At 39.3% G+C, this 57,671-nt stretch carries 50 protein-coding genes and 5 pseudogenes; 16 read left to right on the forward strand and 39 right to left on the reverse strand.

The window, feature by feature from the left end:
• Positions 1-96 precede the first annotated feature (96 nt).
• Positions 97-282 (forward strand): EamA family transporter, encoded by a 186-nt coding sequence (locus TOL9009_RS37750; protein ID WP_038295885.1) that lies wholly within the window; start codon positions 97-99, stop codon positions 280-282.
• A gap of 89 nt (positions 283-371) precedes the next feature.
• On the opposite strand, the gene TOL9009_RS0102835 is transcribed toward TOL9009_RS37750, so the two are convergent.
• The 4 genes from TOL9009_RS0102835 to TOL9009_RS0102850 form a co-directional block, all read right to left on the reverse strand.
• Positions 372-698: a hypothetical protein gene (locus TOL9009_RS0102835; protein WP_029631019.1), complete on the reverse strand. Its 327-nt coding sequence runs from the start codon at positions 696-698 to the stop codon at positions 372-374.
• A 23-nt stretch (positions 699-721) separates the two neighbouring features.
• Positions 722-1,207 carry a DUF2808 domain-containing protein gene (locus TOL9009_RS0102840; protein WP_029631020.1) on the reverse strand — a complete coding sequence of 162 codons (486 nt, stop codon included), beginning with the start codon at positions 1,205-1,207 and terminating at the stop codon, positions 722-724.
• A 306-nt stretch (positions 1,208-1,513) separates the two neighbouring features.
• The gene (locus TOL9009_RS0102845; RefSeq protein WP_029631022.1) at positions 1,514-2,023 is read right to left on the reverse strand and encodes a DUF2808 domain-containing protein; all 510 of its coding nucleotides are present in this window, start codon (positions 2,021-2,023) and stop codon (positions 1,514-1,516) included.
• Between the two features lie 286 nt (positions 2,024-2,309).
• Positions 2,310-2,789: a hypothetical protein gene (locus tag TOL9009_RS0102850; protein WP_029631024.1), complete on the reverse strand. Its 480-nt coding sequence runs from the start codon at positions 2,787-2,789 to the stop codon at positions 2,310-2,312.
• Between the two features lie 551 nt (positions 2,790-3,340).
• Between TOL9009_RS0102850 and TOL9009_RS44275 the strand changes: the two are divergent.
• From TOL9009_RS44275 to ltrA, 3 genes and pseudogenes are all read left to right on the forward strand, one after another.
• Positions 3,341-4,235 (forward strand): annotated as a pseudogene (locus tag TOL9009_RS44275) (transposase); the annotation flags it as partial.
• A gap of 171 nt (positions 4,236-4,406) precedes the next feature.
• A complete protein-coding gene (locus tag TOL9009_RS0102865) occupies positions 4,407-4,901 on the forward strand; it encodes a hypothetical protein (protein ID WP_038295888.1) in 495 nt (164 codons plus the stop codon).
• 730 nt (positions 4,902-5,631) lie between these two features.
• Complete coding sequence (ltrA, locus tag TOL9009_RS0102870; protein ID WP_029631029.1) at positions 5,632-7,323, forward strand: group II intron reverse transcriptase/maturase; 1,692 nt, start codon at positions 5,632-5,634, stop codon at positions 7,321-7,323.
• A 166-nt stretch (positions 7,324-7,489) separates the two neighbouring features.
• Here the strand turns inward: ltrA and TOL9009_RS37760 are convergent.
• Positions 7,490-9,338: pseudogene (locus tag TOL9009_RS37760) on the reverse strand (Tn3 family transposase); the annotation flags it as partial.
• Between the two features lie 7 nt (positions 9,339-9,345).
• Positions 9,346-10,448: pseudogene (locus tag TOL9009_RS50285) on the reverse strand (ISAs1 family transposase).
• A 398-nt stretch (positions 10,449-10,846) separates the two neighbouring features.
• On the opposite strand from TOL9009_RS50285, the gene TOL9009_RS48755 reads away from it, so the two are divergent.
• The 4 genes from TOL9009_RS48755 (at position 10,847) to TOL9009_RS0102905 (ending at position 14,862) form a co-directional block, all read left to right on the forward strand.
• Complete coding sequence (locus tag TOL9009_RS48755; RefSeq protein ID WP_029631035.1) at positions 10,847-11,626, forward strand: heteromeric transposase endonuclease subunit TnsA; 780 nt, start codon at positions 10,847-10,849, stop codon at positions 11,624-11,626.
• A complete protein-coding gene (locus tag TOL9009_RS48760; RefSeq protein WP_072022081.1) occupies positions 11,599-12,561 on the forward strand; it encodes a DDE-type integrase/transposase/recombinase in 963 nt (320 codons plus the stop codon). The genes TOL9009_RS48755 and TOL9009_RS48760 overlap by 28 nt, the downstream gene beginning before the upstream one ends.
• A gap of 79 nt (positions 12,562-12,640) precedes the next feature.
• Positions 12,641-13,285 (forward strand): hypothetical protein, encoded by a 645-nt coding sequence (locus TOL9009_RS37770; protein ID WP_398343967.1) that lies wholly within the window; start codon positions 12,641-12,643, stop codon positions 13,283-13,285.
• Between the two features lie 5 nt (positions 13,286-13,290).
• Complete coding sequence (locus tag TOL9009_RS0102905) at positions 13,291-14,862, forward strand: TniQ family protein (protein ID WP_038295891.1); 1,572 nt, start codon at positions 13,291-13,293, stop codon at positions 14,860-14,862.
• A 278-nt stretch (positions 14,863-15,140) separates the two neighbouring features.
• Here TOL9009_RS0102905 and TOL9009_RS0102910 read toward each other — a convergent pair whose 3' ends face one another.
• From TOL9009_RS0102910 to TOL9009_RS0102965, 12 genes are all read right to left on the reverse strand, one after another.
• Positions 15,141-15,827, reverse strand: a complete 687-nt coding sequence (locus TOL9009_RS0102910) for a phosphatase PAP2 family protein (RefSeq protein ID WP_029631045.1) — start codon at positions 15,825-15,827, stop codon at positions 15,141-15,143.
• 108 nt (positions 15,828-15,935) lie between these two features.
• The gene (locus TOL9009_RS0102915) at positions 15,936-17,603 is read right to left on the reverse strand and encodes a bifunctional lysylphosphatidylglycerol flippase/synthetase MprF (RefSeq protein WP_029631046.1); all 1,668 of its coding nucleotides are present in this window, start codon (positions 17,601-17,603) and stop codon (positions 15,936-15,938) included.
• Positions 17,604-17,684: 81 nt separating this feature from the next.
• Positions 17,685-18,626, reverse strand: a complete 942-nt coding sequence (locus tag TOL9009_RS0102920) for a lysylphosphatidylglycerol synthase domain-containing protein (RefSeq protein WP_029631047.1) — start codon at positions 18,624-18,626, stop codon at positions 17,685-17,687.
• Between the two features lie 32 nt (positions 18,627-18,658).
• The gene (locus TOL9009_RS0102925; RefSeq protein ID WP_029631048.1) at positions 18,659-19,576 is read right to left on the reverse strand and encodes an alpha/beta hydrolase; all 918 of its coding nucleotides are present in this window, start codon (positions 19,574-19,576) and stop codon (positions 18,659-18,661) included.
• 89 nt (positions 19,577-19,665) lie between these two features.
• Positions 19,666-20,049, reverse strand: a complete 384-nt coding sequence (locus TOL9009_RS0102930; RefSeq protein WP_029631049.1) for a DUF1634 domain-containing protein — start codon at positions 20,047-20,049, stop codon at positions 19,666-19,668.
• A gap of 1 nt (position 20,050) precedes the next feature.
• Positions 20,051-20,887 (reverse strand): sulfite exporter TauE/SafE family protein, encoded by an 837-nt coding sequence (locus TOL9009_RS0102935; RefSeq protein WP_029631054.1) that lies wholly within the window; start codon positions 20,885-20,887, stop codon positions 20,051-20,053.
• A gap of 121 nt (positions 20,888-21,008) precedes the next feature.
• Positions 21,009-21,386, reverse strand: coding sequence for a sulfite exporter TauE/SafE family protein (locus tag TOL9009_RS0102940; protein WP_029631056.1), 378 nt, complete (start codon positions 21,384-21,386; stop codon positions 21,009-21,011).
• 95 nt (positions 21,387-21,481) lie between these two features.
• Positions 21,482-22,480, reverse strand: coding sequence for an RNA polymerase sigma factor, RpoD/SigA family (locus TOL9009_RS0102945; protein WP_029631058.1), 999 nt, complete (start codon positions 22,478-22,480; stop codon positions 21,482-21,484).
• A gap of 441 nt (positions 22,481-22,921) precedes the next feature.
• Positions 22,922-23,224 (reverse strand): hypothetical protein, encoded by a 303-nt coding sequence (locus TOL9009_RS46805; protein WP_186227462.1) that lies wholly within the window; start codon positions 23,222-23,224, stop codon positions 22,922-22,924.
• Positions 23,225-23,227: 3 nt separating this feature from the next.
• On the reverse strand, positions 23,228-23,989 hold the full coding sequence (locus TOL9009_RS0102955) for a COG4705 family protein (protein WP_029631061.1): 762 nt from the start codon (positions 23,987-23,989) through the stop codon (positions 23,228-23,230).
• A gap of 367 nt (positions 23,990-24,356) precedes the next feature.
• A complete protein-coding gene (locus tag TOL9009_RS0102960; RefSeq protein WP_017307582.1) occupies positions 24,357-24,638 on the reverse strand; it encodes a hypothetical protein in 282 nt (93 codons plus the stop codon).
• A 38-nt stretch (positions 24,639-24,676) separates the two neighbouring features.
• Complete coding sequence (locus TOL9009_RS0102965; RefSeq protein WP_029631064.1) at positions 24,677-25,102, reverse strand: DUF4363 family protein; 426 nt, start codon at positions 25,100-25,102, stop codon at positions 24,677-24,679.
• Positions 25,103-25,191: 89 nt separating this feature from the next.
• Here TOL9009_RS0102965 and TOL9009_RS42905 point away from each other — a divergent pair.
• Positions 25,192-26,033 (forward strand): IS5 family transposase gene (locus TOL9009_RS42905; protein ID WP_242055369.1). Its coding sequence is split into 2 segments (ribosomal slippage): positions 25,192-25,576 and positions 25,576-26,033, totalling 843 coding nucleotides; the frame shifts between segments, so codons are not numbered across the junction.
• Between the two features lie 589 nt (positions 26,034-26,622).
• Here the strand turns inward: TOL9009_RS42905 and TOL9009_RS46810 are convergent.
• Together TOL9009_RS46810 and TOL9009_RS0102985 are read right to left on the reverse strand one after the other, a co-directional pair.
• Complete coding sequence (locus tag TOL9009_RS46810) at positions 26,623-26,799, reverse strand: hypothetical protein (RefSeq protein ID WP_186227463.1); 177 nt, start codon at positions 26,797-26,799, stop codon at positions 26,623-26,625.
• Between the two features lie 348 nt (positions 26,800-27,147).
• On the reverse strand, positions 27,148-27,942 hold the full coding sequence (locus TOL9009_RS0102985) for a sporulation protein YpjB (protein WP_029631069.1): 795 nt from the start codon (positions 27,940-27,942) through the stop codon (positions 27,148-27,150).
• 282 nt (positions 27,943-28,224) lie between these two features.
• Between TOL9009_RS0102985 and TOL9009_RS0102990 the strand changes: the two genes are divergently transcribed.
• Positions 28,225-28,773, forward strand: coding sequence for a PepSY domain-containing protein (locus TOL9009_RS0102990; protein WP_029631071.1), 549 nt, complete (start codon positions 28,225-28,227; stop codon positions 28,771-28,773).
• Between the two features lie 63 nt (positions 28,774-28,836).
• On the opposite strand, the gene TOL9009_RS37780 is transcribed toward TOL9009_RS0102990, so the two are convergent.
• Both TOL9009_RS37780 and TOL9009_RS37785 read right to left on the reverse strand, forming a co-directional pair.
• Positions 28,837-29,181 carry a hypothetical protein gene (locus TOL9009_RS37780; protein ID WP_242055366.1) on the reverse strand — a complete coding sequence of 115 codons (345 nt, stop codon included), beginning with the start codon at positions 29,179-29,181 and terminating at the stop codon, positions 28,837-28,839.
• 100 nt (positions 29,182-29,281) lie between these two features.
• Positions 29,282-30,425, reverse strand: a pseudogene (locus TOL9009_RS37785) (IS4 family transposase).
• Between the two features lie 755 nt (positions 30,426-31,180).
• Between TOL9009_RS37785 and TOL9009_RS0103005 the strand changes: the two are divergent.
• The 3 genes from TOL9009_RS0103005 (at position 31,181) to TOL9009_RS0103015 (ending at position 34,215) form a co-directional block, all read left to right on the forward strand.
• Positions 31,181-33,265: a BamA/TamA family outer membrane protein gene (locus TOL9009_RS0103005; protein WP_029631073.1), complete on the forward strand. Its 2,085-nt coding sequence runs from the start codon at positions 31,181-31,183 to the stop codon at positions 33,263-33,265.
• Positions 33,266-33,560: 295 nt separating this feature from the next.
• Positions 33,561-33,704: a hypothetical protein gene (locus TOL9009_RS45040; RefSeq protein ID WP_199341383.1), complete on the forward strand. Its 144-nt coding sequence runs from the start codon at positions 33,561-33,563 to the stop codon at positions 33,702-33,704.
• 67 nt (positions 33,705-33,771) lie between these two features.
• Positions 33,772-34,215: a DUF2127 domain-containing protein gene (locus TOL9009_RS0103015; RefSeq protein WP_029631075.1), complete on the forward strand. Its 444-nt coding sequence runs from the start codon at positions 33,772-33,774 to the stop codon at positions 34,213-34,215.
• A 21-nt stretch (positions 34,216-34,236) separates the two neighbouring features.
• Here the strand turns inward: TOL9009_RS0103015 and TOL9009_RS0103020 are convergent, their stop codons facing one another.
• The 6 genes from TOL9009_RS0103020 to TOL9009_RS0103045 form a co-directional block, all read right to left on the reverse strand.
• Entirely contained in the window at positions 34,237-34,638 is a 402-nt protein-coding gene (locus TOL9009_RS0103020) for a YkvA family protein (protein ID WP_084763091.1), read from the reverse strand.
• A gap of 96 nt (positions 34,639-34,734) precedes the next feature.
• Positions 34,735-35,976, reverse strand: coding sequence for a sensor histidine kinase (locus tag TOL9009_RS0103025; RefSeq protein ID WP_029631078.1), 1,242 nt, complete (start codon positions 35,974-35,976; stop codon positions 34,735-34,737).
• Between the two features lie 15 nt (positions 35,977-35,991).
• On the reverse strand, positions 35,992-36,666 hold the full coding sequence (locus TOL9009_RS0103030; RefSeq protein ID WP_029631080.1) for a response regulator transcription factor: 675 nt from the start codon (positions 36,664-36,666) through the stop codon (positions 35,992-35,994).
• Between the two features lie 59 nt (positions 36,667-36,725).
• Complete coding sequence (locus TOL9009_RS0103035; RefSeq protein ID WP_029631081.1) at positions 36,726-37,469, reverse strand: COG4705 family protein; 744 nt, start codon at positions 37,467-37,469, stop codon at positions 36,726-36,728.
• Between the two features lie 109 nt (positions 37,470-37,578).
• Positions 37,579-38,778: an MFS transporter gene (locus TOL9009_RS0103040; protein ID WP_029631083.1), complete on the reverse strand. Its 1,200-nt coding sequence runs from the start codon at positions 38,776-38,778 to the stop codon at positions 37,579-37,581.
• 154 nt (positions 38,779-38,932) lie between these two features.
• Positions 38,933-39,277, reverse strand: coding sequence for an ArsR/SmtB family transcription factor (locus TOL9009_RS0103045; protein ID WP_029631085.1), 345 nt, complete (start codon positions 39,275-39,277; stop codon positions 38,933-38,935).
• Positions 39,278-39,367: 90 nt separating this feature from the next.
• Between TOL9009_RS0103045 and TOL9009_RS0103050 the strand changes: the two genes are divergently transcribed.
• The 3 genes from TOL9009_RS0103050 (at position 39,368) to TOL9009_RS37795 (ending at position 40,828) form a co-directional block, all read left to right on the forward strand.
• A complete protein-coding gene (locus TOL9009_RS0103050) occupies positions 39,368-39,817 on the forward strand; it encodes a beta-lactamase hydrolase domain-containing protein (protein WP_029631087.1) in 450 nt (149 codons plus the stop codon).
• 29 nt (positions 39,818-39,846) lie between these two features.
• Positions 39,847-40,440 (forward strand): MBL fold metallo-hydrolase, encoded by a 594-nt coding sequence (locus TOL9009_RS37790; protein WP_242055363.1) that lies wholly within the window; start codon positions 39,847-39,849, stop codon positions 40,438-40,440.
• Between the two features lie 133 nt (positions 40,441-40,573).
• A complete protein-coding gene (locus TOL9009_RS37795; protein ID WP_206757750.1) occupies positions 40,574-40,828 on the forward strand; it encodes a hypothetical protein in 255 nt (84 codons plus the stop codon).
• Between the two features lie 263 nt (positions 40,829-41,091).
• Here the strand turns inward: TOL9009_RS37795 and TOL9009_RS0103065 are convergent, their stop codons facing one another.
• From TOL9009_RS0103065 to TOL9009_RS37800, 11 genes and pseudogenes are all read right to left on the reverse strand, one after another.
• On the reverse strand, positions 41,092-41,571 hold the full coding sequence (locus TOL9009_RS0103065; RefSeq protein ID WP_029631089.1) for a hypothetical protein: 480 nt from the start codon (positions 41,569-41,571) through the stop codon (positions 41,092-41,094).
• Positions 41,572-41,710: 139 nt separating this feature from the next.
• Positions 41,711-41,785: pseudogene (locus TOL9009_RS42910) on the reverse strand (hypothetical protein); the annotation flags it as partial.
• Positions 41,786-42,210: 425 nt separating this feature from the next.
• Positions 42,211-43,596 carry a two-component system sensor histidine kinase RppB gene (rppB, locus tag TOL9009_RS0103070; protein WP_029631091.1) on the reverse strand — a complete coding sequence of 462 codons (1,386 nt, stop codon included), beginning with the start codon at positions 43,594-43,596 and terminating at the stop codon, positions 42,211-42,213.
• Entirely contained in the window at positions 43,586-44,287 is a 702-nt protein-coding gene (gene rppA, locus TOL9009_RS0103075; RefSeq protein WP_029631093.1) for a two-component system response regulator RppA, read from the reverse strand. Before rppA ends, rppB begins: the two co-directional genes overlap by 11 nt.
• 22 nt (positions 44,288-44,309) lie before the next feature.
• Positions 44,310-44,795 (reverse strand): DUF2808 domain-containing protein, encoded by a 486-nt coding sequence (locus TOL9009_RS0103080; protein WP_029631094.1) that lies wholly within the window; start codon positions 44,793-44,795, stop codon positions 44,310-44,312.
• Between the two features lie 294 nt (positions 44,796-45,089).
• A complete protein-coding gene (locus TOL9009_RS0103085) occupies positions 45,090-46,004 on the reverse strand; it encodes a cation diffusion facilitator family transporter (RefSeq protein ID WP_029631096.1) in 915 nt (304 codons plus the stop codon).
• Between the two features lie 73 nt (positions 46,005-46,077).
• The gene (locus TOL9009_RS0103090; protein ID WP_029631098.1) at positions 46,078-46,599 is read right to left on the reverse strand and encodes a hypothetical protein; all 522 of its coding nucleotides are present in this window, start codon (positions 46,597-46,599) and stop codon (positions 46,078-46,080) included.
• Between the two features lie 35 nt (positions 46,600-46,634).
• Complete coding sequence (locus tag TOL9009_RS0103095) at positions 46,635-49,754, reverse strand: efflux RND transporter permease subunit (RefSeq protein WP_029631100.1); 3,120 nt, start codon at positions 49,752-49,754, stop codon at positions 46,635-46,637.
• A gap of 243 nt (positions 49,755-49,997) precedes the next feature.
• Positions 49,998-53,165: an efflux RND transporter permease subunit gene (locus TOL9009_RS0103100; protein ID WP_029631102.1), complete on the reverse strand. Its 3,168-nt coding sequence runs from the start codon at positions 53,163-53,165 to the stop codon at positions 49,998-50,000.
• 368 nt (positions 53,166-53,533) lie between these two features.
• Entirely contained in the window at positions 53,534-55,195 is a 1,662-nt protein-coding gene (locus TOL9009_RS0103105; protein ID WP_029631104.1) for an efflux RND transporter periplasmic adaptor subunit, read from the reverse strand.
• Positions 55,196-55,374: 179 nt separating this feature from the next.
• A complete protein-coding gene (locus TOL9009_RS37800; RefSeq protein ID WP_051502769.1) occupies positions 55,375-56,946 on the reverse strand; it encodes a SulP family inorganic anion transporter in 1,572 nt (523 codons plus the stop codon).
• Positions 56,947-57,671: the final 725 nt, after the last annotated feature.

Genomic DNA, 57,671 nt, shown 5'->3' on the forward strand with positions numbered 1-57,671 from the left:
GTCTGATTTAAATTACCGCGTGGTGGGGCGAAGCCCCGCCCGCATTTTGTGCCAGTTGCGTAAGTCCTGAAAGCTTCTTCCCATTATTTTGCAGCATTGAATACCTTGGGTGCAAGACAAACGCTACTATTGAAGACATTGGGTCCGCCGATCGCTGCAATTGCATCTACTATCTTTTTGCATGAACAACTGACACCCGTCGCTTGGGTTGGCATTTTACTAACTATTTTGGGTGTGTTGGTAGCGATCGCTGGGGTGGGGTTGTTGTTTATCTACCGTTAATCGATCAAAGGCTAACCCAAGCTTGATATCTCTTAAAAGTATGTCCCCCAGCAAGAACTTGCTGGGGGATAGTTTTACAAACTATTGCACTATTTGGATGGAGTAGTGGTTTGCGAAAGTTCCTTATCGCACCGTTGCAAAGCTTCAAGTCTTGCTACGGTAGCTCCACCAGTAGGTCTTGCTGGAGGAACGAATGCACATACTCCTGTAATGCTGGATTGTATTGTACCTTGTGGAAGTCCTTTATAGCACTGCTCCAAAGCTTGGAGTCTTACTGCGGTAGCTCCACCAGTAGGTCTTGCTGGGGGAATAGAATTACAAATACTCGTATTAGACCTATTCTCCTGTGCAAAAGCAGTTGAACCTAAAGACGCGATAGCCAGAATAAATGCACCACTAATAAAAAGAGTTTTCATCGCAAATTCCCTATTCTCCTTATTTAGTCAGGATAAATCTGAACTTGTGGTAGACCGAGTGGAATTTCTTCCTTAAAATCAACCTTTTGAGCAGAAACTTGATATAGCCAGGTTGGAGCATCCCCTGAAGCATAGAAGGGAGTATTAATCCCGTTCATAGACACTGATATTGTTCTACCGGGAGCTACTGGTTCTGAGAAAGCGATCGCAGCTTTTCTATTATTAATAGAAACTGTTGCTGGTATTTTTTTACCAGATTTTTCTTTGACTTCAATTCCATTATCAATACTTATTCCTTCTGGTAAATTAATCGACAATCCTGAAAGAGCTTTTCCTTGAACATGTACATCAAATTTGTGAGTAGCATCTGATGTATTAGAATAGTTAGGAATTGCAGCACTATTGCCCAGATGGGAGATTTTTGCATCGTTTGGATTCTTTGCCCAAGCAGCGGAAAATGAAGATGCTATCGCAAGTGTGAGTGTAGCGGCGTAAAGTAACTTTTTCATAACTTGTTTCCTCGTTGAGGTAATAACTTAATAGCCTCTATACTTATTAGTTTGAGGCTTACTTATGAAATAAAGATGAAATATTATCTAGTAAAATATAAGTATTCATTATTGTTTAAAATATGTCTCATGTTATTTTGGAAAATCCAAAAATAAAAAAATCCTTATCTTCCAACATTTGAATTAAGGTGAAGATAAGGAAGTTGCAATTTGTGAAGTGTGAGTTAGATGTTAGATTTGGCTATATTACCCCAGTCATGAGGTAGATGGGATAGTAGTTGATTAAGAGATTAAACTAGATTGAAGCTAATAGATGCGAAACTGAGCAACACCGATGGGAATCTCTCCATTAATACCAATTTCTTTGACAGATAAGCGGTAGACAGCCCCATTACCAAGAGTTGGTCTTTTTACATTATTTAGCTCAATATAGAACTTAGTATCAGGGGTCACTGGTTCAGAAAAATCTATTTGTATAGTTTTATCATTCACAGAAATATTTGAGTTAACTTTATGTTCATTTTCATCGATAACCTTAATATTTTTAATGTCACTACTCAATGTTACATTCTCTGGAACTTTAATAATTAATTGGGAAACAGCCTTACTATTTTTTGGTATATGTAACCGGATAGTGTGTCTAACAATCCGCCATTTTGTAGGAGGAAATTGGGAGTTACCATCAACATGGGGAACCGTACCGTTATCATCCCTTGCACTTGCATAGCTAGCGGGAATTGAAAGTGCGATCGGCAAAGCCCCTCCTAGGGCGATCGCTAAAGTAGATACAACGGCAGAAACTAGTGCTTTCTTCATATTTACCTCTAATTTAATCAATAAAGTTAGCAATATTTTTTGCTCATTTTTATTGATGAACCTGTTCTTAATCGATACATCAAAGTTTGATAAACTCACAACAAACTATCCCTAAATTCACACATTCATAGGAGTAAGTTAATAGCTTACCAACAGTTGACTTATTCGTTTTTGTATAGACGTTTTACAAAACAGTCTTCTACCTCTATTTATTAGTTTGACAGGTGACTATGAAATCAAGATGAAATTTGTGCTAATTCCAAAAAATCTAAAAATGAAGTGAAAACTAAAATTTACGAAACTGAGCTTGACCTATGGGAATCTCTGCATCGCTTCCAATGACTTTAGCTGACAAACTGTAAATAGTTACAGATCCATTTATTGGTTGCCGTACTTTATTAAGTGAAACCAGAAGCTTACTAGTGCTATAAGTAACCGTTTCTGGAAAAGTTATGCGAATTTTTCTCTCATAAACAGAAATATTGATGTTAACTTTTTGACCCTTATCATCGAAAACATCAATATCATTACTCACAGCTACAGTAGAGGGAGTGTCAATTATTAGCCGTGAAAGAGGCTTGCCATACTTAGGGACATATATTTGAAAAACTTGTTTAACAAGCTGCCAGTGGGTTGAAAATAACTGGATATTATTCTCAATATTTTTAGGTTTAATTTTATCTGTCTTAGCGCTTGCATAGCCAGCATAGGTAATAGCTACGGCACTTATAGTCAATACACTAATATCAATTAACTTTCGCATCATCTTGACTACTATAATCAAAAAGAGTTCTAATTAGACTACCGATTCATCCTTAGTGAATGAAGCTTTCCCTAACTAGCTTGGCAGGTCACTATGAAATCAAGATGAAATTTTGGCTGGTTCAGAAAATTTATTTATTTATGTTGCGTCTTAGTGTAAGGGCTGATAGACTGCACTTGCGCTCATGATAAATTAAATTTAGATGAGAGTATATTTTAAAGCAGTTTTATACCACAACTAAGTGTTAGAGCGAAGATAGATGCTCTTTGTGTGGCTTTTCGTAAAGACTTTTATTAATCATAAAAATATTGTTTTGCAAAACAGGATACTTTTAAACTTGCAAAGCAATTTTACATTTGTAAAAAATCATCATTTAAAAATGCTTAAGGGACAAATGACCCCTTTCCTTCTCGCCCTAATAGGGGTAGATATAGCGAAGACACTGTTGGCGAAACATTGCTTAACAATTTTGGCAACATAATGTTGCACGAAAATTATGGTTGCTTCCACAGAGATAGGATAATTAAATCCTGTTGAAATAATAATTTGCTACCATGTCGATGCATCCCCAAAATATCCCCGACATACCTCAACAAACAGTAGATGTGGCACGCGGATCTTTTCCACTCGGGAATATTTACATGGAAATCCGGGATACATTGGGAAGCATTTTTGACTCAGAAGCATTTTTAGACCTCTTCCCCACTAACGGGCAGCCAGCATATGCGCCTTGGCGGTTAGCGCTTGTTTGTATCATGCAATTTATGGAGAATTTATCTGACAGACAAGCGGCAGATGCAGTACGTGGACATATTGATTGGAAGTATCTATTGAGCCTCCCTTTAACCGACCCAGGCTTTGACTATTCCATCCTTTCCGAGTTCCGTACTCGATTACTTGCTGGCGGTGCAGAGCAAAAGTTACTAGATATATTGCGTTCCCCGGTTGAGGGAAGCCGAATTCCTTAAAACTTATCGCCGACAGCGTACAGATTCAACCCACGTTTTAGGTGCAATCCGCGTTCTCAATCGATTGGAAACGTTAGGGGAAGGGATGCGTTTAGCCCTAAATAGTTTGGCAGTTGCAGTACCTGACTGGTTAGCAACAAATATTCAGCCTGATTGGTTTGACCGTTATGGTCGTCGTGTAGAAAACTATCGTTTACCAAAGCTTGACTCTGAACGGGAAGCGTTGGCTAGTACTATTGGTGCGGATGGATTATCGTTGTTAAACGCAATCTACGAACCAACTGTACCACAGCAGTTACGACAAATACCAGCAGTCGAAACTCTCCGCCAAATATGGGTACAGCAATTTTATGCCCCAGAACCAGATGTCCAAGTAAAATGGCGTACTGTTAAAGATATGCCACCATCTACAATCGCTATTCATTCCCCTCATGATGTCGAAGCCCACTACAGTTCCAAGCGTAGCGTCGATTGGGTTGGATGCTTGGCTGGCAGGGATACCTCTTGCTCAGACTCGCTCGTCTCGTTTCAAACAATTGCAACCACAAGGTGCTTGAAAAATAAATCAAAACAATTATACCATGTAATACACGGTTGACAAATCCTCAAAAGTTTTTTGCTCTTACCGTGTAATACATGGTAAGCATATTCTATGAAAAAAATTAAAAGAGATATTCAGGGTAAATTTGCGATTAAAAGCTCAGAATATCGTGAAGTGCGTTCTTTACGATTGACAGATGATACCTGGAAGGTATTAGGTATCGCCTCCGAATGCTTGGGATTAACCAGGGCTGACTATTTAGAGGAAATAGTTAGAAGTAACCTTATCCCGTGTATTACACGGGATAAATCAAATATTTCAACCTCTAACGCACAGAATTTTACCAAACCATTACCGAGTATTACACGGTATGAGGAGGAGATAGAGAGGCTCCGAGCCGAAGTGCAGACTATTCAATCGTATAATTCGGCACTTAAGGAACGGTCTGCTATAAACTTTGTACATGACATCGTAGATTTTGAGGCGATACGCGATCGCATTTTATTTGAATTGAAGTTGGGACGACAAGCTTCAGGTTACAAAGCAGCACAGAAAGCACTCAATCGATTTATTCAAGAAATAAAACTTATGGTTGACAGTTTCTGATTGGTGTCAAAACTGCTGCAAGAAATCACTCAGGATTTTTCCAAATTGATTGGTTTTATCGCTTTTTAATGTGAAGAAATATTTCGCCAACAGTGTCAGCGAAGCTGTCACCAGGGGCGTGCGACGTGAAAGTCGTGTATCAGGCGCATCCGCGCTATGTGACTGAGAGGCTTTCCTCTCCGGAGATTTCCTTCTCTCCGTTCCTACGTAAAAGGGTCATTGACCCCGCCTACGTTGAAAGTAAGTAATGAAATCAGCGGAATGCAAGGCACGAAAGCTTACCTACTAATAGCCTAAATCGGTAGGGCAAGCAAAGGGAAAATCGTCAAGGGTTAACACCCGTGAATCATCTTAAACTTCGTGATGACAAAGGAGTGAAATCAGGCTGAAACACTCTAACCAAAAGGTAAGTGAGTCGGTTGCTGGGGTGTCAAGCGTCAGCAACGAGGGAACAAAGCACTCACGCCTTGTATAGATGGAACCCAAAACGGTTGCAGGTCAAATACACGGAACACGGTAAGCCCAATGGGTTCTCCGATGTTCTTTTTAAGACACCAGAGTAAGCCAACCGTAAGGAAGGCTGAATTACCCAAGGGGTAAAGGAAGCTGGAGAAAGCGAATGCTCCTGGTAATGCGGGAGATAGGGATTTAAACATTATTCCACGGAGAAATCTGGCAGACTTCCAGCAGGTGTTCAACGACGAACCGCTAGTAAAAGGACTGAACCGACGTGAAAGATAGAGTCAGAAATGACATCGGAGCGACGGAACCGTTGCAGAAGTGGTCTGCCATTAATTGGCAGCAAATCAAGCGACGGGTGAAGAACTTGAGACAACGGATTTATCGGGCTACTCAGAAGCGTCAGTGGAACCAGGTTAGAAGCCTGATGAAACTGATGTTACGCAGTTACTCCAATTTGCTCTTAGCCGTGCGACGAGTCACCCAAGAAAATCTGGGCAAGCAGACTGCTGGCATCGATGGTCAGCTAGCTCTTACCCCACAAGCGAGGGTGGCTTTGGTCAAACAAATGCAAGAATATACTGTATGGCAAACACACCCAGTTAAACGGGTTTACATTCCCAAATCGGGAGGAAAACTTAGACCGCTAGGAATACCTTGCCTTGTAGACCGAATTGCACAGGCAATTGTCAAAAATGCCCTAGAACCAAGCTGGGAAGCACGGTTTGAGGCAAATTCCTATGGTTTTCGCCCAGGAAGAAGCTGCCATGATGCCATTGAGCAAACATGGCTGAGGCTCCGCTCGGGACGAGACACCTGGGTTTTAGATGCCGACATTAAAGGTGCTTTTGACAACATCAGCCACGACTACATTCTCAAAGCCATCGGACTTATTCCGGGTCGAGAGTTAATTAAACAGTGGTTGAAAGCAGGGTATGTAGAAGCAGAGATGTTTCACCCAACGTCAAGCGGAGTACCGCAGGGGGGGATTATCAGCCCCTTACTCTCAAATATAGCCCTAGACGGTCTAGAGCAATTATTAACAGGGTATCGAAAGACTAAGCGGTACAAAAGTTGTACTCACAACCCTCCGCAGTATGGTTACATTCGCTACGCGGATGATTTTCTAATTACGGCTGAGACGAAGGAAGACATCGAAGCGATTGTTACCACCCTCGAAGAGTTTTTACGGGAAAGAGGACTGGAACTGAATCCAGATAAAACCAAAATAGTTCCGGTGGAACAAGGTTTTAGTTTTTTGGGGTTCCACATCCGACAGTTCCAAGGTAGCTGCTACGTTATGCCACAAAAAGAAAAGGTCAAAGACCTTCTCAAAGGCATTCGAGAATGGCTTAATGCCAATAAGCAAGCCACACCGGAGATGGTTATCTACCACCTTAATCCGATTCTCAGAGGTTGGAGCAATTACTACAAACACAGTGTGAGCAAGCGGGTGTTTAGCTACGTAGACCACCAAATCTGGAAAGCTCTTTGGAAGTGGTCTCTCAGGAGACACCCAAACAAAGGAAAGCGATGGGTTGCCAACCGATACTTCAAAACTATCAACGGCAGAAAATGGAATTTTGCAGCCACCGTTAAAGACCGTCGGGGAAAATGGACAACCATTACCCTGTTGTACTTGCCTACGGTTGCTATTCAACGGCACGTTAAGGTAAAAGGAACTGCATCTCCAGATGACCCAGAGCTAAAAGACTACTGGCAACAACGTCAAACCCGATACGGAAAAACCTATTGGGATAAAGGCTCAAAGCTTTACAAAGTTGCTGTGAACCAATTTTGGCGTTGCCCGGTGTGTCACGAACATTTGTTTAATGGAGAAGAATTGCACACACACCATCTTATTCGAGTTGCGGACGGAGGTACAGACATGGCAGAAAATCTTATACATCTGCACTTAGCCTGTCACCGCCATCTGCACAACTCCAATAAACTTTCTGAGTAGTTGGATGCTTGAGCGGCTTGATGGGAAACTGTCACGAGCCGTTCTGAGGGGAGGGGGACACGGCGACGTGTGCCTCTTTACCCGCCAAGATAGCCTGAAAGTCTTGCTGTGATTGACTCTCAGGCTACGAAGTAAAAAACTTCTACACTGATGCTTTTAGATACATTTACCCCGACTCAATCAGCAACCTTTCATTCAGATCCAAGCGAAAAATACCGTAGGGATTTACATGACCCCAAATTAGAGGTGAAAGCGCTCGCAACTCGTCCACACCCATCAACTTCATCCATTGCGGCTGCGACAAAACCTGCTGAATCATTAAAGTATTTATATATACTAATGATATCTGTAGTAAATGCAGAGATAACACAGCTAATTCTTGGTCTGACAAGCGATTGGTGGCAATCTCTCCACCTTTGCCGTAAAAAATAAAGCCATTAGCGCCGTTCCAATTCTCCACCACGTTTAGCCCAGCATTTATCTCTTGTCGCAGTTCAACTGAATGTAAGTATTTACACAAAAAGATAGTTTTTACAGCCTTACCCAATTCCGCCAAGGCTTGATAAGTAGGGTGTAATAAATTACCTCTAGTAAAGCGTTTCAAAATAGCTTCAGTCTCCGCCATACCCAAACGCAGAGCAGTAGCATACTTTACCATTTGGTCGTATTGTTGGCGAATCAAATCCCAATTTATTGCACGAGTTAAAATCGGTTGTAAGTTTGGATAAGCATCATTATTTCCAATGGACGGGCGGTATAATTTCTGAACATTGATACGTTTGAGACGCGGCATTAACTGAAAACCAAGTAAATGACAGAAGGCAAAAGCAACTTCATTTTGCCCGTGACTATCCACATAATTCTTCTCTACCTTCATCTCGGTGCAATGGCGTAATAATCCTTCTATCATTGCCGCCACCTCAGAGGAAGAACAAGTTTTTAACTGCGAATAAATACAAACAGAATTCTTTTCAACATGCCAATAAATCATTACACCCCGTCCACCGTAACGGATGTGCCACTCAGTCATTAAATTTTGGTCCCAAGCACCAAACTTTTTTGAGTCGGAAGCACAAGCGGTTGAACCTTCTCCCCAAATAACGGGATTTCTAGCATTGAAAATAGAAGAGTGCAACACAGCCAATAGCGTTACGTAACTGGTCTTTATGGACAAAATGACGCTTTACATAGAGTAAATCCTGATAATTATCACCTTTAACTTCGTCGGATAAGCGTTTAACTCCTGCATTTGTTCCTAAACCATATAAACAAAGCAATAAGCGTTTCTGTAAAGTACAAGAACCTAATACTTCTCGCGTTGAGACACTTTTAAAATGTTGACTAAAATTGATTCTCAAATCAGTCTCTTTCAAAATATCTAAGAGACTAGTCATACGCCAACGATTAGTAATTTCCGCTTTTAATCGCGTCAAATTGGCAGGTTCATCTTGTGCAATTAAAGGAGAAACGGTAATTCGATTTTTACCCGTTTTTTTAACCTTGACAAAGTTATTTTTAGGTAGACCTTTATCTAATAAATTTAATGATTCATGCATTTGTTGCTGTAAATCAGCAATAAATACTTCCACATCAGACGGTTGCTTCAAAGCTTGGAAATATTCTAACCTTTGTGCATCAAAATCCACAGGTAAATCTTCTTCGGGATTTCTGTAACGATTGGCTCCTACAACCCATATTTCCTTGCATCTGAGCTTTTCTCTCAAAGCTTGAAGTACACTTAATTCATAATTGATGCGGTTTACTTTAATTTCACCCTCGGAATTATTTTCTAATATAATTTCTTGCCAACCACTCCGCAGTACACCTTCGATGGGTATATCTTCTCCAGCATCGTAGTAGCTTTGTTTGCTATCGGCATACTTTTTAAGTAATTCTAAAGCTTGAATAACTGGACGATGAACCTCATTATTGGAACGAAATTCTAATTGTTTTAAAATCAACGGTAAAATTCGACGATAATGCCCACTATAAGAAGACCGCATAACTGTATATACTCCAGGGCTATTTCATTCTAAAAACTTGCTTGAGTGTGTCTAACCCAAATGAACATAATCGTTGAGCTTGTGCCATATTTTCAAACATTTGGTTTCGATATAAATTAAGAGTAAAATTACGAGCAATAGCAAAAATTTGAGGTAAAGGTTTAGTACGGATTCGAGAAGCATCTTCTCCTTGGGTTACATCTCGAATATAATGGACTTTATTTTCAACACCCCAATATCCCCGAATGCGATCGCCAAATTCTTGTGCCGTTATACTTAAGGAAGATATGTAATAGCGTGTCTCACTTTTGACTTTAATATGATTATGCCTGATAGTCTGACGTTCCGATTGGACTCGAATTAAAGTTTTCAGACCAGGCCAAAACCTTATATCATTTATTGTTTGACAGACACTAACGCTACGTTTCTCTATTCGACCATGACCTTTATTTATCTGGGAGACAGTAAATTCAGCTAGAAAATTTGTTTTAACTTCTTGAAACAGACCTGGTTGATTGCCTTTAAGAGCAGCAATATAATCATTGCCAGTTTCGATAATCAATTCACAAGTTTTTTTTGGGTATTAATGGCATCAAAAGCGAAAACTACACCTTTGAGTGCCAGTTTCTCAATCAAAATCGGTAGAGCTTTAATTTCATTAGTTTTGGCATCAACTTCACAAGGTTCTAAAATTAAGCCCCGCTCGACGATATAGGTGCTGACTAACATAATTGCTGGGTGAGAGTCGGAATTTGGATTATCTTCTTCGAGTTGATATGAACCTTTAAGGACTTTGCCATCCAACCCAATGGTTTCTCCATAGATTGGTTGTACATTAAAGAACTTGGCAAGACACACTCCATACTGTTCATAATCTATGTGCAACAAGGCACGACGCAAGGTGCTATAAGAAGGTAGTCTATTTTTTTCTGGCTTTAACAGCTCTATTAATTGCTGCCGGTAGCTGACAATCCAATCTCCTATTGCTAAAAATCCTTTATTTCCGGCCGCGATCGCCAGGGTAAACAAGGCTAGACACAATGGCAGAGTATGACGTTGCCCAGCACGGCGACGGGGGTCTTGAAGCTCTAGAAAAGCTTCGATAATTGCTGCTTGACTCATGGTAATAGATACATTCCATTTTTAGTGCTGCATTTTACCATACAACTTTTACTGTCGGTGGAAGGATAATATTGCCAAAAATGGAACCATAATATTGCCACGACAAAGCTCAAAACGTTTATTCTGCCATTAATCACTGATGCCAAAAATTTGGCAATTGGAATGATAATAGTGCCGAAAACTCAAAATGGAACAATAAGCGTGCCAAAATTGTTAAATTAGATGACTCGTTCAAAACGCTTTTGTAGCTAGAGGTACAATTAATAACACATCAGATCCCGTGCAATGGCTTGAGTAATAATCGGTTACTGTTTCTCCCAATTAATTAGTGTTTGCTACTTCTTACGTGCCATTGTTATAGACTGTATGTCTAACTCAAGTTTCAGGGAGTAAGAAAAATGCTCACCGATTACGAGTTTAAAAAATGGTGTAGCGACCAAAAATTATCAAAATTATCAATCTCAACTCTTACGGATATTCGTTCTAGTGAGCCAACGCGACGAGTAGGGGGTGGAAGAAAGAATGTTTCAGGTTTTTATCCCAGCAAAAAGAATCAAAAAAGCATTCAATTTGAGTCTCATAAAGTCGAGCTTCCCTTTATATATGAACTAGAGCATGATGAGTCGGTTCTGGAATATTACGACCAACCTCCGGCATTTAAAATAAATTACCAGTCCAAGTCGGGACGAAATCTTGGATTTTTCTACACCCCGGACTTTTTCGTTATCAGAGCTTCGAGCGCTGGGTGGGTAGAGTGTAAAACAGAAAAAGAATTACAAAAGTTGCTTGTCAAACAGCCTCATCGTTACAGCTTTAATAGTGATGGTTATTGGTTCTCACCACCCGCTTTATCGTATGCCGCTCAATTTGGATTTGATTTTCAAATTTTTTCAGATGCTAAAATTAATTGGATTTTATACCGCAATCTAACCTTTTTAGAAGATTATTATCGTGCTATTGATGAATCCAAAAATCTGAGGAATAGGTCAGACGAGTTAATTGAAAATCTTGTTCGCGCTCAACCAGGAATAACTCTGAATCAATTGCTTGACAATAAGTTAGGAATTAGCGCCGACTCGATTTATTTTTTAATTGCTAGTGAGCAGATTTATATAGATTTAGGGGCGTGCTTACTAGTTGAGCCAGAACAATGCCAAAACACGGAGATAGGTCTTTAGAGGTTTGTCATATTGACCACACAAAATTGGACATAGAGCTACGATGTTCACATACAGACCAAGTACTTGGCAGACCTTGGGCTACATTTCTGGTAGACGCTTACAGCAGAAGAATATTAGCAGTTTATTTAACTTTTGACCCTCCGAGTTACCGCAGTTGCATGATGGTACTGCGGATTTGTGTAATGCGCTACTCACGTTTGCCCCAAATCATAGTCACAGACAACGGTAAAGAATTCCACAGTACCTACTTCGAGAGCTTGTTAGCTCTGTTTGAATGCACGCTCAAACACCGTCCCCCTGCTGCATCCCGATTTAGTGGAGTTTGCGAGCGTTTATTTGGAACAGCTAACACTCAATTTGTTTATAACTTAGCTGGTAACACGCAGATTACCAAAAAAGTCAGGTTGATGACCAAAACAGTCAACCCTAAAAATCTAGCAATTTGGACTCTTGGGTTATTGTATCTGTATCTTTGCGAATGGGCTTACTCAGAATATGACACAACAGAACATCCAGCTTTAGGGATGTCTCCTTCTGACGCATTTAATCAAGGTATAGCAAAGTATGGATTAAGAACTCACCGACTAATACCCTGGGACGAAAACTTGAGAATTTTAACTTTACCAACAACACAATCACAGAAAGTAAAAGTTCACCCAGTCCAAGGGATACAAATTCGAGGAATTCATTACTGGAATTCGGCTTTCCGCGACCCTAGTATTCACAAAACGTATGTGGCAATAAGATACGACCCATTTGATATTGGGATTGCTTATGCCTATGTTCGTGGTCAGTGGATTGAATGTATTAGCGAATATTATGCAGCTTTTAAAGGGCGTTCAGAAAAAGAGATTTGGCTGGCAACAACTGAGTTGCAAAAACGTAAAACCAATCATCATCAAGAATTTAAAGTTCGAGCCAAAAGTCATTGAAACTGATTTAGGATGGGCATTAGAGCAAGCTCTTAAACATCGTAAACCCAAAATATTTTTTATTGATGAAGCTCATCATATGCTAATGGTAGCTTCTGGGCGCAAGCTAACAGATTTACCTGAAGCTATAAAGTCCTTAGCTAACAGAACTGAAGTTGTGCATGGGTTAGTAGGTACATACGAATTGTTGACCTTACATGATGTTGGCGACCAGTTAAGCCGACGTAGTGTTTACTTACACTTTCCCCGTTACCATGCTGATGTAGAGCAAGACAGAGAAGTATTCCAAAGTGTGGTTTGGGGTTTTCAACTTCATATGCCTTTACAGCAAGAGCCTGATTTAGTATCACATTGGGATTACTGTTACGAGCGAAGTTTGGGTTGTGTAGGAATTCTTAAAAACTGGTTTCAGAATGCATTGTTCGATGCAATTAACGAAGGAACTGACTCTGTTGGGCTTAAACATCTAGAGCGTCGCGCCTTATCCGTTGCCCAATGCCGGAACATCCTCAAAAAAATTAAAGAAGGTGAAAATAATCAGGCACAAATTGAGGCAGAAGTTCAGCAACTGCGTGCGGAATTGGGCTTACCAATTTCCAAGGTGTCAATTGATAATCACATTAAACAAGTTCAGACTCAACCACAACAGGGCAACTCAACTAAAAAGAAAGTGCATTCTAAAGTCGGACAACCCAAACCGAAGCGTCGTCAAGTAGGAAGCTGAATAATATGCCCACACTAACCTTAAAACTTTACCCATCTTGGAATACGCAAAAACCTCCGATTCCACCAAGAAGCCGTTTGTATAATTTAGAACCAATTGGCATAGGAACTCATTATGTAGAAAGTTTAACTGGTTATGTCATTCGACTCGCTGAACAACATTGCATTACTACTAGGCAATTACTCCTAAATGAAATTGCCCCACTTATGGGTAGAGAAAGAAAATTATCAAACTCAAGAAATGAAAGTATCAGCAAAATTCTTGGAGTTAATAGAGATAGAACAGCAACTAATGGAACGGGCTTAACAGCAGCTAATTTAGTACATGCAATGTCCGCCCTGACGAAACGAACAGACTTACACTTTCTTACCCTCAGACCTTGGGTAAAAGTGCTTTCTAAAAGGGGTTTACTTCGCCACGAGCGTGCTTGGTGTCCTTTTTGCTACCAAGAATGGCGTGATACTAACAAAAGTATTTATGAGCCACTTCTTTGGTGCATTAATATAGTTGATATTTGTTCAATCCATCACCACCCTTTTTTATCTGTGTGTCCTCATTGCTTGGCTAAACAGCTTGTACTTTCTGGTGATTCCCAGACCGGACACTGTAATAAATGCGGTAAATGGCTGGGAAGTTCTCAATATAAAAGTGGTGGAGTAAGCAAAATGAACTCATCGGATGAAATTGCTTGGCAACTTCATGTGAATCACGAATTGGGAGACTTAATCGCAGCTGCACCCACTATAAAATCTCCTCTTAATTCAAATCGGATTAGTAATACAATTTCTAATTTTATTAATCAAGTATTTCAATCAAATCAAGCTGCTTTATCTCGTGCCATCTCAGTAAATGAAGCAACAATCGGTTCATGGTGCAAAGGAAAAGTAATACCTCAAATCGATAAAGTTTTACTACTGAGCCATCAGATGAGAATCAAACTGCTAGATTTTTTGACAACAGATGTTTTAGTTTTTGATAATATTACTTGTGGCTCGTTAACAACTCAGGCTGATAAACCAAGAAAAGCTTATAAAAGAATAAATTCAGAGAGAAAACAAGTTTTAAATATAGTTCTTCAAGAAGTAACTAATGAATACCCACCACCTTCTTTAGAAGATGTTGCGCTTCGTCTAAAATATCGTCCTCTTTTTTTACAGAATCATTTTCCTTCCTTATGTCAAATAATTAGAGTTAGACATGCTGATTATAAAAGCGTGAGTAAACAGCAAAAAATTCAACCTGTTCTCGAACTAGCGCTTCAGGAATTTCCACCTCCATCATTTCAAGAAATTTCCCGACGATTAGGCTACAAAAATAACAGCTATTTATACAGATATTTTCCTGAACTTTCTCGTTCTATCTCCAAACGTTACAAAGAATACAATAAGGCAATTGGTGAAGAAAAAAGAGAGCTTGTATGCCAAGAAATACAAAATGTTGCTCAATTGCTTCATTCACAAGGACAAAAACCTACACAACGTCGGGTTACTCAACTTCTTACCAAGCCCGGAGTGATGCGTAATCTCTGGGTTCGGTCTTACTTACGTGAAGTTCAACAGTCTTTTGGCTATGATTAACACATGAAGCCACTGAGTACAACTTATGCTTAGGATTAGAAGCATAAATCTGCCAGTATGTACTGGAAGCATAAGCTTGCCAAAACGGCAATATTATCCTTCCACCGACAATCTCGGCTCAATCCCAAATAGCCCTGCGATGTTTGCAGTTCGCTACAGTTAGCGTTTCAAGAAGGTGAGACGTGATGGCTGAATTTTACAGGTAATAGTGATTTGGATGCCTTTATTCGATATGTACTCATTATTATGCTGCTGTATTAGCTTTCGCTATCGACAGACTATTCTTGTCTTAATCTCTGTAGCTTCAGCATCGTAATACATATCATCAACCACAAAAATCCAACACCATATCCTGCAATTACATCTGTGGGCCAATGGACACCTAAATATAGCCGACTAACACCAATTGCCACTACTAAAATAACTGCTAAAACATAGATTAACCGCGAAAATTGAGGATAATGAGTAGCTAGTATATAGGCAATAAAACCATACATTACCATAGAGCCTAGTGCATGACCGCTAGGAAAACTGAAAGACTTTTCAGAAATCAAAAGATTCCAAAGTTGTGGACGGGGTTTAGAGAAAAATAACTTTAAACCTGTATTTAAAATTAAGCCTCCTAAACAGGTAAGCACAAAAATATATGTTTCTACTCGGTAACGTCGCCACCAAAGTATTCCTAAAGTAAATGCTGCGACTACTACTACTGTCTTTGGATTACCAAGATTCGTAATAAATAACATTAAATTATCAAGACTCGGATTGGCAAATTGATGTAGCCATAATAAGAAAGATGTATCAAATGCAAAAGCTTCTTTTTCCAGAACTTCTTCAGCAAGCTTGGCGACAATAAACAAAATTAGCAGACAAACAGTAAGTCCAACTAAACCAATCGTGGCAATTAAAGGAGCTAAACGAGGATATATATGGCGTAACCAAAAGGTAGAAATTTTTCGTATCATTGAGTTATATCTAAATCTGTTATGGACTTATAGCTTACAGAACAATAGTTAAGAACTTGAAAAGACATTTTGAATCAAAAATTGAGTTATTTTACTCAAACTAGGCTCCTAAGCACCTGGTTTAAAGTAATCTAGTAATCTATCCCCTGAATCTGCCCTTACCAGAGCTACCACTGTATTGGGTAGTGCAGCTAAATTGGGATACACTAAGTAACGAGGTTCCCAACGAGGACTAAACTTGTCTTTAAATGTATGTAAACCCTTAAAGTTGTAAAACTTATTTAAGTGGTCGTAAAGATATTTTAATACTTTTTCTAATTTGGGAGAATTTTGTGTTTCTCCAACTCCAGAAAGTGCAGATAAGCCCAAATTGAAACCGTCATATTTGAGTTGCTGAAAGTGCTGAAACATTGAGACAAATAAAAATTCCATTGTCCCTTTCTCAATTTCTGTACGTCGTCGCATCAAGTCAATAGTAATTTCATTTTTCTGATACTCTGATACCACATTTACGAAGGCACTAATTGCTCCTTCTGGAGTATGTACAACCATAATTTCGCATTCACGCAAGTAGTCATAATCAAACCAACCAACAGAAAACTTTTTCTCAGCTCCCTGCATCATTTTAAGCCATTCATCACTTACGGCTCTCAATTCTCTTAATAATTCATCTGCAATAGGTGGTTGATAAAATTTAACTTGATGACCCGACTTAGTAAGCCTATTAAGAGCATTTCTTAAATTTTGATTAGCTTTGCCTTGAAGGGTGAAGCTATATAAGTCAACAATTGCCTCCTCGCCAATTTGAACAGTACGGTAGCCTAAAGATTTATATATATCTAAATCATCTGGTAAAGTTTGATAAAATGCGGGATACCAGTCATTTTTCTCACAAAATAGCTGAAACCCAACAATTACTTCTTGTCTTTCTTCAAGAGGGCCAATGGGGTCGCCCAGAGCTATTGCACCTCTACCTTTTGCTACATAACCAATGAAGCTTTTCCCAGAAGGACTGAAATAATAAGTTTTATCATCAAAGAGAGTGAATCTTGCTAGAGAAGATTTTCCATATTGTTCTACAATTTCTTTTGCTCGTTTTCTTTCTACTTCTAAAGCATGATTTCTTGATAATACCGGACGTAAGAGCATGAATAAAGCATAAGCTAATGTAGAAGCACCTACGAAATATATTGAATCGCCGAAAAACTGTCCAAATCGCGTTGTAGGTTCTAACCCTGCATTATCAGCTGTGAAAAACATTGCCAAAGTTTGCAGCAACGCTTCTGGTAAGTCAAAATTAACCGTATATTGCCTATCTAGTAGAAAGAAACCTACAGTGCCGTAAGATAATGTAAACAGCAATGCACCAATTAAAACTCGAATTCCCTGAGTAATAGAAGGACGATCTGATTGTGCTGTAAAAACATTACGCATTAAAATAAGTTGAGCTAGTAAAACTCCAGCTAATAAACTTTCTTCATAGTCCAAACCTTTGATTAAATGGCTAATAATAGTTACAATTAACAACCCAACTGTTAGTAACCAAGCTACTCGCTTACGTCGTAATAAATTAACTGCCAGAGTTAACAATATAAATCCAGAAATTGCTGCAAAAAAATGTCCACCTACGCGGATATCAAAAGGAACAAATTGCTCTATTAATTCTGTGCGTCTAGGTGAATTAGGAGTAACCGCAGATATCAAGTTAACAACCCCTACCATAGCGGTTAAAATAGAGGCTGTCCACAATCCAATCCGTTGACGTTTATTTAGCAATTGCTTTTCCTCACTTTGCTTAACTATTTGATTGTGTCGTGGAGCAAGTTTAATTTCAAGTTGGGTTAAACATAAATTAAGCTAAGAACGCGCTTTTAGCCGTTGATTAATTTCATACAAACCCAGCAACACCACTGCAACTGTCAAAGGCAGGATGTAGTAAACTCCTCGGTAAGCTATTAGCGAACCCAAAGCTGCTGGGGCTGTTACTTCTGATGGCAGTAGCAAAAGTATTACGGTTTCAAACACTCCTAAGCCTCCAGGAACATTGCTAACAATGCCTGCAATCATTGCTAATAAGTAGATACCAGCAAAGCCGAAATAGGACAAAGGAATACTTGGGGGTAGAAGAAGATAGAGAACAGCGATCGCCAATCCCCAGTCCAGCAAAGAAACCCCTATTTGCTTTAAGGACAGATAAAAGGAAGGAAAAGAAAATGTCTGTCCACGAATACTCAAGGTTTGATTGTAAAAATAACTTCCCAGTAAATATGCCACTACAATGAGTAAAAAAATAACTCCTATTGGATGAACAGAGACAAAGGGTAAATTTAGTAGGGTAGGAATGGTGAGTGGTTCAAGAAGAAATATTATCCCACTTACGGCGAATAGTCCTAACCAGAAACTCAGGTTCTCGAAGGCAATTACTTGAGCGATCGCTCCCACTGATACCCCCCAATTTGAATAAAGACGGTAGCGGATAGCACCACCTGTCAAAAGAGCAAAGCCAACAGAATTACTGATAGCATGGCTGATAAAAGCTGTAAAAATAATTGCACTAGGAGGAAGCGAATGACGGATATAGCGGAAGGCTAGAAAATCATAACTAGTGAGTACTAGATAGCCTCCGATGGAGCATCCAATGGCTATAAACAAGCGATTTGAGGGAATTTCTGTCAAACTACGAAGAACATCACTTAGGTTATGCTGCCGCAGTTCGTTGTTGATTGTCCAAAGAGAGAAAGCAAACAACAACAAGCCAAAAACAGATAAACTAATTTGAGAAAAGCGTTTTCGATTCATCTTTAAAGTCAAGAATGTATAAAGCAGATTGATTAATTCTTCTGCGCTGAGGCTTGCTTAAATTGCTTTCCCACATAAGTAAGTTGGTCTGCTAGATGTTTGTGCCAATAGTTCCAGCCAACATCTGCGCCAACAATACCATGACCGCCAGGAAAAGCATGGAATTCGTTTGCAATTCCTAACTTATCTAGAGTTTGATGAAACTGCTGAGTTGAGGTAAGAAATTCTTTATCTTGCTCTCCAGCATCCAAATATGCTCTAATGCGTTTACGTTCTGCAACTGGTATTTTTTCAATAAAATCTTGGGGACTATTTGCCGTACCACTGCTATCGGTAAAGTAGCCGCTAGAACTAAAGAAAATATTAAAGTTATTCAAGTGGCGTAAACCAATATTAAAAGCTCCCCAACCACCGCTTGACTGTCCTCCCATTGCCCAAAACTGCGGTTCATTCAACGTCCGATAACGAGATTTCACAATTTTGACTAACTCTGAACCAATCAAAGTGCCAACTTTACCATTGGGGCCATCATAGTAATCTGAATCCCAAAATGGACTTGTACCGCGCTTGTCGTTGCCATCTGGGGTAATAACTATTGAATAAGGTAATTTGTCACTTTTGTAAAGGTCATGTAGCACGGAGGTGACGGCTGCTTTATCCTGATAAGCACGAGTATCGCCATGTCCCCCGTGGAGTAGAAAGATTACTGGATAGCGTTTCTTTAGGTTCTTGGCATAATCGGGAGGGAGAATTAAGCCATATTGTTGCACTTCTCCCATTGTTTTGCTGTTGAAAGTCTTTACCTCAAATGACAATCCTGTATTTTTCTCTACCTGCGGAGGGTCGAGTTGCGGCGCACCAGCAATGAACACATACCAATAGCCAGTTGCCAACAAGATAGCAACTATGGCTATACCTGCTAGTAAAATATTTGACCATCGTAACTTCATCTATAATTTCCTTGGTTATTATCTCAAAATAATATTAAAATTAAACTTTTCTATAATTGCTCACAATCAAAACAGTAGACAATTATTTGTTAACCAGCTATAAAACTAATAACCAGCCCAGTCAAAACAATTAAAGTCAAAATAATATAGGTGATATCTCGCTGACGTATAAAAGCTAACAAAGAAAAAGCAACTCTAGCAACAGGAGTAGCAATTAATAACAACAATCCAAGTTGAATGATGCCACGACGGCGACCTGATAATGCTGAGGTTGCTACTCCTTCAGGAGAGCGAAAAGCTGGAGGTTCACCGCGAAAGATTTGATAATTAGGAGTTTCTTTGCCGTGATAAATTAGGTATAAAACTCCGCCGATCAAGACTAAAGTTGAAGCTAAAAGTACGCCATATCTTAACAAATTTCCAACCAAAAGTTCGACTTGTCTTTCACTTAAGTTGTGTCGATTTTGGGACATTTTAAATTCTCCCAGTCAAGCCGTTATAAATCATTTGAATTGCCAATAGCACAATGACTAAACTAAAAATATTTCTTAAAACGCCTACTCTTGCTTTTACCAATACCCTAGCTCCCAATAATGCGCCTAAAAGTACACCTAACATGACAGGCATTGCTAGTCCAGGGTCGATGTAACCTCGTTTCAGGTACACACCCGCGCTAGCTGCTGCTGTCACCCCAATCATAAAATTACTGGTAGTAGTAGAAACTTTAAACGGAATCCGCATGAATTGATCCATTGCTAGTACCTTGAGTGCGCCAGAACCAATACCAAGTAACCCGGAAAGCACTCCGGCGACAAACATCAGACTAAATCCTACGGGAACAGCATAGACATTGTAAGATTGTTCACCTTCAGGAGTTGGGTAAGTGCTATTTAGCTTTAAACGAGTTGCTAAACGATCACGTGGAGTATCAGCTGAGTGTTCAGGACGGGATTGACGCGAGAGATGGGCGCTGTAAAGTAAAACAAATCCAAACACCACAGCGAGTATTCTAGTGGAAACAAAAGCGGCTATGGTTGCACCTGCGATCGCTCCAAATGTTGTTGCTACTTCCAAGAACATTCCCAAGCGTAAATTAGTGTAGCCTTCTTTGACGTAAGCAGAAGCCGCACCGGAAGAAGTTGCAATTACGGATACTAGCGAAGCACCGATTGCGTAACGAATGTCAACACCAAAAACCAAAGTTAATAGAGGGACAAGCACCACTCCACCACCTAAGCCTGTCAACGCTCCCAAAAAGCCTGCGGTAGCAGAACTAATCCAGACTAATAGGGTAAATTCTAAAACATTCAAGCGAACACCTCCAATGGGCGCGTCACGCCAACGCACCTTCGCTTCTAAATTAAACGTTGCTTATTGAAAAACTCAATAGCAACGCCTGCATTATATAGTAAACAAGTTAAGAAATAATTAATTACACGGAATCATTAGGGGTTGCAAATAAAACTCTAATAGCACTAGTAATTAGTAGCAAGGCGAATATTTTAGTTAAAACCCCATTCGGTAAACTCGTTCCTATTTTGGCACCGAACCACCCACCTAAAATAAATCCTAGACAGAGAAGTGCAGCTACTTTTATATCTACATATCCTTGCTTGTAATAAGTCCATGCTGCTAATAAATCTATTGGTGGAACTAACAAAGCCAATGTAGTTCCTTGTGCTTGGTGCTGAGAGAATCCTAAGAAAAAAATCAAAGCAGGTAAGATAATTATTCCACCACCAATACCTGTCATGCCACTAACAATTCCTGCTACCAATCCCAAAATTATGCAAAGCCAAATATTAGTCATAATTAAACTTATTCCTCATTAATGTACTTTTGCCAGTATCACAGAGTTTTTTATTAGCTGAAATTGATGTTGCTATTCGTATTATGCTCTCAGCATCAACTAGCCAGATAACTACGCACTTGTTCTTTATACCTGCGTAGAGTACTCAAAGCTTGTAGCTCTATCTGTCTTACTCGTTCTCTACTAACACCCATGCGCTGACCAATTTCCGCTAAGGACAGTTCATTTCCATCTACTAAACCGAAACGTAAATTTAATATTTCTCGTTGCTGGGGAGTTAGTTTTGACAATAAATTTTGAATATTTTGTTGGAGAAACTTTTGCTCAGTGTAAAATTCAGGAGAAACTCCTTCATCCTCCAACATATCTTGTAATTCCGTCTCTCTTTCTGCGCCAACTCGTAATTCCAGAGAGACAGGTTGACGTGCTAAGAGTAAATAATCTCGAATTTGTTTGGGGTCTAAAGATAGTTCTTCAGCAATATCAACTGCGCTAGGAGTATGACCTAATTTTTGAGCTAGTTCACGTTGGGTTCGCTTGATTTTATTGAGTTTTTCTGTAATATGAATAGGCAAGCGAATAGTACGCCCTTGTTCGGCGATCGCTCGTGTAATTGCCTGACGAACCCACCAATAAGCATAAGTTGAAAACTTATACCCTCTGCTAGGGTCAAATTTTTCAACTCCTCGCTCTAAACCTAAACTTCCTTCCTGAATTAAGTCGAGAAATTCTAGATTACGTCTTTGATATTTCTTAGCAATAGACACTACAAGTCGTAGATTAGCCCTAATCATTTTTTGCTTTGCTTGATGTCCCTGGTGTAGTTGTTGCACTAGTGATTTTTCACTAATATTTATATTTTCAGCCCATTCTTTTTGTGTAGGTTGACGCTTTAATTGAATAGCTAGTTTTTCTTTAGCAGCGAGTAAGTTCATCATTTGTTGTACTTGCTTGCCCAAATCAATTTCTTGTTCATGAGTTAACAAAGGAATACGTCCGATTTCGTGTAGATAAGTACGCACAATATCAGCATTGGATAAGGGTTTTTCATTTTTATCGCTTACTTCTATAGATGGATGAGATATATTTTTCATAGTTTTTTGAACCTTTGTAAATACTGATTAACTTGGAGTGAATGATTTTTGGCTCTGTGTAGTTAGTATGACATCAAGAAATGAAATTAGAATGAAATAATGAATTTTATTCATTGAACTGCTTCTTTTTTCTGACGGAATAACATAAACAGTAATTAAGTCTTTGGGAGTAAAATTTTAAGAATTGCAGTCTAAAGTATTCATAGCTTTTAATTCCTATAATCTCGTTTTGTAACTTCACATTAAGGGGTAAAAGTTAAGAACTCGGAAAGATTTCTCTGGTGGTGAGCAGATATGCTTAATTCAGCCAAAACTGATATTTTTTAAGTTAAGAGCTTGATGTTGCAGGATTTTGTCAAAGAGTTGAAAAAGTGATGTCTATCGAAATTAAATAACTACAATCACGCATTCAGTAAGCGTACTCAATCTTTATGAAAAATATCAGGTTCTATTTAATATGACTTCACTTCCTTGGTTTTTAGAAATATTGGTTGGAGTCGGCATGGGTTTCTGTTCTGGGCTGTTTGGTTTAGGCGGGAGTTCAATTGGTACGCCCATTCTACGGCTGTTAGGGCTACCAGCCTTAATTGCTCTGGCTAGTCCGCTTCCACTTACATTACCGAGTGCAATCGGAGGCGATCGCGCCTCCGGCGGGGTGTAGCCCATCGCACAGTGGTCATGCCAACCTAAGATAATTAAACCAGTATCCCACTGTTGAGCAATATGGCAAATCGTCGCCATCATTAATCAATCTTGTTGGTCAATCGGCGCTGGTTGCTTCTGCTTAAGGCTTAAGTAAATAACCAGACTTACGATTATAGAAAGGAAAAGCATACTAGTTTCAACTGTACCTAAACCAAAGCCACCATTTTTAGCAGGTTGAGATAGTAAATCACCCATAGATGCGCCAAGCGGACGAGTCAAGATATATGCTATCCAAAATGCCAAAACTGCATTAATTCTAAAGTAATAATAACCACCAGCTACTATCGCAATTAAAACACCAAATATTAGTGCTGATTGGGCGTAACCTAGCTTCAAAGCCTCTGCTAGTAAGTCTCCTGTTGCCGTACCTAAAGCAAACGTAAATAAAATAGCCACCCAGTAGAAAAGCTCTCTTTTAGCTGTGTTGATGGAGTGCATTGCTAATGTTTTTTCTTTGAAATACCAAAGCGCAAAAACTACTAGCAAGACAACACTAAAAACTATAGTAGTTGTCATCAAACTAACTCCAAGCTCATCTACCAATCTATCAGTAATCAGTGTGCCAGTAATGCTTGTAAAAACAACTACAAGCCAGTAACTCACTGGGACATACCGTTTCAGCCTAAACTGATTCCAAAGCGCAATCAGTAACACGCCACTCATAATATAGGATGTAATGCCTAAACCAAGGTTCAGAGTTACTGACAAATAATCAGCCGCAGTTTCACCTACTGTGGTTGCCATAACTTTAATAATCCAGAAAGAACCTGTAACCTCTGGAACCCTGTTTAAAACTTTTTTCATGATATTTGTCCTACTTGATTTTTTAGAGTAGTGATGAAGCCTTCATCGTAGTGATTTGGCCTTGTTTGACTCTAAACAACAAATGTCAAGAAATTGGAAAGTTTTGTAGGGTGTGTGATGCAACTAAAAAAATTACACATTAAAAATATAATATTGTTCCAAACTCAATCAAAGGTTCGTAACATTATCTATGTAAAGTAGTGAAATATCATTAAGCAAGCCTTGTCTTTCTGAGCTAAATTCAAAGCTTGCTCAAACATCAAAGATGCCATACTACATTGGTAAATAAGCTATCTACTGCAATTAGATATCACGAAGACATAATAATATACTACTGCGATCGCTCTTAAGTAAACCTATACCTTTTCTAATCCTGCTTGGGTTTTGGCTTTTTCCTACCAAACAAACTAGTCATACTTAATCCAGTCACCAGCAACCCTAAAAGTCCCAGTCCGTTCAAAATTGGGTAAATTCCTTGTAAACCAAAGATTTCACCGCGATGAATCGAAAGCAAAAGACTACGCGGAACTCCAATATTAGCTGACCACTCACCCACCAGTGTAGCTGCGATACCAGTTAACAATGTTACAAAAAGCGGTAAAGCTAGAATAATCGCCAGAGTGCGGTGGTACTTGCGAAATGAACGCATGATCAAAAATCTCCAGTGGAAATTATCTTAGTGATTTCTCACCCCTTGGAAACAGTAGCGATATTTGAGTTAAGTGTCTGTAACCCCTCAAGAGCTTTTGCTTTATCTTTTGCTTTCAGCGCACCCTTCACCTGAGTTGCAGCATCTTCAATCGCATTATAGGTTTTGGAAGATTTAGTTTTGACACCATCCTCAACCTTAACCCAAGCGTTTTCAAACTTGTCAAACTCCTGTTGGGCTTTATCAAAATTCCCTGCTTCCACAGCAGTTTTTGTATTTGAAACAACACTGTTCAAAGCATCAAAACCTCCCAGCGTAGCACCAGGAGTTTTAGACACTGTTGTCCCTCCATTCGTTTCAGTAGTAGCAGGGGTCTGGGTATTAGATTGTTGAGAGCTATTGCATCCTACAAATGTCAATAAGCTAATTGCAGTCAGGGGAATGATGTAGATTAAGCGTTTCATAATACCTTTTTAAAAAATATACCTGAGATTAGACCTCTTGCAAAAGTCCTAGATGCGTGGGACAAGTAGATTAGAGTTGGGTAGCATCCATGACCTACGAACAGGTAAAGAGCCTGAAATCAGAAGACTTTAAACGCTTGTGTGGTGTACGTCCAGATACTTTTAACCAAATGCTAGAGGTAGTGCGATCGCACAGCCAGCCAAAACGGAAAACAGGACGACCAGGTAAATTAAGCTTGCAAGATCAATTATTGATGACATTAGAATACTGGAGAGAGTACCGTACCTACTTTCATATAGGTCAATCTTGGGGAGTAAATGAGTCTACAGCTTACCGAATTATCCGAAAAATAGAAGATACGCTGACTAAATCTAGGGCTTTCACGCTTCCAGGTAAGAAAAAACTCGCTACTTCTGATCATCAGTTACAGGTCGTGGTGGTTGATGTTACAGAAAGTCAGATTGAACGCCCTAAAAAAAACAAAAAAAGTTCTACAGTGGGAAAAAGAAACAGCATACACTAAAGTCACAAGTAGTGGTTGACCAAGCGAATGGTCAAATCATCTGCACCGCTCATGGTAAAGGTAGAGAGCATGATTTTCGTATATTTAAAAATAGTAAAGTTAGGTTAAGAAAAGACATAGAATGCTTGGGAGATAAAGGTTATCAAGGTATTCAAAAACTACATGGCAATAGTCGGATTCCCAAGAAAAAGCCCAGAGGAGGTAAGTTAACTTCTGAAGATAAAAAGAGGAATCAAGAATTAGCTAAAATCAGAGTTTTAGGTGAGCATGTACATCGGAAACTGAAGATATTTAAAATTTTGTCCCTTACTTATAGAAATCGTCGAAAAAGATTTAGTTTGAGGTTTAATCTTATTGCTGCTCTCTACAATTACGAGCTTCATCTCCCTCAAACCGAATTTGCCTGAGCGACTTTTGCAAGAGGTCTATTGAATATAGCTTCTTTTCTTTAGTTTTTCATACATAAATGAAATTACGATGAAATTGGCTCTTGAAGTGATGATTTAAAATACAGTTTTTGAGTTTATTGATTGTCCAAAAAAATCATATTTTTTCAACTTAATTCATCTGAGATATATATTAAATGAAATTAATTATCAATTAGACGGGCAGATATTTCTGATAACTTACCTTTGTGTTCGCGTAGACGCTGTAATAGTCTATACTCTTCTGTACTAACGCGGGTGCGTAAAGGTTTTTTTTGCACGTTGGTTAGAGTTTTTGGTCGTTAGTTTACCAAAATATATTAGTTCGTTTCTGGAACTAAGCATTAAATTTCCAGTTCACTTTTGTCCTTACTATTAATAGCAACTAGTACTGTCACACTTGTACAAGTATTTGAGAGATTGCATACACTTCAAAATAGGTATTGCGATGTAACTGGTTTAAACTAAACCTCACTTGTACCGCAAAATAAAAATTCAATTGGTAAAATCCGACACAATCTTCACATACCAAACCTGGAATTAACTTACAAGCTTAGACACACCAAGTTGATCAATCCATCCATTCAGGCAGTTCCACTTCTACCCAATCTTTCTCGTCTAAAATTACAGCAGCACCAAATCCAATTGTGGGTAGACCAAGTAATACTAATAAAGCACTACCAATTATTATTGGATGAGTCTGTAAATTTGACCAATTAAGCCATCGTTTCTGATCGTTATTTGTCATAGGGACAGCTAGAGGGGAGTCCAAAGCCGCTAGCAATGCTAATGTTTGTGGCTCTGTTAGGCAACTTTCAACTACCTCGCCTTCTCCCAGATAAAGCTTGCGGGTTTCTCTGTCTAGTAGGAGATAACAATACTCAGTAGATTGACTGCGATCGCCAAAGTGGTGCTGTGGTGTGATTTTTTGGGTAACTAGGTGGGGTCATCTCTCAAACTCCAAAAGTAGTCCAATGCTATCTATGATTAGTTGCTAATGTAATAGTCAACTAATTTGTGTATCTAGAGCTTGTTTTTGTGAGTACCAATACCTCAAGCATTGAGCATACTCAAGTATCAGAAAGTCTAAGTATTACTATTTAAAGACCTTCTCTAGATTATCCACTTCATCTAGTACAGGGGTAGCAAGACGACCATAATCTTTAGATGATTTAGCCGCCTCAACACTAGCAACAAGTCCATCAAATTTCTGTACTTGTGCAGTTCCTCCACGCGCTAAGATAGATGGTCTAACTGCATTCCAGGTGCGGCGCATCTCCGATGCAGTTTTTTTCAGCTGGCTTGTATTTCCTGTTGCTGACCAAATTTCCAACTCGCGTCCATAGTAATCAAGTAGCGTTACCTCAACTGGTACTTTTGGTTCAAATTCCTTGGTAATATTAGCAGCGAGTAACGTCACTTGGTTAGCGTCGCGCATTGCAGATATGCGATTTTTAGCGGTGACAACTTTATTGAGTGCTGCTATTTTGGAATCCAACTGTGCTAATTCTGTTTTATTCTCACCCTTGATTTCGGTATGTAGACTTTTTGCTGCATTTTCAAGCAAGGTAAGATTAGCTGTGGCTTTTGTCCAATCATTGGCTTTAGCCATATCGTAGACACTTTCACCGTATTCACCTACTTGGCTAAGGAAAGTTGGTACTTTATCATCATTTACTTCAGTATCAGCATCGTTAGCTGCATCTAGCTTTTCTCTCTCTTCATTGACTTCCACATCTTTATTAATCATCATCTGAGTGCTGCTGTAATGCTGTGGCATAATTGCAACAGGTAACTGGGGTTGATTTATAGAGATAGCTTTTGGCAAACCAGCGATACCTAAAGTACCAAGCAAAGAACCGATAACAATGATTTTTGTTGAGTTATTCATAAATCCTATATGCCTCAATCCATGTTTGTAGTTTTACTATAGATACCATTTGTTAAGAACTTGGAAAGATTTGATTGAGTGTAAAAAATTTTTAAAATCCTTTATTTATAACTTAGATATAGTTATTAAACTTATTTTTTATAATCTCAAACAATCTTTCCAACTTCTTGACTTTTTATCTTTAAAGTGATGTCATAGCAACTCAAATACAGGTGTGAAAAACACAGTAATGATAACTACTTTGGATTGCTCAACAAACAAAAATTTCTAGGATTGACACACATGAGAACTTCAACAAAAATCGCTTTAGCAGCTGCTTTAATGAGTATTTTAGGTGTTGGTGCAGTGGTCAAAACAGTAAGTGCCTCTACTTCTCAAAACAGTGTACAAGTAGCTCAGGCTAGTGACGGAGATGGCGAAGCTAATGACGCTACAGAAGCTCCTGAAATCATGAAGAATGGTGTTCATCACACTAAAATAGCTCAAGCAAGTGATGGTGACGGTGAAACTAATGATGATCAAGAAGAACAGCAAGAGGACAAAAAACTACAAGCTTTAGCTAAAATTACAGCAGAACAAGCTAAACAAGCTGCTGAAACTTCTGTCGGTGATAAAGCTAGTAGTGTAAAACTCGAAAATGAAGATGGTAACTTAGTTTATGCTGTAAAAATTGGTCAAAAAGAGGTGAAAGTTGACGCTGGTAATGGTAAAGTTCTCTACACTGAGAATGCTAACCAGGAAAGCGATGAAAATGAGGCTTCTCGTCCAAAGAGTAGCATTCAAGTTACGGAGAATAATAACGAACAGGAAACAAATGAAGGTAGTAAGTAGAGTAATTTATCACTAGTTGTAAGTGATGTTTAGCTGTAAATAGCTAAATACGAGGTTGTTGAATCATCTCTTTTCAACAACCTCCTTTGTTTTTACTAGATCGCCGACGGCGGGGCTTCTCTCAAGCAATACAATACTACCTTGCTGCTGAATTTTTTCCCAATATTCATTAGCAACCAATTTCATAATTATTTCTAGTAACCAGGTAAATTTTATTCCTCGGTTGAGTCGGTGTAACTCTTTCCATGCAGATACAGATTTTGCAACTTTCCAATTATACTGTTGAAAAAATTCTGCCCCTTGCTCAGGAGCAAATAACAAGGTTTTATTTCCATTCGCAAAATATTGGTCAAAAATTTTTCGAGCGTAAACTTGATCGTAATTTTTTAACGCTAATGATGATTCCAATTCAAATAGCCACCAATTTAGATTAGATTGCTCATAAATATCGGTTGCAAGTAATGCTACTTGGGTTTCATGTAGATATGCTGACGGGGCGACAAAAGGGCTAAGATGCAGATAGAATAAGCTCCATCGCTCTTAGACCTCGTTGATAATACTTCGATTTATTGCGACATAATCTTATTAATTTCGTGACTAAATCTTCACATGATTCCATGAAATTAACCCATGTTTGACCATATAATCCTATATAAAAAGTGCTGTGCCGTCTTTCGATACGCCCATATTCTTTCACGCGACCCACATATTTTTGCACACCTTTTTGTTTAATTTGTTGTCCATGTATTGTGGCAGATGTGTAGGCGATGGCTATTAATAAAATCAGAGATATTAAACGCTTATTTGAGACCTTAGTCCCTTCCAAGTTGTAGCCGCCACTCTTAAAATCTCGGAACATCTCTTCTATATCGAATCTCCTTTTATAAGCTGCGATCGCTAACTCTAAAGTCACTAAATTTGTGACGATAAACCATCCTTCTTTTGGCGCTATTCCTTGAATTTTACGTTTCCATTTACAAGCCACGTTAAAACCGATAAATCCTTTTTGTTTAGTTACCTTAACTCCTTGGAAAAAAAAAGAAATTCCCGGCGATAAACCTAAGTTATTTAATTCTTTCCAAATATCATGTTTAATTTCAATAAATTCGTTCTTTTTCAAACGAAGACAAAAAGACATATCTTGCTCTCGGAGCCAATTTGCTAGTTTGACTGAACAAAATTCACGCGTTGCCTAATATGCAAATTTTATAATTATTAAAAAGTGGTAAAACTTGAGATATCAATGATTTTTGTTCATCCAGATTGCTGCTTCCTAACTTTGATAAGAGTTCAAAATATATAGGAAAGGCTCTTTTATCCCAAACTACGCTAATTACAAATAGATTAATGCAACCCCATGCAGTGCGATCAATGACTACATAAATCATTTCGCCAGGTTGAAAATATATTGACAACCATGTGGTAACAATAGGAAACCAAATTCTTTCAATTGTTAGGAAGGGGAATGACAAAAATCTTTGTAATTTCTTTCTTCTGCTTTGAAATAAAATGGGAATTGGTAGAGCAGTTGCTAACGCTTCCAAATTCACTTTTTTAATGGACTGTAGAACATTAATTAAAATAGTTAACAACAAGTATTCAGTTGGGCTGAATTGACTTTTTAAGTGTGTTTGGTAGAATAGAGGTATCATTGTCATTAGATAAGTCTTGTTGACAAAAGTAGACCTATCTTTTTTTACCACAAATTGCTACACGGTTTATCTCATAAGCTTTTCAAGCTACTTTGTCGCCCCTTCAGGTAGATATGATAGCAACCCTTCTGTAATCACTAGCGTCTGTCTTGTTGCAAGATTAATCTCTGAAAAAAAAGTTTCGGCAAGATTCATCATCGAATAAAGTATTATTTGTGATTCTGGCTAAACTTTAAAAATATTGCAGATGTAAAATCCTAAAACTTTAGGCAATATTAAAAATGGCACTTTTGTATCACACTATAGTAACAGCAGCTACTATCACTTTTGCATAATTTTTCATTTCATTCACTCCTTTAATTAGAGTTCAATAACCTGGATGAGTAAGGTTGTTGGATTGAATTATAGAGAATAAAAGTCAAGAACTCGGAAAGATTTGCTTCAATTTAAAAAAATATTCTGCGATCGCTTGAGGAATAAAGTCATAAAAAAATTAAGTCCTTCATCTGAATCTTTCCAAGTTCTTGACCTTTGCTGCTTATAATCACAAACCTATATTTCAGATAAATTTACACCATGAATATTTCAATTAATCTAGCTATAGCTATAGCTTTCATCAGCATTTTTGGCTTTGGTGGTCAGTTGCTTGCATAAGAGCATGATTGCTTTGCGATTGGCTACGCCCCACCGGAAGCGATCGCTAAGTGACTCCTATGGAGTACCGCGTGTGGTAACTATGAGGAATGTAAAGTAAAATGCGTCTATTCCCCGTATTGGTAGCAGTAGTAGCAATTGCAGTTCCTTTAAGCGAATGCAAGAATGCAAATGGACAAACTGCTGACAGTTTCAAACAGACAACAAAGGTTTTTATACCAAGAATCAATCAGCAGTCGGAAAAAGACTCCGACACCACTCTTGGTCAAAAGAATGCCAACGCGCCTGCGGCAATACCTGTATTTCCCATAACTCCAGGAAATACTCAAACCAACAAAGCCCCAGAAGCAACTGAAGCCCCTGTGTTGATATCGGAAGTAGCAGTTAGATATCAGGTAGGGCAAATCTTACCAGAACTAGAAAACCAAGTATACAAAGTAATTCGTACTCAACCAGGACGAACCACAACCCGCTCCCAATTGCAAGAAGATATAAACGCTATATTTGCTACTGGCTTCTTCTCCAATGTTCAAGTAGTGCCAGAGGATACCCCTTTGGGAGTAAAAGTAAGCTTTGTAGTGCAACCTAACCCTGTTCTGACTAAGGTAGAAGTGCAAGCTAATCCTGGCACAGGTGTTCCCTCTTTACTATCTACTAATGCTGTGGATGAAGTCTTTCGTGAGCAGTATGGCAGAATCTTGAATTTGCGCGACTTACAAGAGAGTATCAAGCTATTAACTAAGCGGTATCAAGACCAGGGTTACGTGCTAGCCAACGTGATTGGAACACCGCAAGTTGCTGAAAACGGAGTTGTCACCCTGCAAGTAGCAGAAGGGGTGGTGGAGAATATTAGAGTCCGGTTCCGCAATAAAGAAGGTCAAGAGACAAACGAAAAGGGACAACCAGTACGAGGTCGGACACAGGAGTATATCATTCAGCGCGAATTGGAGTTGAAGCCGGGACAAGTATTCAACCGTAATACTGTGCAAAAAGACTTGCAACGGGTATATGGATTAGGGCTATTTGAAGATGTAAATGTCTCCCTTGACCCTAGCACTGACCCCAGCAAAGTAGATGTAGTGGTGAATGTGGCCGAACGCAGTGGCGGTTCGGTTGCAGTTGGGGGTGGCATTAGTTCTGCTAGTGGACTGTTTGGCACTGTTAGCTATCAACAGCAAAACCTAAACGGAAGAAACCAAAAATTGGGTGCGGAAGTACAGGTGGGACAGAGGGATTTGCTGTTTGACCTGCGATTTACAGAACCCTGGATTGCGGGAGATCCTTATCGGACTTCTTACACCACTAATCTTTTTCGCCGTAGCTCCATTTCGTTGATTTTTGATGGCAAAAATAATGATATTAAGACCTTTGAAACAGGGAAAACGAATGGCGATCGCCCCCGTGTCCTCCGTCTAGGCGGCGGTGTCACCTTTACTCGTCCCCTGAGCAATAATCCTGACAAAAATTCCGAATGGACGGCTTCAGCAGGTTTGCAATATCAACGAGTTTCCACCCGTGATGCTAATGGCAACATCAGAAAAGAAGGAACCGTGTTCAAGAATGGAATAGCTACTGAACTAGTTCCACTTAGCAAGTCTGGACAAGGTGAAGACGATTTGCTGTTGTTGCAACTAGGGGTACAACGCGATCGCCGTAATAATTCCTTACAACCCTCTAGCGGTTCTTATCTCCGCTTCGGAGTCGATCAGTCAGTACCAGTAGGACTAGGCAATATTTTTCTTACCAGATTACGAGGTAACTATAGCCAGTATTTTCCCGTCAACTTTATTAGTCTTACCAAAGGGCCACAAACCTTAGCATTTAACTTGCAGGGTGGAACTGTTCTTGGTGACTTGCCTCCTTACGAAGCCTTTACCCTTGGTGGTAGTAACTCCGTTCGGGGTTATCAAGAAGGAGGATTAGGTAGTGGACGTACTTACATACAAGCCTCGGCTGAGTATCGCTTCCCCATTTTCTCAGTCGTCAGTGGCGCACTATTTTTTGATATTGGTAGTGATTTCGGAAGTAATACCAAGCCATCTGAGGTACTGAACAAAAATGGTAGTGGCTACGGTTATGGTCTTGGTCTGCGCGTACAATCGCCACTGGGGCCAATTCGCATTGACTATGGCATCAATGGCGATGGTGACAACCGCATCAATTTTGGTATTGGCGAAAGGTTTTAAGTTTTCAGCAGTCAGTAAAGCGTATGAACGGATGACGCAGATAGCATTAGTAAAATATTAGGATTGAGCATGGCTTATTTGATCAATCTCTTGCCGATTAGACAACTTTATCACCTGAGTTGCGATCGCTTAACTCGCTATATTGTCGCAGTTATATCAGTTGTAGTCGCGCTACTACTGACACTGCTGTTACAGTCTTTGGTAAAATCTAGGACCAGCCCTTTCAAGGTCTTGTAATTACCCTCAAACTATAGTTAGTTGAAAAAATATAGTTGCTAGAGAGGGAATAGCTAGAATGGTTCTAGGTCAAGTGTTTGAGCGTTTTGTAGAAGAAAGTCCGGTTTCAGTAATGGTTCGCGGACTTCTCGAAACAATTTTATGTCCTGAGAAACTTGACGAGCTATTTGAGAAAAGCACCAAAACTCAATACACAAAATAATTACTGTTTTTATTGACAAATTATTTAACTTTAAGCAAGCAATAAAGTAACAAGTAAGGAAAATTAAATGATCGAGAAACGTCCTCCAGGCTTGATAGCAATTGTTATTTATAAAGGCTTTGTTGCTTTACTACTTACAGCTACATCTATTGTTCTACTGTTAGCTTTAAAAAAACATGATACTCTTGTGGTCTTTTCCGAATCTTACATATTGGAAGGTAAACGCGAAGTTATTGAGTGGTTACTAGAAAAAATTATTAATATCAAACCACAAACTTTAAAATTTAGTGGAATTGCCACTGTAATATATGCAGTTGTAACAGCTATTGAGGCTATCGGTTTATGGTATGAAAAAACCTGGGCAAAAATACTAGTTATTGGATTAGTTGGTATTAGTATACCTCCCGAAATCTATGAGTTAATCAAAGGAATATCAATATTGAAAATAATAGTTTTTTTAGTAAACATTGCTGTGTTAAATTACTTAATACGCCATTTCTACAAGCAGTGAGTAAATTAAACTGTTTTAGGGCTATCTCGGCATTTTTACAAGTAACTTTTTTAGCCAAAATAAGAATACTATTCCAGTCAGTATCCAGATGCAAATGAAGATACCTGCTGCTAACAAATTGGTTGGTTTATTTTTACCAGTAGCAATTGCGGCTATAGCCTTTTCACGCGATTCATCCATTACATCTTTTGGAATTAGCTTTAAGAGTGAAATAATACCAATTGGAACTAAAAGTAAATCATCTAAATAACCCAATACTGGTATAAAATCTGGAATCAAGTCGATGGGACTGAGTAAGTAGGCAACCACACAGATTGCAAGCAGCCTAGTATGCCAAGGTAGTCTAGAGTCTTTACAGGCATAATAAAGTGTATAGGTTTCCTGTTTTAGTTTTTTTACTCTTTGCTTCCAACTGTGCATCATTTAGGTATCATCCTATGATTTAGAATCTTCGCTTTCATTTTTTCAAAATAGGATTATCACATTGTACAAGTTTTGTTTGTCTAGAATTGAAAAATGTTAAGAGGAAACGGATGGTAAGCGCACTGTAAAACAACTACCAACTCCTAGCTGACTTATAACAGTAATTAATCCACCGTGATTTTGAGCAATAGTTTGAGCAATAGCCAAGCCCAAACCAGAACCACCAGAATTATAAGAACGTGATTTGTCTGCTCGCCAAAAACGCTCAAAAATATTTCCTAAATCTTTTGGTGAAATTCCTATACCTGTATCTTGGACATTAACTAATATATCGGAAGCAGAACGATTAGCTGTAATTTCTATTGTCCCTTCTGACGGTGTGTAATGTATAGCATTTTGAATTAAATTAGTGAATAATCGTGTTATCTGATTCGGATCACCTAACAAATAAAGCTTCTCATTCAATTGATTTTTCAGATTAATTCGTTTAGCGATCGCTTGCGGCTGATATAGTTGCACTAAGTTATTTAAAATTGAACTGAGATTAACAGTTTCTTTACTCCGGCTAGGAATATTATCATGACGAGCTAAAAATAATAAATCTTCAGTGAGGCGAGTCATTTGATTAGTAGCACTAGAAATAGCCTGAAATTTTTCTGCGTCAGTTTCTCGCATTCCTTCTGGATACTTTAGTGCTACCCCTGCATTACTTTTAATCGCCATTAAAGGACTGCGGAGTTCATGGGAAGCATCAGCAGTAAACTGTTTTAACCGTTCAAAGCTTTCTTCAATTGGTTGCATCACTTGACGAGTTAGCCAAACTCCACCAGCACCACTAATAATCAAAGCTACAACAATTCCACCGCCTAACCCCAAATCTAATTTATTTAAAGTTTCATCGAATTCTTCTAGAGATTGACTAGCTCTTACATATCCAATGAATTGTTTATCATCACTACTAATAATTGGTAAAGTAACAGACTGAATGCGATTTTTACCAACTGTATTAATTTGTTCTCCTTCTTTTACATGAGCAGGTAAACTTAAAATATCTTGTCCCTGTTTTTCTACTAAATTACCTTTAGTATCAAACCAGTTTAACCCTTGATGATTTTCAAATAATTTATCTTGAGGTAAGTCATTTTCAATTTTAATTCTACCGTTATCAAACTCGGCATTAGCAGCAGCAACTTGTGCTAGAGCAGCAAGTTTTTGTGTTTGTTGTTTATGGAGGCTATGGGTAAAGACAATCCGAACAGCAATTGCAAATCCACCTAAGATTAATGATAATACGATTAAATAAGACAACAGTAAACGACGGCGAATTTTTTCAAACATAAGTTAAATTTGCCTTCACTTAGGACACAGACGATAACCAACACCGTAGACAGTTTCGATAAAATCTTCTGAACTTCCTATCGCTCTCAGTTTCTTTCTTAAATTTGTAATGTGAGTTTTAACGGTTTCCTCTCCAGATAATTTATCAAACTCCCACAATTTATCTAAAATTGCCGAGCGAGTCAAAATTTGAGTAGGATTTTTCAAAAAACATTCCAATATCATGTATTCTTTATGTGTTAATGATAAAGGCTTATCTGCATAGGTGACATGACAATTACTAGGGTCTAGTTGTAGCTCACCATGAATTAAAATTAATTGGCGAGTTTCTGGACTCCTTCGAGATAAAGCTCGAATTCGTGCTGCTAATTCTTCTAGTTCAAATGGTTTAACTAAATAATCATCTGCACCAGCATCAAGTCCAATTATTTTATCTGGGGTTGTATCTCGTGCTGTCAACATCAGAATAAAAGCATTACAATTAGAAGCACGTAGCCGTTTACAGAGAGTGATCCCATCTAAGCGCGGCAACATTAAATCTAATAAAATTAAATCATAATTACCTGCTTGGGCGTATTCCCAACCTTCAATTCCATCACCAGCAATATCAACAGCATGATGTTGATGTTTTAGATCTTCGGCTAAGGGTTTAGCAATGCGATCGTCATCTTCAACTATTAAAATTCTCATATTTCTATACTATTTATTTTGTATTTAACAAAAAATAGTCATCTATCTGCTTAAAAGCATCACTCAATTGGGTAACGCACTTTTTTCTCCTTTCGCACGGAAAAGAATAGGACAACCGCCAGCAGGATAAAGGCGATCGCTGAAGCATAGCCCCTTGGCAGTGATAAACCGCCATCTTTTATCGGTTTGGTAAGAAAATCGCCGAAGGTAGCTCCAAAGGGTCGCGTGAAGATGAACGCGAGCCAGAATAGGAGAACATCGTTCAACTTTGTTACGTAGTGAAGGGCAATGACAACACCAATGACGCTGGCTGTTACCAATGCGCCCTGGATATAGCTCAGTCCTAAGTTGCTTGTCAGAAAATCACCAAAGGCCGTTCCCAAACTGTTGGAGAACACAATCGCCAGCCAATACGTTGTCTCTGCGTCTTTCCTCACGATTGGATAAACGCTCAAATCTCGATCCCGGTAATACCAGATGGCAAGAACGCTCAACAGACAGGCTACCAGGATAAGCGATCCCATTGCGTAGCCCAGCCCCAAAGATCGATCCATCAGGTCTGAAACTTCAGTTCCGGCTGTGGTTGTCGCAATGATGGCCAACCAGTAAAGGGCTGGACGATATCTGTCGGATTGAATTTGAAAAAACAGGAAAATAGCCAGAATGGCAAAAGTTATGGCAAAGGCTACGTAATACCCCAGCCCAAGAGACATTGAGATGAAGTCACCTGCCGTCTCGCCCAGCGTCGTGGCAATGATCTTCATAATCCAAAAGAAAATTGTGACTTTTGCAACTTTGTTCATTATTGCTCCTATTTGCTGCTGGACTACCAACACGTTATCTGAACTTGCAGGTTCATCGTAGAGAGAAAAAGTCAAGAACTTGGAAAGAGATAGCTGGCAATGAAGATTTTTACTCTTTACCTACTGATTTTCGTCTTCCGGCTTCAAATACCAGCAGTAATATGATCGCACTCAAAGCGAAAATACTTCCAGTGATGAAAGTTGCTTTTGGACTGATTGTTTGCCACAAAACACCTCCTAACAAGCTAGCTGGTAAAAGCGCTACACCAGTAGCCAAATTAATTAACCCAAAAGCAGTACCCCGCAGATTGGATGGAACTCTATCTGCTACCAGAGCTAACAATATGCCTTGACTCATGCCCTGATGCAGACCATACAGCGCAAATAGTCCCCACACCTGCCAAGGAGCATCAACAAATGCAAAACCTAAATATGCTAAAGCATACACACAAAATCCACCCACTAGCAGCCCCAATCTACCAATGCGGTCAGATAGCAATCCTAATGGATAAGCACTGAGAGAGTAAGCTATATTCATTACAACTAGAGTGAGTGGTATTAGTGAGGCGGATACTCCAGCTTGCTGTGCTTGGAGTAATAAAAAGGCATCGCTAGAGTTACCGAGATTAAATAGTAGTGCAACCGCAACTAGCACCCAGTAGCTTTTACCCAAACTTTGCAAAGCAGACCAATGTAGAGGATTATTCTGCCTTTGATTATTTCTATTGTCAGGTTCGCGCACGCCAGTTGTTAAAAGAGCTACTGCTAAAATACCGGGAAGCACCGCTAACCAGAAAACTAGACGAAAGTTCTGTCCTGAAAAAGACATCAAAATGAATGCAACTAGTGGCCCAGTGAATGCGCCGATGGTGTCTAAAGATTGCCGCAAACCGTAGGCAGCTCCACGATTAGCGCTATCGGTAACATCTGCTACTATTGCATCGCGGGGAGCTACACGAATTCCCTTGCCAACGCGATCGCCAAAACGAGCCATCAATACCCAAGCAGGACTAGTTGCCAATGCGAACAGAGGTTTAACTAAGGTAGATAATCCATAACCAACAACAGCTAATTTCTTACGCTGTCCTAAATAATCACTTAAGGCTCCTGAAAAAACTTTCAGTACAGAAGCAGTTGATTCTGCAATTCCCTCAATCCACCCAACTGTTAGCAAATTTGCTCCTAATGCCGAAACTAAAAATAACGGCAACACCGAATGAATCATCTCGGAACTAATGTCAGTTAACAAGCTGACAAATCCCAAAACCCAGACATTACGGGGGATGGTTTGAAAAGTTTTTGTTGTCACTGCTGTTACCTTTGAGTTGATGACTGGCAATTCGGTGCTAAGAGAAAGCTGTAATTGTCAAATCACAGTTAATTGCATTTATTATCATCACACTTGACGATGAAATCAGAATGAAATTCTATCGACTTCGAGAAACCTCAATTTGGAGCAATTTTTACGGTTGGCGTAGTGCTTGTAGTTGTTCTAATTGTTGTGTTTGTTCTTGCAGCCGAATAGCAAGGCGATCGCACACTAACTCACATAGCTCAAAAATTATCGGGTCAGTAATTTGGTAAAAAACACTGATTCCTTGTGGTTGACGAGTGACTATACCCGCTTGCATCAATACTTTCAAATGTTTGGAAACGTTTGCTTGTCCCAGTCCGGTTTCTTGGATGATTTCTGTCACGTTTTTCGCTTCTGACTTGAGACAACACAAAACTTGCAGCCGACTTACTTCTGACAAGACTTTAAAGTATTCAGCAACGGGAGCAAGAGCTTGAGGTGAAGATTTTAACATACAGACTTAAATATTACATCTTCTTATATGTAGTTACTACCATATTACCAGATAGTAATATGGTAGTAAGGGTTAAGAGATAAAACAGCAATGGAAAACGTCAAAAAGATTAACAATGAATTAACAGTAGCAGGACAGGTGACATCAGAGCAGTTACAGCAGGCGGTGAATGAAGGTTATAAATCTGTACTCAATCTGCGATCGCCTGATGAACAAGGTTTTATCAGCAATGAACAGCAACAAGCACAAGCTTTAGGGCTGCACTACGTCAACATTCCTGTCAAACCAAACGAGATCAGCGATGAACTGACGACAGAGGTACTCAAGCAAATCGATGACCTACCTAAACCCGCCTTAATTCATTGTGCCAGTACCATGCGTGCGGGTTTAATGGCATTTATGAACGTAGCGACGCGACAAGGAATGACACCAGAGCAAGTATTTGAGAAAGCTGCTGCGGCTGGCTTCGACTGTAATGCTAATCCGCAGATGAAGCAGTTCCTTGAACATTATGTTTCAACTCACTCCCAAACAAATTGAGGTTTCCTATTGTCGCAGGACAAAACACTATGTTATTCAGACAATTATTTGACAAAGAAACCAGCACTTACACTTATCTACTTGCAGATCAACAGACTCAAGAAGCTATTTTGGTAGATCCGGTGCTGGAGCAAGTCGAACGTGATTTGAAAGTACTTACAGAATTAGGGTTATCTCTGCGTTACTGCTTAGAAACCCACATTCATGCAGACCATATTACAGGTACAGCCAAATTGCGAGAAATAACTGGTTGTTTGGGGATTGTTCCCGACAAAGCGAAAGCCAGTTGTGCGGATCGGTACATTAAAGATGGAGAAATTCTCAAATTGGCAAGTATGACAATTGAAGCGATCGCCACACCAGGTCATACAGATAGCCACATGACGTATTTAGTTAATCAAGATCGAGTTTTAACTGGAGATGCCTTGTTTATTCGTGGCTGTGGACGAACCGACTTTCAAAATGGTGATGCGGGAACTTTGTTTGACTCAGTGACACAAAAACTATTTACTTTATCAGATGAAACTTTGGTATATCCTGGGCATGACTATCGTGGACAGACAGTATCTACCATTGGCGAAGAAAAACGCTGGAATCCCAGATTTGTCATACATTGGATCTAGTTAACAGTTAACGTTGTCCAAAACCAGACTCAGAGCGTGTTGCAAATTTTCGGACGAGTCTAGTAGACATCTCCAAAAAATAATTAAACTCTGATAAAATAATATAAAAGGGTGTTTTACCGGAGTACTTATCATGAATAGCTTATTAGAGTATATTGAGAATAAGCCTCAAGAAGCACAACGTTTACTAGGTTTGAGATATGAACAACTAAAGCAGCTTTTAGAAAAAGCGATAGAATTACATAATCAAAAATTGGAATTGGCTGAGTCTAAAAAAGTGAGAATTATTCTCGGCGGAGGTGGGCGCAAACCAAAATTGTCTACACAGCGAAGCTATGTTTGCCGTCAGGCGATCGCTTTTTACAAAGTAGTGATAGTAGGGACTTGACTATTTTCGGAGATGTCTAGCGGTTACGAATGCCCCACGTCTGCGTAACTTCAAAGCCAAAGCGATCATATACTGTATTTTACTGATGAAGAATCTTTTGTAAATTTTGTGGAATAGACAAGTGAAAAACTTTATATACCTTGGCTTGTTTAAGGCGAACATATTTTACTCAAGAACTGTATGTACTAACTACAATTATTAGTTTGACAGGTATTGATAAAATCTAGATAAAATTTTTCGTGTTTACCGTCCAAATCCCAAAATTAAAATGTCTGGAACTGAGCTTGTCCAATGGGAATCTCAATATCACTCCCAACAACTCTAACGGAAAGGTTATAAATTGAATCAGAACCACTTGTTGGTTGTTGCACTTTATTGAGTGAAATCAATAGTTTCTTTGTAGTTGCGAAAGTGACTGTTTCCGGAAAACTTAAAGTAATTCTCCTGTCATTTACCAAAACATTGATGTTTAGCTTTTGACCATTATCATTAAGTACATCAATGTCACTGCTTACCGCTACAGTGTAAGGTGCATCGATAATTAACTGAGAAAGAGGCTTACCATTCTTAGGAACGTGGAGTCTGAAAGTATGTTTAACAAATCGCTGATTTGAGGGTAATTGAAAAAGATTATCAATTTTATCAACCCTGTTATTGTCTGTTTTTGCTGTTGCATTACCAGCGACAATTGTAACTGTAGATGCTACACTAAACACAGTTAGGTAAATTATTTTTTTCTTCATCTTAACCTTTTAATTTTTAAGCTATCTCAATAAGAAAGGCTAGGTAGATTGCGAATTCATCGGGAGGGAATCAAGCTTTATTTAACAATTTTGGCAGGTTACGATGAAATTTGGGTGAAATTTTGCCAGTTTGATAAAATTATTTATTCATGTTACGATAGGTAGCCACGGTTGGAGAGTTGCGGTTGAGATAGCGAAAAATCCAATATTTGAAATTAGCAGAGTTTTAGTGTGAGTTTTAAAAAGCATGATAAGCCTCCTGTTTAGCGTTTTGCAGAACAGGTTCAAGTTATATTTATCTACCTATAATCAGTTTTACATATAGTTATAAAATTAAGATAAAATTTGAAAATTGCTATTACACATTCATCCATAAATCAGTCTTAACAATGTTAAGATTACGGTTTATCTGTTGCGATAGTTTATATTTTATAGGTTGGTAAAAATAGTCATAAAATGAACTTCACCCTTTTGAGTATTTTTCATAACATGAGCATAAATGTAGTCTGCTTCTGTCAAGGGTGATGACTGTTTGAGGAGAACTAAATGCCCTCTTTCTCATAAATATGCTTGTAAATATTAAACTAGTACTGAGTAGTAATAAATCCCTTAATACGACTTTACTTTAAGCAAATAAAATTAGGATGAAATTTCTGAAATTGGCGTTCTTATCGTAGGTAAACGAACAATAAAGGTAGTACCTTTATTTAGTTGACTTTGTACCTCTATACTACCCTGGTGCGTTTGGACAATTGCTTGCGCGATCGCTAAACCTAACCCCGAACCACCAGTGCTGCGAGAGCGATCGCTATGTACGCGATAAAATCGGTCAAAAATCCGCTTTACATCTGGTGCTGCTATCCCGATACCTGTATCTTGAACTTCAATCACCGCATTACCATTGATGCGTTTGAGGATAACGTTTATATAGCCACCTGTGGGAGTGTATTGAATCGCATTCGCAATTAAATTAGTAAGTACGCGCAAAAGTTGGTCTTCATCCCCCATCACATACAAGGGTTGATGATACTCCATTAAAGATGTCAGTTGTAAGTTTGCAGCACTAGCTAAAGCAGAAAATTCTTCAATTAGGTCATTAACTAAAACATTCAGACAGCAAAGTTCTTTTTGTGTCGCGAGCGTTTTTTGCTCTAACCGAGATAGCAGCAATAAATCTTGAACTAGTTCAGCAAGTCGATTATTTTGTCGTTTAATAGATGCTAGAGTATCTCGCGCTTCTTGTTCAGAGAGATACTCCATATCAAGCATAGTTTCTACTGTAGCATTAACTGCTGCCAGTGGTGTGCGTAATTCATGGGAAACATCAGAAGTAAACTGTTGCATTTGTTTATACGACCTATCAATTGGTCGTATCGCTAACCCTGCTAACCACCAACTCGAACCACCAACTAAAAGTATTGAAATTGGCAATCCCAATCCGACAATCAATTTTAAACTAGCAAGACGATTATCCAATTCTTTGAGACTGCGACCTACTTGTATATAACCCCAAATTTGATGATCTTGAGTATGTAGTGCTAAAGACTTTTGACTGTAGCGATCGCCTTGTTTATCTTTAACTGTTTGCCATACATTTGTTCGCACAATTGGCGGTAATTCGTCGGGACGAAAACCAGCAGCAGCAATTAACTTTCCTGAAGTATTAACGAAACGAATGTAATATAGTTTATCTTTATAAACATTACTAAAAATACCGTGTTCACGATGAAAAGATTGATAATGACTGGGTTTTGTTTGCTTAAGACAGTCAGAGTTAGTCAAACAAAGGTTGGGTATAACCAACTTAAAAACAGGTTCCACACGACTAGGTTGTTTTAAACTTGGTTCAATTACATTTTGCAATGTACCAGTCACAGATTCCAGTTCTCGGTCGATAGAAACTAAGTAAGCTCGAATCATCACCTGGTAAACAACTAAACCGCAGAGAATGAGAATTAAGCCCATAACTGCTGCATACCAAGCTGCTAGTCGCCAACGAGTTTTATTAAATAATTTAATCTGCATCATCAGGATTAAAACGATAACCCATACTGGGGACAGTTTCGATTAACCCATCACAATTATATTCTGATAATTTGCGCCGTAAAAGTCGTACCTGAGCCGCTACTACATTACTAACTCGTTCCGCGCTAAAACTGTAAAGATGATTTAATATTTGGTCGCGGGTAACAATTGTATTGGGACGATTCATCAAATATTCTAGTAAATGAAATTCTTTCTTTGTTAAATGAATTATCTGCTTATCACCATTATGTTGCTGACGCGAAACTGTACAAGTAGCGTAATCTAAAATCAGATTTCCTACTTGTAGTTGCGGTGTTTTAAAATTAGGATAACGTCGCTGTAAAGCACGCAATCTTGCTAACAATTCCCCCATTCCAAACGGCTTTACTAAATAATCGTCAGCCCCAGCATCCAGCCCAGCAACTTTATCTTCCATACTATCTCTTGCTGTCAGCATCAGCACTGGTAATGAATTGTTGCGAACCCGCAGACGCTTACACAAGTCTAAACCCGATAATCCTGGTAGCAACCAATCAAAAATTCCTAACGTGTATTGCGTCCAATTAGTTTCTAGATAACTCCATGCTTCATCACCATCTTGAACCCAGTCAACAATATATTTTTCTTGATGCAATTTACGCTTAATTGATGCACCCAAATCTGATTCGTCTTCAACTAGTAAAACTTTCATAGTAAGCGGATACAGTAATTTATCAATTAACGCGCAGTCGAACCACACCAATTGGTAATTCGGCATTTATTCCAACTAAAATTGCAGAAATCTTGTATAGTTTCTCTCCAGAAGTAACTCTAGTTTTTTTGACATTATTCATCTCAATGGTAAGCATAGTTCCAGGAGCCACTGGTTCGGCAAATAATAATGTAACTTTTTTGTCATTAATAGTAATTTTTGGCTCAATCTTTTTACCCGATTGGTCAGACACATCAATATTATTCCTGACAACTATATTCTCTGGAGCTTCGATGTTTAGTTGAGAAACAGCCTTACTTTGTCGGGGAATTTCTAACTTTAATGTATGTCTAAGAATTCGCCAGTGTTTTATACCTTGGGGAAATTCTGATAAGCTAATAATGTGAGGAAAATTACCAGATTCTCTTGTAGAATTGGCATAAGTACCTGGCATAGAAACTGTTACAGTCAAGGTGAAAGCTGCTGCACAAATTAAAGTTTTCTTCATTACTACACTCCTCTAGCTATTTAAATGAATCAACCATCAATATCTTCTTGGCTGAATAATACATTTATTTAATAGTTTGGCAGAGCGAGATGAAATTAGGATGAAATTTGATAGTATCCCCGAAAAATTATCAGAAGTAAAAATTTTTAATTTATCTTGTTTTAAATAATTCTCAATTATTTCGATAATAACTTATTGTTACTTAACATTATTAAAAGCTATTAAGAAGTTAAAGCATCAGCTTCTTGATAGTAGTTATTATTTAGGCTGATAGTAAAACTACTTTTTTCTGCTCTAAACAACACCTTCATTTGCTAGAACACAAGGATAATTGGGGTTCCCAAACTCTATTTGAATTGTGGGATGTTCAATACTAAAATGGTCGTGAAGCTCTTTATTCACTTCTACTAAAAAAGCATCGCCTGGATGTCCATCTGGCATTATTAAGTGAACGGTGAGTGCTGTTTCTGTGGTACTCATCCCCCAGATATGTAAGTCGTGGACACCAGTTACACCAGGAAGTTCTGTTAGGTACGTGCGGACTGCCAAGGGTTCAATTCCTGCTGGTACGGCATCTGTAACCAGGTTGACAGACTCTTGCAACAATTTCCAAGTCCCCACAACAATCACGACAACAATAATTAAGCTAACAACAGGGTCAAACCACAACCAACCAGTTGTAACAATGGCAATTCCAGCCAGGACTGCACCCAAAGATACCACCGCATCAGCAACTAAATGTAGAAATGCTCCCCTAATATTTAAGTCGTTTTCCCGTCCAGACATAAACATCAAAGCGCTTACTGTGTTAATAACAATACCGATGGCAGCAACGCCGATGATTGTACCACCCGATACTGAGCTAGGTTCGAGAAAACGGCGGATAGCTTCCCAGGCGATCGCACCCGAAGCAACGAGTAGTAGAATAGCGTTTAACAGCGCAGCCAAAATTGAGGAACGACGCAAACCATAGGTACGACGAGGTGTTGGAAGACGACGTGCGAGAATACTGGCTCCCCAAGCGAGTAGCAAACCTAGAACATCGCTCAGATTATGACCTGCATCGGCGAGTAGGGCAAGGGAATTGGCAAAAATGCCGTAAATTGCCTCAATGATAACAAAGCCAGTATTGAGAGCTATGCTAATTATGAATGCGCGGTTGTAACTGGTTGGTTCGTGGCTATGTCCGTGGTTGTGACTGTGTGCCATAAAGTAGATACTGGTTAAATTGGATAAGGTGCGCTACATTAACGCACCTGACAAAAATGGTAAATCTTGATGGTTATCGTTTAAAGTTAAAACGACCGTTGAATTTTTCACCTTTAATATCAGTTTGAAGGACAACTTTATAATCTCCCGTTGCAGTTGCAGGTAGCTTTGCTGTGTATTGCTTCTCCTCAGTATTATAAGGAACTTGTAGAGTTTTGTTACTGCCATCTGGTAGCTGAACTTGAGCCGTGAGTTTGGCATCAGTAATTGCTTTGTCCTGCTCACCGTGTACGGTTATATCTAAATGCGTAGAATCTTTCACTATCTCAGGTTTGAACTCTAAATGGTATTTTCCTGACTGCACAACTTGACCACTATGACCATCTTTACTATCTTTGGAATGTTCTTTGTGACCATCTCCTTCTGTATGTTTTTCCCCATATGAAGCAGCAGTTTCAGTTTTAGCTGCTGTTTCTGTAGTTGAACTTGCTGTAGTACTTTGAGAATTAGCGGCTTGATTACCACCGCTACAAGCACCTAAGAAAAGTAAGCTGGCACTACCTAAAGCAATTAAGCTGGTTTTGAGAACTTTCATTGATTTACACTCCTCGATATTTGGTAAATAAACAACTAAAAGCTGGCTGATGCGGCAATTTCAGTATTAATAGTTGGTTGAATTTTTTTCGGAACTAAAAACTTCCCAAACTGAATATACAAAGCAGGAAGCACCAGCAACGTTAAAGCGGTAGATGTAAACAATCCACCCAAAACGACAATCGCAAGTGGTTGTAGTATTTCTTTTCCAGCTCCGCTGCCAATTACCAAAGGCACCATACCCAACGCAGAAGCCAAAGCTGTCATCAAAATCGCAACCAATCTTTCCATCGAACCTTCAATTAAAACTTCCCGTAAAGGTTGCCCGGATGCTAACCGAGCATTATAGTTTTCAACTAATAATAATCCGTTTCTGGCTGCAACTCCAAATAAAGTAATAAATCCGACCATTGATGCAACCGAAATAATTCCACCAGTTAAAGCGATAGAAATAACGCCACCAATTAATGCTAGAGGCAAGTTGATTAAAATCATAATGGTAGCAGGAACAGATTTGACGGCGAAGTAAAGGATAACTGCGATGGCTATAAATGCTAAAATCCCAGAAAATAATAAAGTCTTTGTGGCTCCTTCTTGTGCTTCAAATTGACCACCAAACTCAATAAAATATCCAGGAGGTAACTGCACCTGCTGCTTTACTTTTTCCCTAATCTCTTTAATCACAGAACCTAAATCTCGTCCAGCGACGTTGCTCGATACAACAATATATCTAGAGACATTTTCGCGGTTAATCGTGTTGGGACCACTACCATAATCAATTTTGGCAACTTGAGCTAAAGGAATTTTCTGTCCGTTGGGAGTATCAACCAGCAAATTACTGATAATTTCGATATTATTGCGATATTTTTCTTGCAACCAAACTACCATATCAAAAGTTTGTTGCTGCTCTAATACTTGAGAAACAACTCGTCCATTGAGAGCAGTTTCTACCTCTTCCGACAATTCACCAATTGTCAAACCATAACGTGCTGCGGCATTGCGGTCAAATTGAATTTGCACCTGTTTCATCGGTACTTGTGGTTCGAGTTGCAAATCAACTAAACCTTGAATTTGACCCATTGCTGACTGTACTTGGCTGCCAAGGGTACGCAGTTGTTCCAAGTCGGGACCGAAGATTTTGACTGCGATCGCACTCCTCACCCCTGATAGCACTTCATCCATCCGGTGTGAAATAAAACCACCAATATTCGGTACAACTCCGGGAATTCTCTCAAATTCTTTGCGGATTGTTTCGATGGTTTTTTCCCTATCTTTTGCTCCCTCTTCGCTAAGTTGCACGTCCAATTCGGCAGAGTTGACACCAGCGACCTCCGTATCTCCTTGAGCTCGTCCAGAGCGCAATTGAGCCGTTTCAACTCCAGGATTGTTCTTTAAGGCTTCTTCAATTACCAAGCCAACTTGATTTGTCGCTGACAGCGACTCCCCAGGCATGAGAACTGCGGCAATTACTAGTGCTCGGTCTTGAAATTCTGGTAAAAATACTTGCCCTAATCCCGTCATGATTACTAATGCCGCAACAAACCCAGCTAATGCGGCTGTTAAAATAATTTTGGGACGACGTAATGAGAATTTCAAAGCTGGACGGTAAAGTTTATGGGTTTGTTTCTCTAACCAAGTTTCCGTACTAGGTAATTTTGTATTTACTAATAGCAACGCACACATGGCTGGGGTTAATGTCAGCGCAACCAAAGTGGAAGCAGCAATTGATAGTAAATATGCTAGCCCCATCGGCGCAAAAATTTTCCCTTCTACCCCAGAAAGGGCGAAAATTGGTGCAAAGACAACGGCAATAATAATAGTGGCGAAAAGTACGCTTACCCGCACTTCTACCGAACCGTTAAAGACAACTTGCAACGGTGGGACGGGGTTTCCTGCAAGTTGATTTTCTCGCAAACGACGGTAGACGTTTTCCATATCCACAATTGCATCATCCACCACCGAACCAATAGCTACCACCAATCCCCCTAAAGTCATGGTGTTAATACCTTGTCCCGTCCAGTTGAGAATCATCATTCCTAGCAACAAAGATACCGGAAGGGCGCTTAAACTAATAATTACCGTCCGCCAATTCATCAAAAATAAAATCAGGATGATGCAGACGATAATAGTACCATCACGCAAAGCTTCTTCAACATTCTTAATGGAGGCTTCGATAAAATCTTCTTGGCGAAAAGTAGTCGTAATTTTGACGTCTTTGGGTAGACCAGCTTTAATCTCCTCGATAGCGGCTTCAACTGCCCTTGTTACCTTGGGTGTATCCGCAGTTGGTTGTTTATTTACTGTTACAATAACTGCTTTCTTACCCCCAAAACTACCGTCACCGCGTTTGAGTGCTGCACCAATTTGTACATCTGCAACTTGTTCTAATAAAACAGGTGCGCCATTTTTAGCTTTAATTACTGATTTTTTTAATTGTTCAATAGATTCAATCCTTCCCACCCCACGCACCAACGTTTCTTGGTCGGGAGTTATCAAAAATCCTCCCGGTGCATTAGCATTAGCAGCTTGTGCAGCTTTGGTGACATCTGCTAAGGTGACATTAAATGCTTTGAGTTGATTTGGGTTAACCAGCACTTGGTACTGACGCTCATCCCCACCAAAGACAACAATATTGCTAACACCAGGGACAGCCAAAAGACGGTTTTTGACTTGCCAGTTGACGATACGCCACACTTCCATGATGGGTGTAGTATCGGAAGTGAAAGCATATTTAACAGTCCATCCCAGAGGAGAACTGACAGGCAGAATTTCTGGCTCTTTGACACCCTGCGGAATTTGGCTGCGTGCTTGCTGCAACCGTTCGGTGATCAATTGACGAGCGCGATAAATATCCGTATCCCCACTGAAAGTTGCCCGCACAGCCGAAAGACCAACAGCTGAGGAGGAACGTAATGTTTCAATTCCAGGGGTTCCGTTAATTGCACTTTCGATCGGACGAGTAACCAGGGACTCAACTTCGTCCGGTGCAAGTCCTTCTGCTTCGGTCATAATTTCAACTTGCGGTGGGGCAAAGTTGGGAAATACGTCTAGTGGCATTTCGGTAAGGACGCGAAAGCCCCACAGGCTGATAATTATAGAAGCAATAACGACTAACCAACGTTGAGCAATAGACCATTTAACTATAGAATCAAGCATTTTTAAAAGAATTTAGGGATATTCGCACTGTTAGTCCAGTTAGTCAATTTAAATATTGGATACTTTATCTACTCTCTCAGATGAAGATGAAATTGGGATGAAATTTCTGGCAGGTATTGTAGGGTGCGTGCTTAACGAAGTTCGTAACGCACCAAATCCTTAAGAAGTCGTGCATTACGCTCCTAACACACACCCTACGTGTATTTAAGTACTGGTGACAAAGGGCAATAATGATTATTTTAACTACATATGCATCAAAAATTGCCCCTCTTTAGCTTCCTCCACTTTCTTAGGAAATAAAAATTTACCAAACTTCGCATACAATGCAGGTAAAACCACTAAAGTTATCGCAGTAGAAGTAAACAAACCACCAAATACAACCACAGATAACGGTTGCAAAAGTTCTTGTCCTGGTCCACCTTGAATGACCATCGGTGCTAAACCTAATGCGGAAGTTAAAGCTGTCATCAAAATCGCATTTAATCGTTCCATTGACCCTTTGACAATAACTTCCTTTAAGGGCATTCCTTCGGCATACTTACTGTTATAATTGTCTACCAATAACAAACCGTTGCGAGTTGCCACCCCAAACAAGGAAACAAACCCAACTAAAGACGCAACCGATATTACCCCACCAGTTAAAGCAACAGCGATTACACCTCCTACCAACGCAATTGGTAAGTTAATCATAATCATCGCGGTAGAAGGGATAGATTTAACTGAAAGGTACATTAATACTGTAATCGCAATGAATGCGATCGCGCTAAAAACGAGAATATTTTGGGTTGCACGTTCTTCCGCTTCAAACTGACCTGCATACTGAATAAAATAACCCGCAGGTACTTGGATATTACTTTTAACTTTGCTTTCAATATCAGTAACAATCGAGCGTAAATCTCGACCTTTAGCATTTGCAGAAACCACAATTAAGCGGGAAACATTTTCACGGTTGATTGTATTGGGTCCCGTTCCATCGACAATACTAGCAACGTTACCTAAAGGTACTTTCTGTCCATTGGGAGTATCAATCAACAAATTACGGATGGTTTCTAAATTTTGCCGTGCTTCGGGTTTTAACCATACAATCAAATCAAAAGACTGTTGATTTTCTAAAACTTGAGAAACAACTTTACCATTAAGCGCAGTTTCAATTGTATTTGCCAAATCCCCCACCGTATGACCGTAACGACTAGCTGCATCACGGTCAAATTTAATTTGAATTTGCGGGACTGGAAGTTGTGGTTCGAGTTGTAAGTCAATGACACCATTAACTGTTGCCATTTGTTGCTCGACTTGCTGTCCAATTTTCCTTAACTCTGCTAAGTCGGAACCGAAAATTTTCACAGCTATGGAACTACGAACCCCGGATAAAACTTCGTCCATTCGGTGTGAAAGAAATCCACCAATATTAGCTGCTGCACCCGGTATTTTTTCAAATGCTGCTCGGATTACTCCTAGAGTTTTTTCGCGGTTTCGCATTCCCTCATCGGTTAATTCAATGTCAAGGTGAGCAACGTTTACACCTGCGGCTTCGGAATCACCTGAAGCACGTCCGGAACGAGTTTGAATAAATTTAAATCTCCGGTCATTTTTTAATGCTTCTTCGATTACATGACCTGCTTTGGTACTACTTTCTAGAGAAACAGTTGGGTAAGATATCAAAGTATTAACCATCGTTTGCTCTTGAAACTCTGGTAAAAATGCTCTACCGAAAGAAGGAATAATCACAATTGATGCGACTGTTAAAACTGTTGCGATACCCATAATCAAGAAGGAGTTTCGCATGGAAAAGTTTAAACAAGAGCTGTAAATTCCCTTACAAAATCTAGCTAACCAAGGTTCTCGCTTTGTTACCTTTGTATTGGGTAATAAAATTGCACATAAAGCTGGAGAAACCAATAAAGATTCTAAACTAGAAATGACAACTACCACTAAATAAGAAATACCCATTGGGGTAAAAATTCGACCTTCGATACCCGGTAGGGTAAAAATTGGCGAGAAAACAATAATACCGATAATTGTTGCACCAACCAACGAATCGCGTACTTCTTGAGAACCTTCAAAAATAATTTCTAACGGTGATAATGGGTCGTCCGAAGTTTTATTTTCCCGCAGTCGGCGATAAGTATTTTCACCGTATACAATTGCATCATCAATAGCAGTCCCAATTGCAACTGCTAAACCACCCAAGGTCATTGTATTCAGTCCAATTCCCAACCATGAAAGTGCTAGCATCCCAAACAGTAATGTTAAGAAAAAGTCTAACAAACATACTGCTAGAATACGCCAATTCATTAAAAAAGGAATCAGAATAATTGCGGCAATAATACTACCTTGAATCAAAGAGGAACGAACGTTGTCAACCGAAGACTCAATATAACTGTCTTGGCGAAATGTAGTAGTAACTTTAATATTTTTTGGCAATCCAGCTTTGATTTCTGCCATTGCTTTTTCTACCGCACGGGTGACAGTCGGAGTATCAACTATTGGCTGCTTATTCACCATGACAATAATTGCGGGTTTGCCGTTGAAACTGCCATCACCCCGTTTTAGTGCTGCCCCAATTTGGACATCGGCTACATCTTGCAATCTAACGGGAACGCCATTACGTGCAATAATACTTGATTTCTTTAAGTCTTCAATTGATTCGATTCTACCGATACCCCGAATCAACTGTTCTGTATCTGGCGTAATCAAAAATCCGCCAGGAGCGTTGACATTTGCTTTTTGAGTTGCTTGCGTAACTTGGTCTAGAGTAATATTAAAAGCTGCTAACTTTACGGGGTCAACTAGTACTTGAAATTGACGTTCGTCACCACCAAAACTTAAAATTTGGCTGACTCCGGGAACAGCTAAAAGACGATTTGTCACTTGCCAATCGACGATTCGACGAGCTTCCATTAGGGAGTTAGGAGTTGGGGATGTAGCTTGTTCCTCCGGGGTAGAATTGGAGGAGTTTTTTTCATCTTCGACGGTAAAAGCGTACTGGACGACTAAACCAACGGGGGAAGTGGTGGGGGATATTTGTGGTGTTTCAACTCCTGGAGGTAGCTTGCTAACCGCTTGTTGTAGTCGTTCGGTAACTAGCTGACGCGCTTGATAAATGTCAGTTGACGAATTAAATATCACCCTCACCGCAGAGATCCCAGCCGCACTCGACGAACGGACTGCGGTTACTCCCGGTGTGCCGTTAATTGCACTCTCTATTGGTAAAGTTACTAGCGATTCGACTTCCTCAGGCGCGAGTCCAGGGGCTTCGGCTTGGATTTCCACTTGCGGGGGTGCAAAGGCTGGCAGTACATCCAACGGCATCTGAGGAATGACGTAGAATGTCCAAAACGACACAATAATTGTAGCTAATACGACGAGCCAGCGTCGGTTAATTACCCACTTAACAATGTTTCCAAGCATTTTTAGATTTTAGTGATTTGCTTTCTGTACTTGGCGCGTAGTTACTTTCTAGTTTTTCATGCTCGGATGAAATTGGGATGAAATATTTGATGGGACTGTGTTGGGAAATCTAGTAAAATTGAATAGATATGATAGATATAAAACTGGAAATTTATGCGTTACCCACAATCCTTGTAGAGACGCGAAATTTCGCGTCTCTACATTCTTTTTCGGAGATGTCTAATAAATATAAAACTGGAAATTTATGTGTTACTCACAATCCTTGTAGAGACACGATATTACCCTGCGGGAACCCTTTAGGAGGAAAGCGTCTCTACATCGTTTTCACAGAGGTCTAATGTTAAGCCGAGCTTTTATAACCTTTACTGCTACTCCTCTTTCTTGCCCTTCTCCACCACAGACGCATCTGCCAAAGGTGATGAATGCTTATCTAAATAAACCTCAGTTTCATACCTGAACTCGTTGTAATCTAAATTACCTGCTGGAATTAAACGGGAACGCTTACGACTCGACCAAAAACTTCCAGCCGCAAAAGCAGCAGCCGCAACTATAGTTCCTCCACCTGCTGCTAATAACCACGAAGGTAAAGCAGAATTATTACTTTTAACCGTAGTCTCTTCTGCGTGACTATCTTCCTTGCTTTCACTACTACCCCGTAACGATTGTGCGTATAATTGCGTAGCTCGCTGAGTCACAATCATATCGCCATCAAATAAACCTGTTTTCACCTCTACTATATCCCCAGAGGTTTGACCCAATGTGACTTCAGCAGCTTGGTAGGCACTACCATTTTGAACGTAGACAATTTTTTTACCATTAGCATCAACCATAGCCGAGGTGGGAATCGCTAAGGTAGGTGCAGATTGTTGACCTGTCAATACTTCCAGTTCGGCAAACATTCCGGGTTTGAGTTGTCCACCTGGGTTATCCACTACGGCTTGTACGGGTACTACTCGTGTTTCTCCTTGTACAGATGTGCCAATTCGGGCAATTTTTCCTGTGAAAGTGCTTGAGCGTAAACTCGCAACTTTCAAATTCACCCTTTCACCGATTTTTACTTTATCTAAATCTTTTTCGTAAATATTCGCTGTCGCAAACACCCGACTATCGTTAACAATAGTCATCAATCTACCACCTGCATCGTTAAAAGTTTGACCGATGGTTACTTCACGTCCAGCTATTTTTCCAGAAATCGGAGCCGTCACTGTCACCAATCCTTTAGAATTAGGGAGATTTCCTAGTTGTTGTAGCCGAGTATTATACGTATCTCCACTGATGCGGAGTTGGACTTGTGCTACCTGAAGGGCAGATTGAGCGCGTTTAACTTGTGCTTCAGCTTCGATTACATCCCGTCTGCTACTGGCTGAAACGAGTTTAGCTTTTGCTTCTGCTAATTGGGTTTGAGATTCTAGAGCATTACGACGCGGTAAAGCACCTGCGGAGGCTAATTGCGTATCTTTAGTATATTTTTCTTGAGCAAACGCGACTTGGCTTTGTGCTTGCGCTGTCTCTGCTTGGGCTATCTGTAGGTATCGCTCTCTATTTTGTTGAGCTAACTTTAAATCGGCTTGTGCTTGTTGCAAAGCTGCGATCGCCGAAGCACGTTTTTCTTGAGAAGTAACGCGCAAATCAACTAAATCGGGACTTGTGACAACGGCAAGAGCTTGACCTTTTGTGACTGTTGCACCAGGTTCTACCAATAATTCTACGACTTTCGCCCCTGTAATTGGAGTTGTGACTTCAACTTTTTGGCTGGGTAGAGTTTCAATTTGTCCGGTGGTTTTTATCCCAAGAGCGAGGGGCTGACGTTTTACGGGTTCAACTTTAATTCCTAAGCGTTGGGCTGTTTGTGCATCAACATTTACTGAACCATTTGCGTCCCCTCCACCTTTAAACGAACTTGCACCGCTGTGGTCGTGTCCAGCACCTGCTAATACAACGCCTTGAGGAGTTAGCAACAGCAAGCTCAGTATTGCAGAAGAAACATGAAGAAGTGATGCAGTTTTATTTTGGGAAGGATTAAATGGCATCGCCTAAAGTTTCCTTTAATAGAGGGGATCACGCCTATGTGTTTTTCGCATATTCATGAAAAAATAGCTACATAGCTTTTGAAATTTACTTCAGAAGCTGAATAAGCTGTTAGTTAACATTCTTTCACACTGAAATGAAATTAGGATGAAATATAGGATGGAGATTCAACCTCATAAATTTATAATGGCTGCGATCGTTTCGATTGTTTATTCTCGATATTAATATCTAAATCTCGAAAAGGTCTGCGGAAGCGCTTTTCCAGGTTATTCCAGTGCATAATTACCGTATTTCCCCTCTGCTGTTGTTGCTCTGCCCACATTGATAACCAGTCCAGGCAAGAGTGGTCTATATAAAGTAATTTGTCAAAATGTACACATAATTCTGTATTTGGTGGCATGTCCTCTAAAACAGAAGCCAGCTTTGGCAAGCGAATAAACGTTGCAGTTCCTTCTATATACACATGTATTCGTCGATTTTCTTCGTCCTTCTCAAGGTGTAGGTTAAGGTAGGATATTTTATAAATCAGTGTCATTATGGTCAGTACAATACCAATTATTACTCCTTTAAGCAAATCGGTGGTAATAATTCCAAGAAAAGTTGCAGTAAAAATGACTAAAGGCATACGTCCGTACTGTTTCAGCTTGCGGATGTTCTCGACTTCCACTAGCTTGTAGCCCGTAACAACTAGAATTGCGGAAAGACTCGACATCGGAATCATCCGAAGTAAGCCTGGTGCGAGGACTACCAAAAGCAGTATCCAAACACCATGTAGTATAGCGGATAGTCGAGTTGTTGCCCCAGCTTTGACATTCACCGAACTGCGGACAATTACTCCTGTCATTGGTAATACTCCGAGTGCACCGCAGACAATGTTACCGAAGCCTTGGGCGGTTAATTCCCGGTCAAAATCGGTTTTTGAGCCTTGGTGTAGCCTATCCACCGCCGCCGCTGAAAGTAAACTTTCGGCACTGGCAATAAATGCAATTGCGAGCGCTGATATTAGTAAGGATGGATTCAGAAGGCGAATTAAGCTTCCTGTGGTTGGTATTTGGATGACTTCGAGAAGATTTACTGGTACATCGACATAGGGAATTGATAGGTGCAACAGGTTGGCAATTGTTGTCCCCGTCAACACACCAATTAATCCTCCAGGATACAGTTTCAAGCTACGCGGTTTGAATTTATCCCACAACAGCAGCACAATTAAGGTAATAACACCAATTGCCGCAGCCATCAAATGGTTAACACTGTCAGCAGCAAAAAAAGTGTGGAACAGAGAGATGGGGATGGTAATTAAATTTTCAATTCCTGTTTCATGGGGCTTTTGCTTTAGCATTACATGGAATTGCGAAGCAAAAATTAGCACCCCAATACCTGCTAGCATCCCATAAATAACTGCTGGAGATATGGCGCGGAATATCTTACCAAACTTGAATACTCCCGCTAGCGTCTGTATTAAACCTGCTAAGAGTATGACGGGACCAAGCATTTCTACACCATTGCTGCGAACTAATTCTACGACTATCACCGCTAACCCTGCTGCTGGTCCACTAACTTGTAATGCTGAACCTGAAATCGCCCCGACAAGTATACCACCAACAATTCCTGTCACCAAGCCACGAGATGCAGGAACTCCCGAAGCGATCGCAATTCCCATTGATAGCGGAAGAGCAACGATAAATACAACAAAAGATGCTACGATATCTTTGCTCAAAGAGTGTTGATATTTGATTTTTTCAAGCTTTGCCATAACTAAATTCAAGCCAGTTTAATATGTTTATACTTGGTCATTCTGTAAAAGGTAAGTGCTGATATGTATGTTTTTGTCAATAAGCTAAAAACTGAATAGAAAAATTACATTTTTGATGCGGTGCAAGCAACTGATTTTTTTTAACAGCTTGTCCAAAAAATAATCTGCCACTTGTCAATTAATTTTTCTGTTTTGCTTAACTCTCCTCTTATTTTTGGAATTATAAAATCGAAAGTAAAACATTTTTTACATAACAAATGTTTCTGAGATAAAGTGAATTTTTTGACACAGTATAAAAATTAGAACAGCCACTTTACACACTATTACATGAATTTATGAAATCAAGATGAAATTTTTGAATTGATTAGAAAATTAATCTCAAGTAGGCGCTGAAGTGATGATCTGACTTATCTTGCATAAATTTTTGGATATGTCAGGCAAAAAAATCTCAAAAAAAATTTCATTTACCTCTTGACTATGATGACAGGTTTGAATGTATCTTTTATCCCCATGTGGTTGCATAACCCTTGGGTGCATCAATTTGAGTGTTGAAATAGACATAATTTTAAATAAAGAAGCCCGATTATTAAAATTCCTAAAAAATAGTTACTGAGGTTATTATTTATAATCTCGACTTTTGAATAAGACTGAAAAAAAGAATAACTTTATTCTTGAAATTTAATTAGGGCTTGCATCTAAAAATGAAATTAGCATGAAATTTATTT

The organism is [Scytonema hofmanni] UTEX 2349, assembly GCF_000582685.1.
Lineage (GTDB): Bacteria > Cyanobacteriota > Cyanobacteriia > Cyanobacteriales > Nostocaceae > Hassallia > Hassallia hofmanni.

Bases quoted from the DNA above. Each gene is read 5' to 3' on its own strand.
- TOL9009_RS0102835 (WP_029631019.1), bottom strand. From the start codon at position 698: ATGAAAACTCTTTTTATTAGTGGTGCATTTATTCTGGCTATCGCGTCT.
- TOL9009_RS0102840 (WP_029631020.1), bottom strand. From the start codon at position 1,207: ATGAAAAAGTTACTTTACGCCGCTACACTCACACTTGCGATAGCATCT.
- TOL9009_RS0102845 (WP_029631022.1), bottom strand. From the start codon at position 2,023: ATGAAGAAAGCACTAGTTTCTGCCGTTGTATCTACTTTAGCGATCGCC.
- TOL9009_RS0102850 (WP_029631024.1), bottom strand. From the start codon at position 2,789: ATGATGCGAAAGTTAATTGATATTAGTGTATTGACTATAAGTGCCGTA.
- TOL9009_RS0102865 (WP_038295888.1), top strand. From the start codon at position 4,407: ATGAAAAAAATTAAAAGAGATATTCAGGGTAAATTTGCGATTAAAAGC.
- TOL9009_RS48755 (WP_029631035.1), top strand. From the start codon at position 10,847: ATGCTCACCGATTACGAGTTTAAAAAATGGTGTAGCGACCAAAAATTA.
- TOL9009_RS48760 (WP_072022081.1), top strand. From the start codon at position 11,599: ATGCCAAAACACGGAGATAGGTCTTTAGAGGTTTGTCATATTGACCAC.
- TOL9009_RS37770 (WP_398343967.1), top strand. From the start codon at position 12,641: ATGCTAATGGTAGCTTCTGGGCGCAAGCTAACAGATTTACCTGAAGCT.
- TOL9009_RS0102905 (WP_038295891.1), top strand. From the start codon at position 13,291: ATGCCCACACTAACCTTAAAACTTTACCCATCTTGGAATACGCAAAAA.
- TOL9009_RS0102910 (WP_029631045.1), bottom strand. From the start codon at position 15,827: ATGATACGAAAAATTTCTACCTTTTGGTTACGCCATATATATCCTCGT.
- TOL9009_RS0102920 (WP_029631047.1), bottom strand. From the start codon at position 18,626: ATGAATCGAAAACGCTTTTCTCAAATTAGTTTATCTGTTTTTGGCTTG.
- TOL9009_RS0102925 (WP_029631048.1), bottom strand. From the start codon at position 19,576: ATGAAGTTACGATGGTCAAATATTTTACTAGCAGGTATAGCCATAGTT.
- TOL9009_RS0102930 (WP_029631049.1), bottom strand. From the start codon at position 20,049: ATGTCCCAAAATCGACACAACTTAAGTGAAAGACAAGTCGAACTTTTG.
- TOL9009_RS0102940 (WP_029631056.1), bottom strand. From the start codon at position 21,386: ATGACTAATATTTGGCTTTGCATAATTTTGGGATTGGTAGCAGGAATT.
- TOL9009_RS0102945 (WP_029631058.1), bottom strand. From the start codon at position 22,480: ATGAAAAATATATCTCATCCATCTATAGAAGTAAGCGATAAAAATGAA.
- TOL9009_RS46805 (WP_186227462.1), bottom strand. From the start codon at position 23,224: ATGATGGCGACGATTTGCCATATTGCTCAACAGTGGGATACTGGTTTA.
- TOL9009_RS0102955 (WP_029631061.1), bottom strand. From the start codon at position 23,989: ATGAAAAAAGTTTTAAACAGGGTTCCAGAGGTTACAGGTTCTTTCTGG.
- TOL9009_RS0102960 (WP_017307582.1), bottom strand. From the start codon at position 24,638: ATGCGTTCATTTCGCAAGTACCACCGCACTCTGGCGATTATTCTAGCT.
- TOL9009_RS0102965 (WP_029631064.1), bottom strand. From the start codon at position 25,102: ATGAAACGCTTAATCTACATCATTCCCCTGACTGCAATTAGCTTATTG.
- TOL9009_RS46810 (WP_186227463.1), bottom strand. From the start codon at position 26,799: ATGACAAATAACGATCAGAAACGATGGCTTAATTGGTCAAATTTACAG.
- TOL9009_RS0102985 (WP_029631069.1), bottom strand. From the start codon at position 27,942: ATGAATAACTCAACAAAAATCATTGTTATCGGTTCTTTGCTTGGTACT.
- TOL9009_RS0102990 (WP_029631071.1), top strand. From the start codon at position 28,225: ATGAGAACTTCAACAAAAATCGCTTTAGCAGCTGCTTTAATGAGTATT.
- TOL9009_RS0103005 (WP_029631073.1), top strand. From the start codon at position 31,181: ATGCGTCTATTCCCCGTATTGGTAGCAGTAGTAGCAATTGCAGTTCCT.
- TOL9009_RS45040 (WP_199341383.1), top strand. From the start codon at position 33,561: ATGGTTCTAGGTCAAGTGTTTGAGCGTTTTGTAGAAGAAAGTCCGGTT.
- TOL9009_RS0103015 (WP_029631075.1), top strand. From the start codon at position 33,772: ATGATCGAGAAACGTCCTCCAGGCTTGATAGCAATTGTTATTTATAAA.
- TOL9009_RS0103020 (WP_084763091.1), bottom strand. From the start codon at position 34,638: ATGATGCACAGTTGGAAGCAAAGAGTAAAAAAACTAAAACAGGAAACC.
- TOL9009_RS0103025 (WP_029631078.1), bottom strand. From the start codon at position 35,976: ATGTTTGAAAAAATTCGCCGTCGTTTACTGTTGTCTTATTTAATCGTA.
- TOL9009_RS0103030 (WP_029631080.1), bottom strand. From the start codon at position 36,666: ATGAGAATTTTAATAGTTGAAGATGACGATCGCATTGCTAAACCCTTA.
- TOL9009_RS0103035 (WP_029631081.1), bottom strand. From the start codon at position 37,469: ATGAACAAAGTTGCAAAAGTCACAATTTTCTTTTGGATTATGAAGATC.
- TOL9009_RS0103045 (WP_029631085.1), bottom strand. From the start codon at position 39,277: ATGTTAAAATCTTCACCTCAAGCTCTTGCTCCCGTTGCTGAATACTTT.
- TOL9009_RS0103050 (WP_029631087.1), top strand. From the start codon at position 39,368: ATGGAAAACGTCAAAAAGATTAACAATGAATTAACAGTAGCAGGACAG.
- TOL9009_RS37790 (WP_242055363.1), top strand. From the start codon at position 39,847: ATGTTATTCAGACAATTATTTGACAAAGAAACCAGCACTTACACTTAT.
- TOL9009_RS37795 (WP_206757750.1), top strand. From the start codon at position 40,574: ATGAATAGCTTATTAGAGTATATTGAGAATAAGCCTCAAGAAGCACAA.
- TOL9009_RS0103065 (WP_029631089.1), bottom strand. From the start codon at position 41,571: ATGAAGAAAAAAATAATTTACCTAACTGTGTTTAGTGTAGCATCTACA.
- rppB (WP_029631091.1), bottom strand. From the start codon at position 43,596: ATGCAGATTAAATTATTTAATAAAACTCGTTGGCGACTAGCAGCTTGG.
- rppA (WP_029631093.1), bottom strand. From the start codon at position 44,287: ATGAAAGTTTTACTAGTTGAAGACGAATCAGATTTGGGTGCATCAATT.
- TOL9009_RS0103080 (WP_029631094.1), bottom strand. From the start codon at position 44,795: ATGAAGAAAACTTTAATTTGTGCAGCAGCTTTCACCTTGACTGTAACA.
- TOL9009_RS0103085 (WP_029631096.1), bottom strand. From the start codon at position 46,004: ATGGCACACAGTCACAACCACGGACATAGCCACGAACCAACCAGTTAC.
- TOL9009_RS0103090 (WP_029631098.1), bottom strand. From the start codon at position 46,599: ATGAAAGTTCTCAAAACCAGCTTAATTGCTTTAGGTAGTGCCAGCTTA.
- TOL9009_RS0103095 (WP_029631100.1), bottom strand. From the start codon at position 49,754: ATGCTTGATTCTATAGTTAAATGGTCTATTGCTCAACGTTGGTTAGTC.
- TOL9009_RS0103100 (WP_029631102.1), bottom strand. From the start codon at position 53,165: ATGCTTGGAAACATTGTTAAGTGGGTAATTAACCGACGCTGGCTCGTC.
- TOL9009_RS0103105 (WP_029631104.1), bottom strand. From the start codon at position 55,195: ATGCCATTTAATCCTTCCCAAAATAAAACTGCATCACTTCTTCATGTT.
- TOL9009_RS37800 (WP_051502769.1), bottom strand. From the start codon at position 56,946: ATGGCAAAGCTTGAAAAAATCAAATATCAACACTCTTTGAGCAAAGAT.